At 73.9% G+C, this 54343-nt stretch carries 56 protein-coding genes (1 of these 56 cut by a window edge); 35 read left to right on the top strand and 21 right to left on the bottom strand.

Translation table 11 applies throughout. The annotated features are described in order from the left end of the window. The 3 genes from purM to ACFY4B_RS33780 form a co-directional block, all read right to left on the bottom strand. On the bottom strand, window positions 1-240 hold the 5' portion of the coding sequence (gene purM, locus ACFY4B_RS33790; protein WP_049654082.1) for a phosphoribosylformylglycinamidine cyclo-ligase. The gene continues 846 nt to the left of window position 1, outside the view; the window shows 240 of its 1086 coding nt (coding positions 1-240); the start codon lies at window positions 238-240; the stop codon falls past the left edge of the window. 82 nt (window positions 241-322) lie between these two features. Further along, the gene (purF, locus tag ACFY4B_RS33785) at window positions 323-1906 is read right to left on the bottom strand and encodes an amidophosphoribosyltransferase (protein ID WP_049654084.1); all 1584 of its coding nucleotides are present in this window, start codon (window positions 1904-1906) and stop codon (window positions 323-325) included. A gap of 307 nt (window positions 1907-2213) precedes the next feature. Beyond that, on the bottom strand, window positions 2214-3059 hold the full coding sequence (locus ACFY4B_RS33780; RefSeq protein ID WP_387974331.1) for a diacylglycerol kinase: 846 nt from the start codon (window positions 3057-3059) through the stop codon (window positions 2214-2216). Window positions 3060-3185: 126 nt separating this feature from the next. On the opposite strand from ACFY4B_RS33780, the gene ACFY4B_RS33775 reads away from it, so the two are divergent. Together ACFY4B_RS33775 and ACFY4B_RS33770 are read left to right on the top strand one after the other, a co-directional pair. Then, a complete protein-coding gene (locus ACFY4B_RS33775; protein ID WP_049656442.1) occupies window positions 3186-4469 on the top strand; it encodes an adenylosuccinate synthase in 1284 nt (427 codons plus the stop codon). A 134-nt stretch (window positions 4470-4603) separates the two neighbouring features. Beyond that, window positions 4604-5206: a GNAT family N-acetyltransferase gene (locus ACFY4B_RS33770; protein WP_387828279.1), complete on the top strand. Its 603-nt coding sequence runs from the start codon at window positions 4604-4606 to the stop codon at window positions 5204-5206. Between the two features lie 36 nt (window positions 5207-5242). Here the strand turns inward: ACFY4B_RS33770 and ACFY4B_RS33765 are convergent, their stop codons facing one another. Next, entirely contained in the window at window positions 5243-5374 is a 132-nt protein-coding gene (locus tag ACFY4B_RS33765) for a hypothetical protein (RefSeq protein ID WP_259316694.1), read from the bottom strand. A 371-nt stretch (window positions 5375-5745) separates the two neighbouring features. Here ACFY4B_RS33765 and ACFY4B_RS33760 point away from each other — a divergent pair, with 371 nt between their 5' ends. The 3 genes from ACFY4B_RS33760 to metG all read left to right on the top strand — a co-directional run bounded on the left by ACFY4B_RS33760 (window position 5746) and on the right by metG (window position 8739). After that, on the top strand, window positions 5746-6594 hold the full coding sequence (locus ACFY4B_RS33760) for a helix-turn-helix transcriptional regulator (RefSeq protein ID WP_063780290.1): 849 nt from the start codon (window positions 5746-5748) through the stop codon (window positions 6592-6594). Next, entirely contained in the window at window positions 6591-6791 is a 201-nt protein-coding gene (locus tag ACFY4B_RS33755) for a DUF397 domain-containing protein (protein WP_074002049.1), read from the top strand. The genes ACFY4B_RS33760 and ACFY4B_RS33755 overlap by 4 nt, the downstream gene beginning before the upstream one ends. Window positions 6792-7005: 214 nt before the next feature. Next, on the top strand, window positions 7006-8739 hold the full coding sequence (metG, locus tag ACFY4B_RS33750) for a methionine--tRNA ligase (RefSeq protein ID WP_387974327.1): 1734 nt from the start codon (window positions 7006-7008) through the stop codon (window positions 8737-8739). A 95-nt stretch (window positions 8740-8834) separates the two neighbouring features. On the opposite strand, the gene ACFY4B_RS33745 is transcribed toward metG, so the two are convergent. Continuing rightward, window positions 8835-10865, bottom strand: a complete 2031-nt coding sequence (locus ACFY4B_RS33745; RefSeq protein WP_387974324.1) for a serine hydrolase domain-containing protein — start codon at window positions 10863-10865, stop codon at window positions 8835-8837. A gap of 267 nt (window positions 10866-11132) precedes the next feature. Here ACFY4B_RS33745 and ACFY4B_RS33740 point away from each other — a divergent pair, with 267 nt between their 5' ends. Together ACFY4B_RS33740 and ACFY4B_RS33735 are read left to right on the top strand one after the other, a co-directional pair. Beyond that, window positions 11133-12473 carry a sensor histidine kinase gene (locus ACFY4B_RS33740; protein WP_387974321.1) on the top strand — a complete coding sequence of 447 codons (1341 nt, stop codon included), beginning with the start codon at window positions 11133-11135 and terminating at the stop codon, window positions 12471-12473. Then, window positions 12437-13087, top strand: coding sequence for a response regulator transcription factor (locus ACFY4B_RS33735; RefSeq protein ID WP_049651080.1), 651 nt, complete (start codon window positions 12437-12439; stop codon window positions 13085-13087). The genes ACFY4B_RS33740 and ACFY4B_RS33735 overlap by 37 nt, the downstream gene beginning before the upstream one ends. A gap of 7 nt (window positions 13088-13094) precedes the next feature. Here ACFY4B_RS33735 and cutA read toward each other — a convergent pair whose 3' ends face one another. Then, the gene (cutA, locus tag ACFY4B_RS33730) at window positions 13095-13454 is read right to left on the bottom strand and encodes a divalent-cation tolerance protein CutA (protein ID WP_387974318.1); all 360 of its coding nucleotides are present in this window, start codon (window positions 13452-13454) and stop codon (window positions 13095-13097) included. Between the two features lie 75 nt (window positions 13455-13529). On the opposite strand from cutA, the gene ACFY4B_RS33725 reads away from it, so the two are divergent. Next, the gene (locus ACFY4B_RS33725; RefSeq protein WP_387974315.1) at window positions 13530-14369 is read left to right on the top strand and encodes an alpha/beta fold hydrolase; all 840 of its coding nucleotides are present in this window, start codon (window positions 13530-13532) and stop codon (window positions 14367-14369) included. 70 nt (window positions 14370-14439) lie between these two features. On the opposite strand, the gene ACFY4B_RS33720 is transcribed toward ACFY4B_RS33725, so the two are convergent. From ACFY4B_RS33720 to ACFY4B_RS33710, 3 genes are all read right to left on the bottom strand, one after another. Then, window positions 14440-15342 (bottom strand): class I SAM-dependent methyltransferase, encoded by a 903-nt coding sequence (locus tag ACFY4B_RS33720; RefSeq protein ID WP_074002043.1) that lies wholly within the window; start codon window positions 15340-15342, stop codon window positions 14440-14442. A gap of 40 nt (window positions 15343-15382) precedes the next feature. After that, complete coding sequence (locus ACFY4B_RS33715; protein WP_387974312.1) at window positions 15383-16408, bottom strand: NAD(P)/FAD-dependent oxidoreductase; 1026 nt, start codon at window positions 16406-16408, stop codon at window positions 15383-15385. Between the two features lie 96 nt (window positions 16409-16504). Continuing rightward, entirely contained in the window at window positions 16505-17464 is a 960-nt protein-coding gene (locus ACFY4B_RS33710) for a hypothetical protein (RefSeq protein WP_387974309.1), read from the bottom strand. 364 nt (window positions 17465-17828) lie between these two features. Here ACFY4B_RS33710 and ACFY4B_RS33705 point away from each other — a divergent pair, with 364 nt between their 5' ends. Both ACFY4B_RS33705 and ACFY4B_RS33700 read left to right on the top strand, forming a co-directional pair. Further along, a complete protein-coding gene (locus ACFY4B_RS33705; protein WP_049651073.1) occupies window positions 17829-18107 on the top strand; it encodes a type II toxin-antitoxin system Phd/YefM family antitoxin in 279 nt (92 codons plus the stop codon). Beyond that, the gene (locus ACFY4B_RS33700; protein ID WP_387974306.1) at window positions 18104-18508 is read left to right on the top strand and encodes a type II toxin-antitoxin system VapC family toxin; all 405 of its coding nucleotides are present in this window, start codon (window positions 18104-18106) and stop codon (window positions 18506-18508) included. The genes ACFY4B_RS33705 and ACFY4B_RS33700 overlap by 4 nt, the downstream gene beginning before the upstream one ends. A 52-nt stretch (window positions 18509-18560) precedes the next feature. On the opposite strand, the gene ACFY4B_RS33695 is transcribed toward ACFY4B_RS33700, so the two are convergent. Further along, complete coding sequence (locus ACFY4B_RS33695; protein ID WP_117488924.1) at window positions 18561-19130, bottom strand: GNAT family N-acetyltransferase; 570 nt, start codon at window positions 19128-19130, stop codon at window positions 18561-18563. 23 nt (window positions 19131-19153) lie between these two features. Beyond that, the gene (locus ACFY4B_RS33690) at window positions 19154-20071 is read right to left on the bottom strand and encodes an NAD(P)-dependent oxidoreductase (RefSeq protein WP_387974303.1); all 918 of its coding nucleotides are present in this window, start codon (window positions 20069-20071) and stop codon (window positions 19154-19156) included. Window positions 20072-20176: 105 nt separating this feature from the next. Between ACFY4B_RS33690 and ACFY4B_RS33685 the strand changes: the two genes are divergently transcribed. Next, the gene (locus ACFY4B_RS33685) at window positions 20177-20524 is read left to right on the top strand and encodes a helix-turn-helix domain-containing protein (protein WP_049651069.1); all 348 of its coding nucleotides are present in this window, start codon (window positions 20177-20179) and stop codon (window positions 20522-20524) included. Between the two features lie 51 nt (window positions 20525-20575). Here the strand turns inward: ACFY4B_RS33685 and ACFY4B_RS33680 are convergent, their stop codons facing one another. Then, window positions 20576-20998: a DUF350 domain-containing protein gene (locus ACFY4B_RS33680; RefSeq protein ID WP_074002038.1), complete on the bottom strand. Its 423-nt coding sequence runs from the start codon at window positions 20996-20998 to the stop codon at window positions 20576-20578. Between the two features lie 136 nt (window positions 20999-21134). Beyond that, the gene (locus ACFY4B_RS33675; RefSeq protein WP_049651067.1) at window positions 21135-21623 is read right to left on the bottom strand and encodes an LURP-one-related/scramblase family protein; all 489 of its coding nucleotides are present in this window, start codon (window positions 21621-21623) and stop codon (window positions 21135-21137) included. A 128-nt stretch (window positions 21624-21751) separates the two neighbouring features. Here ACFY4B_RS33675 and ACFY4B_RS33670 point away from each other — a divergent pair, with 128 nt between their 5' ends. Beyond that, complete coding sequence (locus ACFY4B_RS33670; RefSeq protein WP_074002037.1) at window positions 21752-22264, top strand: GNAT family N-acetyltransferase; 513 nt, start codon at window positions 21752-21754, stop codon at window positions 22262-22264. A 55-nt stretch (window positions 22265-22319) separates the two neighbouring features. Next, window positions 22320-24149, top strand: a complete 1830-nt coding sequence (locus ACFY4B_RS33665; RefSeq protein ID WP_387974299.1) for an NHL domain-containing thioredoxin family protein — start codon at window positions 22320-22322, stop codon at window positions 24147-24149. Window positions 24150-24222: 73 nt separating this feature from the next. Here ACFY4B_RS33665 and ACFY4B_RS33660 read toward each other — a convergent pair whose 3' ends face one another. Further along, complete coding sequence (locus tag ACFY4B_RS33660; protein ID WP_074002034.1) at window positions 24223-25530, bottom strand: M18 family aminopeptidase; 1308 nt, start codon at window positions 25528-25530, stop codon at window positions 24223-24225. Window positions 25531-25868: 338 nt separating this feature from the next. After that, the gene (locus ACFY4B_RS33655; protein ID WP_049651063.1) at window positions 25869-27698 is read right to left on the bottom strand and encodes an acyl-CoA dehydrogenase; all 1830 of its coding nucleotides are present in this window, start codon (window positions 27696-27698) and stop codon (window positions 25869-25871) included. A 213-nt stretch (window positions 27699-27911) separates the two neighbouring features. Between ACFY4B_RS33655 and ACFY4B_RS33650 the strand changes: the two genes are divergently transcribed. After that, window positions 27912-28415, top strand: a complete 504-nt coding sequence (locus tag ACFY4B_RS33650; protein WP_049651062.1) for an SseB family protein — start codon at window positions 27912-27914, stop codon at window positions 28413-28415. 124 nt (window positions 28416-28539) lie between these two features. Then, window positions 28540-29499, top strand: a complete 960-nt coding sequence (locus tag ACFY4B_RS33645; RefSeq protein ID WP_049651061.1) for a pirin family protein — start codon at window positions 28540-28542, stop codon at window positions 29497-29499. Between the two features lie 59 nt (window positions 29500-29558). On the opposite strand, the gene ACFY4B_RS33640 is transcribed toward ACFY4B_RS33645, so the two are convergent. Next, window positions 29559-30380, bottom strand: a complete 822-nt coding sequence (locus tag ACFY4B_RS33640; RefSeq protein WP_063780134.1) for a protein phosphatase 2C domain-containing protein — start codon at window positions 30378-30380, stop codon at window positions 29559-29561. A 203-nt stretch (window positions 30381-30583) separates the two neighbouring features. On the opposite strand from ACFY4B_RS33640, the gene ACFY4B_RS33635 reads away from it, so the two are divergent. Beyond that, entirely contained in the window at window positions 30584-30727 is a 144-nt protein-coding gene (locus ACFY4B_RS33635; RefSeq protein WP_158077691.1) for a hypothetical protein, read from the top strand. A gap of 112 nt (window positions 30728-30839) precedes the next feature. Here ACFY4B_RS33635 and ACFY4B_RS33630 read toward each other — a convergent pair whose 3' ends face one another. After that, a complete protein-coding gene (locus ACFY4B_RS33630; protein ID WP_387974294.1) occupies window positions 30840-31448 on the bottom strand; it encodes a TIGR03086 family metal-binding protein in 609 nt (202 codons plus the stop codon). Next, window positions 31445-32311, bottom strand: a complete 867-nt coding sequence (locus ACFY4B_RS33625) for an alpha/beta hydrolase (protein WP_074002031.1) — start codon at window positions 32309-32311, stop codon at window positions 31445-31447. The genes ACFY4B_RS33630 and ACFY4B_RS33625 overlap by 4 nt, the downstream gene beginning before the upstream one ends. A 165-nt stretch (window positions 32312-32476) precedes the next feature. Between ACFY4B_RS33625 and ACFY4B_RS33620 the strand changes: the two genes are divergently transcribed. After that, window positions 32477-33118, top strand: coding sequence for a TetR/AcrR family transcriptional regulator (locus tag ACFY4B_RS33620; RefSeq protein ID WP_074002030.1), 642 nt, complete (start codon window positions 32477-32479; stop codon window positions 33116-33118). On the opposite strand, the gene ACFY4B_RS33615 is transcribed toward ACFY4B_RS33620, so the two are convergent. Then, window positions 33115-34455 (bottom strand): amidase, encoded by a 1341-nt coding sequence (locus tag ACFY4B_RS33615; RefSeq protein ID WP_387974291.1) that lies wholly within the window; start codon window positions 34453-34455, stop codon window positions 33115-33117. The two genes, ACFY4B_RS33620 and ACFY4B_RS33615, sit on opposite strands and share 4 nt — an antisense overlap. Before the next feature lie 20 nt (window positions 34456-34475). After that, window positions 34476-34706 carry a hypothetical protein gene (locus ACFY4B_RS33610; protein ID WP_049657159.1) on the bottom strand — a complete coding sequence of 77 codons (231 nt, stop codon included), beginning with the start codon at window positions 34704-34706 and terminating at the stop codon, window positions 34476-34478. A 239-nt stretch (window positions 34707-34945) separates the two neighbouring features. On the opposite strand from ACFY4B_RS33610, the gene ACFY4B_RS33605 reads away from it, so the two are divergent. The 7 genes from ACFY4B_RS33605 to ACFY4B_RS33575 all read left to right on the top strand — a co-directional run bounded on the left by ACFY4B_RS33605 (window position 34946) and on the right by ACFY4B_RS33575 (window position 40774). Continuing rightward, window positions 34946-35170 carry a response regulator transcription factor gene (locus ACFY4B_RS33605; RefSeq protein WP_049657156.1) on the top strand — a complete coding sequence of 75 codons (225 nt, stop codon included), beginning with the start codon at window positions 34946-34948 and terminating at the stop codon, window positions 35168-35170. A 96-nt stretch (window positions 35171-35266) separates the two neighbouring features. Beyond that, the gene (locus tag ACFY4B_RS33600; protein WP_375877073.1) at window positions 35267-35593 is read left to right on the top strand and encodes a hypothetical protein; all 327 of its coding nucleotides are present in this window, start codon (window positions 35267-35269) and stop codon (window positions 35591-35593) included. A gap of 99 nt (window positions 35594-35692) precedes the next feature. After that, entirely contained in the window at window positions 35693-36616 is a 924-nt protein-coding gene (locus tag ACFY4B_RS33595; RefSeq protein WP_387974288.1) for a hypothetical protein, read from the top strand. Next, window positions 36613-37188: a hypothetical protein gene (locus ACFY4B_RS33590; RefSeq protein WP_380743046.1), complete on the top strand. Its 576-nt coding sequence runs from the start codon at window positions 36613-36615 to the stop codon at window positions 37186-37188. Before ACFY4B_RS33595 ends, ACFY4B_RS33590 begins: the two co-directional genes overlap by 4 nt. Before the next feature lie 48 nt (window positions 37189-37236). Continuing rightward, window positions 37237-38793 (top strand): peptidoglycan-binding protein, encoded by a 1557-nt coding sequence (locus ACFY4B_RS33585; RefSeq protein WP_387974285.1) that lies wholly within the window; start codon window positions 37237-37239, stop codon window positions 38791-38793. After that, a complete protein-coding gene (locus ACFY4B_RS33580) occupies window positions 38790-39518 on the top strand; it encodes an ABC transporter ATP-binding protein (protein WP_049657146.1) in 729 nt (242 codons plus the stop codon). The genes ACFY4B_RS33585 and ACFY4B_RS33580 overlap by 4 nt, the downstream gene beginning before the upstream one ends. Beyond that, window positions 39515-40774 carry an ABC transporter permease gene (locus ACFY4B_RS33575; RefSeq protein ID WP_049657145.1) on the top strand — a complete coding sequence of 420 codons (1260 nt, stop codon included), beginning with the start codon at window positions 39515-39517 and terminating at the stop codon, window positions 40772-40774. Before ACFY4B_RS33580 ends, ACFY4B_RS33575 begins: the two co-directional genes overlap by 4 nt. Window positions 40775-40816: 42 nt before the next feature. Here ACFY4B_RS33575 and ACFY4B_RS33570 read toward each other — a convergent pair whose 3' ends face one another. Continuing rightward, window positions 40817-41464, bottom strand: coding sequence for an ATP-binding protein (locus ACFY4B_RS33570; RefSeq protein ID WP_181970636.1), 648 nt, complete (start codon window positions 41462-41464; stop codon window positions 40817-40819). Between the two features lie 229 nt (window positions 41465-41693). On the opposite strand from ACFY4B_RS33570, the gene ACFY4B_RS33565 reads away from it, so the two are divergent. The 11 genes from ACFY4B_RS33565 to ACFY4B_RS33515 all read left to right on the top strand — a co-directional run bounded on the left by ACFY4B_RS33565 (window position 41694) and on the right by ACFY4B_RS33515 (window position 54193). Continuing rightward, on the top strand, window positions 41694-42518 hold the full coding sequence (locus ACFY4B_RS33565) for a hypothetical protein (protein WP_387974281.1): 825 nt from the start codon (window positions 41694-41696) through the stop codon (window positions 42516-42518). A 185-nt stretch (window positions 42519-42703) separates the two neighbouring features. Then, a complete protein-coding gene (locus ACFY4B_RS33560; RefSeq protein WP_387828206.1) occupies window positions 42704-43453 on the top strand; it encodes a YcnI family protein in 750 nt (249 codons plus the stop codon). Window positions 43454-43531: 78 nt separating this feature from the next. Beyond that, complete coding sequence (locus tag ACFY4B_RS33555) at window positions 43532-44191, top strand: SCO family protein (protein WP_049660017.1); 660 nt, start codon at window positions 43532-43534, stop codon at window positions 44189-44191. Continuing rightward, on the top strand, window positions 44188-44703 hold the full coding sequence (locus tag ACFY4B_RS33550) for a copper chaperone PCu(A)C (protein ID WP_053112532.1): 516 nt from the start codon (window positions 44188-44190) through the stop codon (window positions 44701-44703). Before ACFY4B_RS33555 ends, ACFY4B_RS33550 begins: the two co-directional genes overlap by 4 nt. Before the next feature lie 13 nt (window positions 44704-44716). Next, window positions 44717-46753 (top strand): FixH family protein, encoded by a 2037-nt coding sequence (locus ACFY4B_RS33545; RefSeq protein ID WP_387974278.1) that lies wholly within the window; start codon window positions 44717-44719, stop codon window positions 46751-46753. 14 nt (window positions 46754-46767) lie between these two features. After that, window positions 46768-48084 carry an iron uptake transporter deferrochelatase/peroxidase subunit gene (gene efeB, locus ACFY4B_RS33540; protein ID WP_387974275.1) on the top strand — a complete coding sequence of 439 codons (1317 nt, stop codon included), beginning with the start codon at window positions 46768-46770 and terminating at the stop codon, window positions 48082-48084. Between the two features lie 160 nt (window positions 48085-48244). Next, window positions 48245-49180, top strand: coding sequence for a prephenate dehydratase (gene pheA, locus ACFY4B_RS33535; protein WP_049652857.1), 936 nt, complete (start codon window positions 48245-48247; stop codon window positions 49178-49180). Window positions 49181-49687: 507 nt separating this feature from the next. Continuing rightward, window positions 49688-50962 (top strand): serine--tRNA ligase, encoded by a 1275-nt coding sequence (gene serS / locus ACFY4B_RS33530; protein ID WP_074002021.1) that lies wholly within the window; start codon window positions 49688-49690, stop codon window positions 50960-50962. Between the two features lie 49 nt (window positions 50963-51011). After that, complete coding sequence (locus tag ACFY4B_RS33525; protein WP_049652861.1) at window positions 51012-51857, top strand: HAD family hydrolase; 846 nt, start codon at window positions 51012-51014, stop codon at window positions 51855-51857. Between the two features lie 307 nt (window positions 51858-52164). After that, window positions 52165-52887 carry a FadR/GntR family transcriptional regulator gene (locus ACFY4B_RS33520; RefSeq protein ID WP_049652863.1) on the top strand — a complete coding sequence of 241 codons (723 nt, stop codon included), beginning with the start codon at window positions 52165-52167 and terminating at the stop codon, window positions 52885-52887. A 64-nt stretch (window positions 52888-52951) separates the two neighbouring features. Beyond that, a complete protein-coding gene (locus ACFY4B_RS33515; protein ID WP_387828191.1) occupies window positions 52952-54193 on the top strand; it encodes a CynX/NimT family MFS transporter in 1242 nt (413 codons plus the stop codon). The last annotated feature ends 150 nt before the right edge of the window (window positions 54194-54343 follow it).

The raw sequence follows: 54343 nt of genomic DNA, 5'->3' as shown, positions 1-54343 counted from the left end.
CATGGCGGCCGCGATGGCCACCTTGGTCCCCACGCCGTCGGTGGCCGAGGCCAGCAGCGGCCGCTCGTAGTTCTTGAAGGCGGACGCGTCGAAGAGGCCGGCGAAGCCGCCGAGACCGCCGACCACCTCGGGGCGGTTGGCCTTCTTCACCCACTGCTTCATGAGCTCGACGGCGCGGTCGCCCGCCTCGATGTCGACACCGGCGGCGGCGTAGGTGGCGCCGTTCTGGTTGCTGGTCACTGCGTGCGGCCCTTTCGGGTCAGGTGGGGGTGGTTCGGAAACAGCGGTGGGGCCCCGGTTCGCGGGACCCCACCGTGCGTTCTTACGGGCGGCGCAGCGCGTCGGCCGCGCCCGCCCCGCCGAGCAGCGACTGGACGCCGTCCAGGTCGCTGCCGCTGGTCGGCTTGCCGCGGACTGCGGGCGGCTGCTGGCCGCCCTTGATCTCGGCCTCCAGCAGGAGCTTGCCGAGCAGCGCCGGGTCGGGCAGCTCCATCGGGTACTCGCCGTCGAAGCAGGCCCGGCAGAGCCGGTCCTTGGGCTGCTTGGTGGCCTCGATCATGCCGTCGATCGAGATGTAGGAGAGCGAGTCCGCGCCGAGCGTGCGGCCGATCTCCTCGATGGTCATGCCGTTGGCGATCAGCTCCGCGCGGGTGGCGAAGTCGATGCCGAAGAAGCAGGGCCACTTCACCGGCGGCGAGGAGATCCGGATGTGCACCTCGGCGGCGCCGGCCTCGCGCAGCATCTTCACCAGCGCGCGCTGGGTGTTGCCGCGCACGATCGAGTCGTCCACGACCACCAGGCGCTTGCCGGCGATGACCTCGCGCAGCGGGTTGAGCTTGAGCCGGATGCCGAGCTGGCGGATGGTCTGGCTGGGCTGGATGAAGGTGCGGCCCACGTAGGCGTTCTTCACCAGGCCGGAGCCGTACGGGATGCCGCTGGCCTCGGCGTAGCCGATCGCGGCGGGGGTGCCGGACTCGGGCGTCGCTATCACCAGGTCGGCCTCGACGGGCGCCTCCTTGGCCAGCCGGCGGCCCATCTCCACGCGGGAGAGGTGCACGTTGCGGCCGGCGATGGAGGTGTCGGGGCGGGCCAGGTAGACGTACTCGAAGACGCAGCCCTTGGGCTTGGCCTCGGCGAACCGCGAGCTGCGCATGCCGTTCTCGTCGATGGCGATGAGCTCGCCCGGCTCGACCTCGCGGATGAAGGAGGCGCCGCAGATGTCCAGCGCCGCCGTCTCGGAGGCGACCACCCAGCCGCGCTCCAGCCGGCCGAGCACCAGCGGGCGGATGCCCTGCGGGTCACGGGCGGCGTAGAGGGTGTGCTCGTCCATGAAGACGAGCGAGAACGCGCCCTTGACCTTGGGCAGCACGACCTTGGCCGTCTCCTCGATGGAGAGGTCCGGGTGGCCGGCGAGCAGCGCCGTCACCAGGTCGGTGTCGTTGGTCGCGGCGTTCCGGCCGGAGCGCGAGACGTGCTCCTCGCCGGGCAGTTCGGCGACCATGGCCGCCAGTTCGGCGGTGTTCACCAGGTTTCCGTTGTGCCCGAGGGCCAGCGAACCGTGAACGGTCGCGCGGAAGGTCGGCTGGGCGTTCTCCCAGACCGAGGAACCGGTGGTCGAGTAGCGGGCGTGTCCGACGGCGATATGCCCGTGCAAGGACCCCAGCGATGCCTCGTCGAAGACCTGGGAGACGAGCCCCATGTCCTTGAAGACGAGAATCTGGGAGCCGTTGCTCACTGCGATGCCCGCGGATTCCTGACCGCGGTGCTGCAGGGCGTAAAGGCCGAAGAACGTGAGCTTGGCGACCTCCTCGCCGGGAGCCCAGACACCGAAGACGCCACAAGCGTCCTGGGGGCCTTTCTCACCGGGAAGAAGATCGTGGTTGAGTCTTCCGTCACCACGTGGCACGCCTTCGAGTCTAGGGCAGTTGACCCGGGCTTCCGGACCCCGGGACTGCGGCTTTGTCCCGCGATCGCGAGTTAACGCGCGTAGACAAAACCCCTTACCGGTCCGGCATTTCGGGTGGGGGGAATTCCGGCGCGTGGCGGTTGGCCTTGCGGTTCGCGCCTGTTGGGGAGTTCGGTGCGCGCGGCGGCGGGGGTCGGGGTGCGGACGAACGTGAGCCTGCTCACCCGGGGTTCCCCCGCCGGTCGCCCGGCGGTCGTCCGGTGGTCGTCCGCCCGTGGTTCCCCGGCCGCCCGCCGGTGGCTCCCGGTCAGGCCGCGGGCAGCAGCAGGCCCCAGGCCCCCGGGTGCACCGTCCAGGTCCGGGCCCGGACCGGGCCGACCGGGTGGCCGTCCGCCTCGTAGCCGAAGCCGCGCCCGACCACCGAGACGCTCGCCGCCCGGGCCCGCACCAGGGCGCCGGAGGCGGCGACCACCACCTCCATCTCGCCCGTTCCGTGCGAGGCGCCGGTCGGGAGCGTGACCTGGACCAGCCGGACCGGCCGGTGGACGTCCGCGAGCAGCCGGCCGTCGGCCTCGACCCGGACCCGGGAGCCGTGGTCGGTGCCGTCCGGGGTGAGTGCGTTCGCCTGCTCGGCCGCAGCCAGTTTCGCCCATAGCGAACGCCAGCCACCCGGACGGCCCACCGGACGGCGCGCGGCCCCGCCGGTGATCCGCACCCCGCCCAGCGCCACCCCGCCGCCGTCGTCGACCAGCAGGTCCAGCCGGCGCGGCGCGCCCGAGAGCACCGCCCGCGCGGCCCGGACCGGCTCCCCCGGCACGCCGAGCGCGCGGGCCGCGGCCAGCTCCTCCGAGCGGCCGACCGGAACCATCCCCACCGGTTCGTCGCCCAGCTCACGCTGGCGGTGCAGGGCCTGGAGCACCCGCTGCAGAGCGAGGTCGGAACCGATCACCACCGGTCGCCTCCGACCCCGGTGCGAAAGCACCCGGTCGAGCTCGGAAGGGCTCTCCGGAAAGACCACCTTGACGTCCGCTCCCCCGCAGAGCACGTCCTTCGCGATCCGCACCGACTCGCCGTCGGTCTGCCGGGCCACCGGGTCGAGGAGCAGCAGGAGCGGCTCCGGGCCGCCGGTAGCAGGCGTGGACAGGGACGACACGACCGGTCCTTCCTCAGGTAATCTCTCGGTGCAAGAGCCCCTTGCGCCATTGCGCCAGGGGCTTCGTCTATCTCGGGGCAGACTGCGGCCTACGCAGGATGCCCCAACCGGAAGGGGTGTACGCCTGTGCCGGCACTCGTGCTCGTTGGCGCTCAGTGGGGAGACGAGGGCAAGGGGAAGGCCACCGACCTCCTCGGTGGCTCCGTGGACTACGTGGTCCGCTACCAGGGCGGCAACAACGCCGGTCACACGGTGGTCATCGGTGACCAGAAGTACGCCCTGCACCTGCTCCCTTCCGGCATCCTCAGCCCGAACGTGACGCCGGTGATCGGCAACGGCGTCGTGATCGACCCGGCCGTGCTGCTCTCCGAGCTGGCCGGCCTGAACGACCGCGGCATCGACACCTCCAAGCTGCTGATCTCGGGCAACGCCCACCTGATCACGCCGTACCACCGCACCCTGGACAAGGTCACCGAGCGGTTCCTCGGCAAGCGCCGGATCGGCACCACCGGCCGCGGCATCGGCCCGACCTACGCGGACAAGATCAACCGCGTCGGCATCCGGGTCCAGGACCTGTTCGACGAGTCGATCCTGCGCCAGAAGATCGAGGCGGCGCTGCACGACAAGAACCAGATCCTGGTCAAGCTGTACAACCGCCGCACCATCCCGGCCGACCTGGTGGTCGAGGAGTACCTGGGCTACGCGGAGAAGATCAAGCCCTTCCTCGCCGACACCACCCTCGTCCTGGACGAGGCGCTGAAGGCCGACAAGGTCGTCCTGCTGGAGGGCGGCCAGGGCACCCTGCTCGACGTCGACCACGGCACGTACCCCTTCGTGACCTCGTCGAACCCGACCGCGGGCGGCGCCTGCACCGGCGCCGGCATCGGCCCGACCAAGATCGACCGGGTCATCGGCATCCTCAAGGCCTACACCACCCGCGTCGGCTCCGGCCCGTTCCCGACCGAGCTGCTCGACGAGGACGGCGAGGCGCTGCGCCGGATCGGTGGCGAGCGCGGTGTCACCACCGGCCGCGACCGCCGCTGCGGCTGGTTCGACGCCGTCATCGCGCGCTACGCGACCCGGGTCAACGGCCTCACCGACTTCTTCCTCACCAAGCTGGACGTGCTGACCGGCTGGGAGCAGATCCCGGTCTGCGTCGCGTACGAGATCGACGGCAAGCGCGTCGAGGAGCTCCCCTACAACCAGTCGGACTTCCACCACGCCAAGCCGATCTACGAGACGCTGCCGGGCTGGACCGAGGACATCAGCAAGGCGAAGACCTTCGCCGAGCTGCCGAAGAACGCCCAGGCGTACGTGAAGGCGCTGGAGGAGATGTCGGGCGCGCCGATCTCGGCCATCGGCGTCGGCCCGGGCCGCGACGAGACGATCCAGATCAACTCGTTCATCTGAGCCTGATCCTCGGCTGACACTTCGAGGGCCCCGCGGGATCCGTCCCGCGGGGCCCTCGTTTTGCCTCGCGCGGCAGATTTGCACTAGTGCAAACATCTCTTGCTTCTAGTGCAGGGCGGCGCTACGTTCGGATCATGACCGCGAAGCTGCCCTCACCCGTCGTCCTCACCGGCCGCCACATCCGCCTGGAGCCGCTGGAGCGCCGCCACCTCGCCGACCTCTGGACGGCCGTCGGCTCCGACCCCGAGGTCTGGCGCTGGACCATGCACCTGCCGCCCGTCTCGGAGCAGGAGTTCGGCGCGGTCCTCGACATCCGCGTCGCCGAGGCGGCGGCCGGCGAGTCGGTGAACTTCGCCGCCGTCGACCTCGCGAGCGGCCGGGCCGTCGGCGTCACCGGCTACCACGACCTCAGCGCGCAGGACGAGTCCGTCGAGATCGGCGGCACCTGGTACGCCCGCTCGGTCTGGCGCACGGCGGTCAACACCGAGGCCAAACTGCTGCTCCTCTCCCACGCGTTCGAGGACCTCGGCATGGGCCGCGTCTTCTGGAAGACCGATGCCCGCAACGAGCGCTCCCGCACCGCGATCCAGCGCCTCGGCGCCCAGTACGAGGGCACCCTCCGCCGCCACCGCCGGCGCCCCGACGGCACCTGGCGGGACAGCGCCTACTTCTCGATGCTCGCCGAGGAGTGGCCGGCGGCCAAGTCCCGTCTGGCCGAGCGGCTTTCACGGGGCTGAGCCACCGGACCGGCGGAGTGCGAGGGGGTGCGGAGGCTATTTCCGCTCGCCTCGGGCGGAATGGCCGGCCGCGAACTCGCGCTTGGCCGCGCGGGGTTCACAGGCCTGGATGTTCACCAGCCAGACCAGCCAGCCGACGAACAGGACGGCGAGCAGGAGCGCCGACAATCCGGCGACGAGAAGCGCATTCACCGGGATGCGGAAATGCGCCGGGGTGGATGGGGCCGGTGGGGAGGGCCGAGGGGCGTGGGGAGTGGCATGGCTGTCTCCGGTCGGTGATTTCGGGCGCCGCGACCATGCATCTGATGTGTCATTACGGCCGAATATCGGCTGTTAGACGACTGTTTGACGACTGTTTAGGCGGCAACAAGTCAGTGAGTGACACGGATGACCATAGGGTCAAGGTGCCAGAGTTGCTACCGAGCGGGAAGACGTTCACTCCATCGTGGGGTATCCCCCATTTTGGTAGCTAGGGCCCGGTACGCGCGGCACACTTCACCGGAAGCATCGACGCGAGCCGCGACCCGGAGAAGAGAGTCATGCCACCCCGCTTGTCGCCGACCGTGCGCCAGCAGCGCCTCGGGATCGAGTTGCGCAGGATGCGCGAGCTCGTGGGCGTCACGCCCAAGAGCCTGGCCGCCACCATCGGCACCGACCTGCCCAAGATCTCCCAGATGGAGAACGGGAAGTCGGGCATCAGCGCCGAGCGGCTCCGGATCTGGGCGCACACCTGCGGCTGCGAGGACGGCCCTTACCTGGACGCCCTGTTGGCGATGACGCAGGACCGGCGCAAGTACTGGTGGGACGGCTACCGCGGCCGGCTGCCGAACGCGATCATCGACATCGCGGAGATGGAGCACCACGCCTCCTCCCTGTCCATCCTGAACAGCACCTTCATCCCCGGCCTGCTGCAGACCCCGGACTACGCCGCCGCGGTGTTCGAGCGGCTTCCCCCCCAGTACCGGCAGGAGGCGGACATCCGGAAGGCGTTCCGGATCCGGCGCCAGCAGATCTTCGTCGACCACCCGAAGCCGTACAGCGCGTTCCTCCACGAATCCGCGCTGCGCATGCAGTTCGGCGGCCCGGACGTGCTGCGCGACCAGCTGCGGGGCCTGCTGGAGAACTCCGAACGACCCGGGGTGGAGATCCGGGTGATCCCGTTCAGCGTGCCCACCTACACCGGCTCCGGGGAGAGCCTGTACCTCGCCCGCGGGCCCGTCCCGGAGCTCGACACCGTCCAGATCGATCTCTCCCACGGGCCGACATTCGTGCACACCCAGGTCGAACTGGCCTCCTACCGCCGGATCAAGGAGGAGACCGCGGCGATCGCGCTCGGACCGGACGAGTCCCGGGAGTTCATCCGGTGCTTGCTGAAAGACTTCGCATGAATACCTGGCGCAAGGCCTCGGCCAGCGGTGAGAGCACCGACTGCGTCGAGGTCAGAGCCGCGGGCGAACTGGTGGAGATCCGCGAGTCGGACCGGCCCGAGGTCGTCGTGCGGACCACCCCGCGCAAGTGGGCCGCCTTCGTCCGCGGGGTGAAGTCCGGGGAGTTCGACCGGTACGGGGACTTCACCCGGCCCTGATGCCCGACCCTGACGTCCGACCCTGACGTCCGACCGTGATCCCGGCCGTGATTCCCGACCCCGCCCGGCGCGTGCGGCGGCGCCGCCGACCGGCCCCGCTCCTTGCGCCCCGGCCCCCGCTCCTTGCCCTAGGCTGGCAGCCCACAGTGGACCCTGCGCCCGACACGGCACTCCGGGTGGGGTGCGCGTGCGGGAGAAATCGGAGCATCCGAGGATGGCTCGGCACCTGATCACCAGCGCCCTTCCGTACATCAACGGGATCAAGCACCTGGGCAACATGGTCGGGTCCATGCTCCCGGCGGACGTCTACGCCCGCTACCTGCGCCGACGCGGGCACGAGGTGCTGTTCATCTGCGCCACCGACGAGCACGGCACGCCCGCCGAACTCGCCGCCCAGGAAGCCGGGTTGCCGGTCGCGGTGTTCTGCGCCCGGGCGCACGACGCGCAGCGGGCGGTGTACGACGGCTTCGGGCTCTCCTTCGACCACTTCGGCCGCAGCTCCTCGCCGCAGAACCGGGAGATCACCCAGGAGATCGCCCGCGAGCTCCAGCGCAACGGCTTCATCGAGGAGCGCGCGATCCGCCAGGTGTACTCCAACGCCGACGGCCGCTTCCTGCCGGACCGCTACATCGTCGGCACCTGCCCGCACTGCGGCTACGACAAGGCCCGCGGCGACCAGTGCGAGAACTGCACCCGGGTGCTGGACCCGACCGACCTGCTGGAGCCGCGCTCGGCGATCAGCGGCAGCGCCGACCTGGAGGTCCGGGAGACCCGCCACCTGTTCCTGCTCCAGTCCAAGCTCACCGAGGAGGTCGAGGACTGGATCGACGCCCACGCCGACGACTGGCCGGTGCTGGCCTCCTCGATCGCCCGCAAGTGGCTGACCGAGGGCCTCCAGGACCGCTCGATCACCCGCGACCTGGAGTGGGGCGTCCCGGTGCCGGCCGACGTGTGGCCCGAACTGGCCGCAGAGGGCAAGGTGTTCTACGTCTGGTTCGACGCCCCGATCGAGTACATCGGCGCCACCAAGGAGTGGGCGGACGCGGCCCCGGCCGGGCACCTGCGGGACTGGAAGTCCTGGTGGTACGAGGCCGACGAGAGCGTCCGGTACACCGAGTTCATGGGCAAGGACAACGTCCCGTTCCACACCGTGATGTTCCCGGCCACGCTGCTCGGCTCGCGCCGCCCCTGGAAGAAGGTCGACTACGTCAAGGCCTTCAACTGGCTGACGTACTACGGCGGGAAGTTCTCCACCAGCCAGCGGCGCGGCGTCTTCGGCAACGACGCGCTGGACCTGCTGCCCGCCGACTACTGGCGCTACTTCATGATGGCGCACGCGCCCGAGTCGGACGACTCCAGCTTCACCTGGGACCTGTTCGCCTCGGTCGTCAACAAGGACCTCGCCGACACCCTCGGCAACTTCGTCAACCGGGTGCTCACCTTCAGCCGCAAGCGCTTCGGCGACGACGTCCCGGGCGGCCACGCCCCGGGCGAGGCCGAGCAGCGCCTCGGCGAGCAGGTCGCCGGGCTGCTCGCCGAGTACGAGGCCCAGCTGGACGCGCTCAACTTCCGCAAGGCGGCGCAGGCCCTGCGCGCGCTGTGGAGCGCGGGCAACGCGTACCTGGACGAGAAGGCGCCCTGGCTCCAGGTGAAGACCGACCCGGAGGCGGCGGCGCTGACCCTGCGCACCGCGATGAACCTGATCCACCTGTACGCGGTGGTCTCCGAGCCGTTCATCCCGACCACGGCGGCGGCCATGCGCGGCGCCTTCGCGCTGCCCGCGGACTCGCCGGCCGCCACCCGCGACTGGATCGGCCCGGAGGAGGCGCGGGCGCTGGACCTGGTGCCGGCCGGGACGGCGTTCACGGTGCCGCCGGTGCTGTTCGCCAAGATCACGGACGAGGACCTGGCGGCCTGGACGGAGCGCTTCGGCGGCTCGGCGGGCTGAGCGGCGGGACGGCTGGACGGCGGCGGGGCCCGGGGTGATCCCCGGGCCCCGCCGCCGTTCTCGTACCGCCGTACCGTCCTGCCGACGCGCCGCCCTCAGCCGAGCAGGTCCAGCGCGCCCGTCCCGGTGAGGTCGTACGCCCCCGCGAGGACCAGGACGAGCAGCACCGCCAGCGTCAGCCCCGTGTAGTGCAGCCGCCCGAACAGGTTCCACCAGCGCCCGCGCCAGGCCAGCACCGTGCAGAGCGCCATCACCGGGGAGAGCGCCAGGGCCGTCAAGACCAGGACCGGGACCACCGTCAGCAGCGGCGAATCGCCCAGGAACAGCGTCTGGTTGAGCGCGTTGGCGTCCGCCGTCAGCAGGGCGAAGCAGCCGGTGGCGGCGAGCAGCAGCGCCCCGGTGGTCCAGCCGAGCAGCCGTACGGCCGGCCGGTCGGCCCGGCCCCGGCGGCGGGCCAGGCGGACCGCCGCCGCCACCGGCCAGCCGAGCAGGGTGAGGGCGAGGACGGCGAGGCTGCCGACGGCGACCGCCTGGTGCGGGCCGGGTGCCTGGTACCAGGCGAGCCGCTGGTAGGCGATGGTCGGGTCGGCGTCGGTGAGCAGCGTGAGGGTGCCGTCGGCGGCCCGCTGGAAGGCGATCCGCGCGGTGCCGCCGACCTGCTGGAACAGGCCGGGTTCGAGCTGCTCCCAGTGCGTCTCGGCCGCCTCCGGGTCCCGGGTGACGGGGCCGGTGACGGTGAGCCGGCCGTGCTCGGCGGTGACGTGAAGGGAGGCCATCAGGGCGGCGGCCCGGGTGAGGTCGGCGTGGCTGGTGCGGGTGGAGCGGTAGTCGCCGGCGTAGGCGTCCAGGCCCCCGGTGAGCGGCGCGGTCGCGGCGGCCGGGGGCGCGGGCAGGAAGCGGTCCAGGAAGGCGGTGAGCACCTGCTGGGTTGCCCAGCCGCCGCTGGCGTCGGTGCCGTCGCCGTTGAGGGTCACGTAGAGGCCGAGGCCGCGCTGGGGCAGCAGGGCGAGGTTGCTGTGGAAGCCGGGCACGTCGCCGTCCTTGACCAGCAGCTGCTCACTGCCGTGGGTGCGCTGCTCCAGCAGGTAGGCCAGGCCGGGCAGACGCGGGTCGGGGCCGTAGTGGCGGGCGAGCAGCCGCTCGGCCGTCGCCGGGTCGAGGATCCGCCGGGCGTCCGGGCCGCCCTGCGGGAGCAGGGCGAGCAGCAGCTTCGCCATGTCGTCGGCGGTGGTGACGGCGGCGGCGCCGGTGGGCGTCCAGGGGCCGTAGAGGCCCGCGGTCCCGGTCTGGCCGTCGCCCTCGGGGCGGTGGCCGCGGGCGAGGTCGGCGTCGATCGCGGCGGGGTGGGGCTGGCTGAAGGTGGTGCGGTCCATCCCGAGGGGCTGGAGGACGTGCTGGGAGACGTACTGGTCGAAGGGCTGCCCGGAGACCGTCTCGACCAGGTAACCGGCCAGCGCCACACCGTAGTTGTCGTACGCGGCGGCGGTGCCGGGGGCGCGGACCCGGTCCGGCTGGTGGGCGGCGAGCGAGGCGCCGAGGCCCTCGACCCGCTCGGGCCCGGCCTGGGCGAGGCCCATGAAGCTGTCGTCGAAGCCCGCGGTGTGGGTGAGCAGGTTCTCGACGGTGACCGGGCGGCCCGGGTAGCCGTCCCTGACCTTGAAGGCGGTCAGGTAGCGGTTGACGTCGGTGCCCAGGTCCAGCTTCCCCGCCGCGACCTGCTGGAGGACGGCGACGGCGGTGAACACCTTGGCGTCGGAGCCCATGAAGAAGGCGGTCCGCGCCGGGTCGACGGGCCGGTTCGTCCGGGTGTCGGCGACGCCGTAGCCGCCCGAGAAGACCTCCCGCCCGCCGGCCACCACGGTCACTGCGGCGCCGGGGATGCGGTGCTCGGCGAGCAGCCGGGGGAGCAGCTCGTCGAACAGGGCTCTCACCTGGACGGGGTCGGCCGGGGAGGGCGGCGCACCGGTGGCGGCCGTCGGCACGCCGGTTCCGGCCGTCGGCGCACCGGTTCCGGTCGCGTGCCCGGCGGCGTGGGCCGGGGTGAGGCCGTGGAGGAAGAGGCCGAGGGCGGCCAGCACCAGGACCAGACGGACCAGCGGACGGCCGGCGGCGAAGCGCTTGGACATGGCGAACTCCCTTGATCATTGCGGTGGTTGGCGGGGATCCGGCGCTCCGCTGACGGGCCGCTTCCGGACACCTCGAACGCTAGGCCGGGGGCGGTGGGCCGGGGCAGGGACCCTGGGCGTCGATCGGGGGGTGTACCCAGGTACCGCCGAGAGGGGGCCGAGGCCCCGTGAACAGGGCGGCGGGGTAGGGCAGTCTGGTGGTCCGCAGGGTCGGGACGGCGGCCGCGAGGCCGGTACGGAGGGGGACGGACAGTGACAACGGGCAGCGTGGGCAAGGAAGTCGGGGACGGCGCCGAGGCCGCCGGGCGGAGCGCGGGCACGCCGCTCGACCGGGCGCGCCGGGCCGTACGGGACCTGCTGCGCGCGACGGCGCTGGCCGGGTTCGCGGTGCCGCAGCTGCTGCTGCTCGTCGCCGCCACGGTCACCGCCGTCCTGCTGGGCGTGGGCCTCGGCGTCCTGCTGGTGCCGGCGACCGTCCTCGCCGTCCGGGCCCTGGCCGGCCGCCGCCGCACGCTGGCCGCCCGCTGGTCCGGCGTCGCGGTCCGCGAACCGTACCGGCCGCTGCCGCCGGCCGAGCCGGGCCTCAAGGGCGCCTGGCAGCGCTGCCGGGCCCTGCTCGGCGACCCGGCCACCTGGCGGGACCTGCTCTGGCTGCTGGTCGACCCGGTGATCGGCTTCACCGTGGCGCTGTTCCCGCCGGCCCTGGTCGCCTTCGGCCTCTTCGGCCTGCTGCAGCCCTGGCTCTGGGAGCCGATCGCCTCGGCCGACGGCAACACCTGGTACTGGTGGGTGCACGTGACGGACCCGGGCAGCGCCCGGATCGCCGTCCTGCTCGCCGTCCCGACCCTCCTGGCCGGTCCGGCGATCGCCCCCGGCGCGCTGCGCGGCCACACCGCGCTGGCCGGGGCCCTGCTCGGCCCGACCGCCCGCGCCGAGGCGCTGGCCGCCCAGCGCAAGGTCGTCCACCTGACCGAGACCCGGCGCGACGCGCTCACCGCCCAGGCCGCCGAACTGCGCCGGATCGAACGGGACCTGCACGACGGCGCGCAGGCCCGGCTGGTGGCCATGGGGATGAACCTGGGCGTCGCCGAGCGGCTGGTCGAACGGGACCCGCAGGCCGCGAAGCAGCTGCTCGCCGAGACCCGCCAGGCCTCCGCCACCGCCCTCAACGAGCTGCGCGACCTGGTCCGCGGCATCCACCCGCCGGTCCTCGCCGACCGCGGACTGGCCGACGCCGTACGGGCCCTGGGCATGGACAGCCCGCTGAACGTCACGGTCACCGCCGACCTGCCCGGCCGCGCCGAGGCGCCGGTCGAGTCCGCCGTCTACTTCGCCGTCTCCGAGGCCCTGACGAACGCCGCCAAGCACGCGGGCGCGAGCCGGGTCGACGTCCAACTCTGGTACCAGGACGGCACCCTGAAGGCCCAGGTCACCGACGACGGCACCGGCGGCGCCGACCCCTCGCGCGGCACCGGGCTGCGCGGCCTGGAACGGCGGCTTGCTACCTTCGACGGCGTCCTGGCCGTCCGCAGCCCGCTCGGCGGCCCCACGACCCTGACGATGGAGCTGCCGTGCGAGTTGTCCTCGCCGAGGACCTCTTCCTCCTGAGGGACGGACTGGTCCGGATGCTGGAGGCCTACGACTTCGAGGTCGTGGCCGCGGTGGACACCGGACCGGCCCTCCTGGAGGCCCTGCTCACCGAACGCCCGGACGTGGCCGTCGTCGACGTGCGGCTGCCCCCGACGTTCACCGACGAGGGCCTCCAGGCCGCCCTGGAGGCGCGCCGGCGGATCCCCGGGCTGCCGGTGCTGGTGCTCTCCCAGTACGTCGAGCAGCTCTACGCCAAGGAGCTGCTCGCCGACGGCACCGGCGCGATCGGCTACCTGCTGAAGGACCGGGTCTTCGACCCCGACGAGTTCGTGGAGACGGTCCAGCGGGTGGCGGCCGGCGGCACCGCGCTCGACCCGCAGGTGATCGCCATGCTGGTCGGCAGCAACGAACGCAACAAGCCGCTGGACCGCCTGACGCCGCGTGAGCGCGAGGTGCTGGGCCTGATGGCGGAAGGCCGCTCCAACGCGGCGATCGCCGAACGGATGGTGATCACCGAGCGGGCGGTGAAGAAGCACACCGCCAACATCTTCCTCAAGCTCGACCTGCCGCCCTCGGAGGAGGACCACCGGCGGGTGCTGGCCGTGCTGGCCTTCCTCCAGGTCGCGCCCTGAGCCGTCCTCAGTCCTCGGCGCCCTGGGTCGTGGTTCCCTCGGGCGTGGTCTCCGCGGCCACCCAGTCGAGGTAGCCCGGACTGCCGCCCGTCACCGGTACGGCGACCAGCTCGGGCGTCTCGTAGGAGTGCCGATCGGCCAGGAACGCGCCCAGCCGGTCCACGAGTTCGGCCCTGGTCTTGAGGTCGATCCGCCACTCCTCGGCGTCCTGCACCTCGCCGTCCCACCAGTACACCGACCGTACGGGGTACACCTGGGCGCAGGCCGCCAGCCGCTCCCGCACCACGGCGGACGCCAGGGCCCGGGCCCGCTCCTCGCTCTCGTGGGTCGTGGTCACCACGACGAAGCGCCGCTCACTCGCTGTCATGCGCCGACGGTACCCCGGGACGGGTCGGCCGAATTCCCGTTGCCCCGGCCGGACGGCGGTTGCCACGATCGGCCGATGACGACCTTCACCGGCCCCGACGGCACCCGGCTCGGCTACCGCGTGCTCGGCCGGGGCGAGCCGCTGCTCGTCCTCGCCGGCGGCCCGATGCGCGACGCCGCGTACCTCGGCGACCTCGGCGGCCTCTCCGCGCACCGCGCCCTGCACGTCCTCGACCTGCGCGGCACGGGCCGCTCGGAGCGCCCGGCCGACCCGGCGGACCACCGGGTCGACCGGCAGGTGGCGGACGTCGAGGCCTTCCGGACCCACCTCGGACTCGACCGGGTGGACCTCCTCGCCCACTCCGCCGGCTGCTCGCTCGCCACCCTGTACGCGCTGCGGCACCCGGAACGCACCGGTCGGCTGGTGCTGGTCACGCCCAGCCTCCGGATCTTCGGCAGCACCTCCTCCGAGGACGACTACCGCGAGGCGGCCGAGGCCCGCGGCCTCGCCGAGGAGGAGTGGTACCCGGCCGCCCGGGCCGCCGTCCGCACCGCCTTCGCCGGCGGCGCCGCCGACCCCGACGCCGTGGCACCGCTCTTCCACGGCACCTGGGACGCCGCCGCCCGCGCCCACGAGGCCGACCGCACCGCCCAGAGCCACCCGGAGGCCGCCGCGGCCTACCACGGCGGCGGCTTCCAACCCGCCGACGTCCGCGCCGCCGTGGCCGAACTCGCCTCCCCGGCACTCCTGTTGGCCGGCGAGTACGACCCCGACCCGAGGCCCGGGGCGGTCCGCGCCACGGCCGCGCTGTTCCGCCACGCCCGTACCGCCGTCCAGCCCGCCGCCGGCCACTACCCGTGGCTCGACGACCCGGCCGCCTTCAGCCGTACGGTGGCCGCCTTCCTCGCACCCTGAAGCGGCGCGCCGCACGGACGGTCCCACCCCCGCCCCCGCCAACCCGCAAGGCCCCGCCGGGGCCGCCGGGTCAGTCCCGGCGGGCCGTGTGGACGGTCATCGCGGAGAGGTAGAAGGCGTCCGGCCGGTGCAGGATCCCGGTGGGGGCGTCCTCGTCGAGCAGGGCGTCCAGGGTGGCCCGGTCCTCGGTGTCGAGCTGTTCGGCGAGCCGGTCGCGCAGCCGGGTCAGCTGGACGTGCAGGTAAGCGCGGACCGGGCCGGCGAGCGGGGCGGGGTGGTCGACCAGGAAGGTGCGGGTGCCGGTCGGGGTCAGCCCGGCCCGCCCGAGCATGGCCGGCCAGTCCTCGATCTCCTCGGTGCTGTCCGGCAGTTCGGCCCGCATGGTGGTGAAGCCGTCCTCGTGGGCGGCGTCCATCCGGGCCTGGAGGCCGGGCCGGCCGAGGCCGAAGTCGCGCGGCAGGTAGCGCGCGGGCAGGCCGCGTTCGGCGACGGCGAGCAGGCCGCCGGGCCGCAGCGCCCCGGCGAGCGAGGTGAGCGCGGCCTGCTGGTCGCCGAGGTGGTGGATGGCGTTGCCGGACCAGATCAGGTCGGCCTCGCCGAGCTTGTCGAACTCGGCGGGCAGGTCGGCCTGTCGGGTGCCGAGCCGGCCACCGGAGCGGACCCGGGCGCGCTCCAGCAGGGCGGCCGACTGGTCGACGGCCACCACCTCGGCCGCCGGGAAGACCTCCGCCAGCAGTCCGGCGATCACCCCGGGCCCGCTGCCGACGTCGAGGACCCGCCGAACCGCGCCCTCGCCGTGCAGGCCGAGCAGCCACCGCCCGGCCTCGGTGACGGCGCCGGCCCGCAGGTCGCCCTCCAGCTCCAGGTGCGCGGCGAGCGCGTCCCAGTCGAAGTCGGCGGCGGGGACGTGCCCGTGGGAGTGCCCGTGGGACGGGCCGTGGGAGTGGGAGTGGTCGTGCTGGTGCGCTGACATCAGGGTTTCTCCGATCGTGGGTTGACGAAAGCTTCCCCGCTCAGGCGGGCACGGCGGCACCGGACGCGCGGTACCGCACGACGGCCCGCTCGACCTCCTCCGCCGCGAGGTCGTGGTCGAGCGCGAAGGCGGCCGCCGCGCCCATCCCGGCGACGGTGACCACCTGGGCGCGCGGGTCGGCGACGTTGCCGACCGCCCAGACGCCGGGGAGGCTGGTGCGGCCGGTCCGGTCGGTGGTGACCCAGCCGTTGTCGTCCCGGGCGCAGTCGAGGCCGAAGAGCAGCGCGTCCCGGGGCACCGGCTGCGGGAAGACGAACACCGCCTCGCGCGGCACCACCTGCCCGTTGGCGAGCTCGACGCCGCGCAGCCGCCCGTCGTCGGAGACCAGGCGGACGATCCGGCCATCGACCACCCGGACGTCCCGGGCGGCGAGCCGTTCCCGCTCGTCGTCGGTCAGTGCGAGGGTGTGCGCGAGCAGCACCACGTCCGCCGACCACTGCCGCAGCAGCAGCGCCTGATTGACCGCTCCCGGGCCGGTGCCGAGCACGCCGAGCGGGCGGTCGCGGACCTCCCAGCCGTGGCAGTACGGGCAGTGCAGCACATCCTGGCCCCACCGCTCGACCAGGCCGGGCAACTCCGGCAGGCCGTCCCGCAGCCCGGTGGCGACGACCACCCGGCGCGCGTGCAGCACCGGCCCGCCGGCCAGGTGGACCACGAAGCCCGGCGCCGCGGACCCGGCCGGACCGGCACCGGCATCGGCAGGCTCGATGTGCTCGACCCGGGCGTCGATCAGGTCCGCCCCGTACCGGGCGACCTCCTCCCGCCCGACCGCCAGCAGCTCCGCCGGGGGCATGCCGTCCCGGCTCAGGTAGCCGTGCATGTGGGCGGCGGGCGCGTTGCGCGGCTCGCCGGCGTCCACCACCGCGACCCGGCGCCGGGCCCGGCCCAGCACCAGCGCGGCGTTCAGCCCCGCCGCTCCGGCGCCGACCACCACCACGTCGTAGCGCTCGCTCTCCCTGATCCCGGTCACCCCGGCTGTCCTGGTCGTCCCGGTCGTCTCGCCCATGGCGCTCACCTCCACCGCCAGGCTGCGGCCCACCCCACCGGATCGGCAAGCAATGTTGCCGCCTCAGCAAACCCCGGCCCCGAGCCGACCCCGCCCTCAGCCCACCTCGGCGGCCCGCGCCCCCGTCCGCCGCCAGTACGACCGGGCGGCCACCGCCAGCGCGACCCCGTACCCGGCGAACCCGCACATCCCCACCCAGGCGACCTCCAGCGCGCTCTGCTCACCGGCGAACTCGCCCAGCCTGATCCGCGTCACCCCGGCGGTGCACAGCCCCAGGTAGCCGACCCCGACCACCCCGTACGGCGCCAGCGTGGCCGCACCCAGCAGGGCCGGGGTGAGCGGCAGCCAGCGCGGCACCCGGCGGCCGCGCAGCGGCAGGGTCCAGCGCGGGAAGACCTGCCCCCACGGACGGACCAGCCCCCAGAGCAGGAACACCCCGAGCAGCGCCAGCAGCATCGTGCCGTCCAGTCCCCAACGCTCCAGGGCGAGCCAGAGCCCGGAGGAGCCGTTGCGCACATAGCTCGCGTACATCCGGTCACCGCTGATCCCCGCGAAACTGCCGCCGAGCGCCCAGACCAGCTTCATCAGCACGTACGGCACGAACGCCAGAGTCCCTGTCCAGGCGGCGAGTTGGACGAGCGGTGGAGCCGCCGTGGGAGCCGGCGCGGCCTGCCCGGCCCGGCCGGCACGGGCACCGGGCCGCAGTCCCAGGGCGGCCCTGGCCAGCAGCACCGCCCCCAGCGCCGCCAGGGCGCGCCCCACCGTGTCGGGGACGCTGTCCACCCGCTGGCCGAACACCAGCGTCACCAGGTCCATCAGCAGGCTCCAGGCCCCCACCGCGGCCGCCCCGCAGAGCAGCCACAGCAGCCGCTGCGGCCGCACCGGTTTCCGGCGCGCCACCAGCGCTCCGGCGACGGCCGAGAGCAGCCCCACGCCGGCCACCACCCACCCCGGCCAGTGCGCGCCGAACAGCGCCGTCCCGCTCAGCCCGCACCCCACCCCGAACCCGGCGTACCCGAGCCCCCAGCCGGCCACCGCCCACCCGCTTCTCACCATGCCGCCAGGCTCACCCGCGCCACCCGCGCCGCCCCTCCCCCGGCACGGTGATCCCCCTCCCCCACCCGGGGGACCCCGCACCACGCGCGGCGGATATCACTCCAACTCGCAGTCCCCGACGCACAACTGAGCCAGCACCAGGGGAACAACCCCATGCGAGGCTTCATCGGCAGCCTCGACCACGACGACCGTGTCCGGACCACCGGTGCCGCGAGCCTCCCCAGCGACCCGCTCGACGGCCAGCCCGGCGATCACCGGCCCGCGCACCGTGGACCACGGTGCCACCATCGTCCTGCCCGGCCTCGACGACCAGCCGGGACGGGAAAGCGTGGCACAGTGTATTGCGGCGCGATACACTGGCACCATGAAGACCATCACGCAGCGCGAACTCGCGGCGCGGTCCAAGGCCGTACTCGACGACGTCGAAGCCGGCGAGATCTACCACGTCACCCGCAACGGCACGGAGATCGCCGAAGTCCGACCGATCAGCAACCGCCGACGGTTCGTCCCCGTGGAAGAGCTCCAGCGCAAGTGGCGGAGCGCACCCGCCGTCGACGCCGCACAGCTGCGGGCCGAGGCCGACACCTTCTACGGCGACGAGGACCGGGTCGAGGGCGGCGGCGACCCGTGGGAGCGCGCGTGAGCGAACGACGCCAGTGCGGCCTGCTCGACACCTGTGTGGTGATCGATCTGCCGCAGATCGATCCGGAACTCCTGCCGTTCGAGGTCGCCGTGCCCTCGGTGGTGCTGGCCGAGCTCTCCCAGGGTGTCGCCATGGCCAAGGACCCAGTGCAGATGCTGGCCAGGGCCCAACGGCTGGCCGACGTGGAGGCGGAGTTCACCGCCCTCCCGTTTGACCGTGAGGCCGCCCGGCGATTCGGAACACTGATCGCACTCACGATCCAGGCCAAGCGCGACCCCCGCCCTCGCCGCATGGGCCTGATGATCGCTGCCACCGCCGCCGCCCACGGCCTACCGCTCTACACCCGGAAGGCGGACGACTTCATCGGCCTGGAGCAGGGGATCGAGGTCATCGCGGTATAGCCGCTCCGACCGGGCCACCCCGCCCGGCCGTGGTGGCCGGGCGGGCCGGGGCTCATCCCCTCGGGGCGGCGAAGCAGTGGACGGTGACGGTGCGGCCGGAGGCCCACCGCTGGTCGCCGCTGCCGAGGTGGGTCCAGCCGAGGCGGCGGTAGAGGGCCACGGCGGCGGTGTCGGTGGCGAGGACGTCGAGCACGGGGTGCAGGCCGAGCGCCCGCGCGTGCGCCACGGCGCAGGCCAGCAGCCGGGCGCCGATGAGGTGGCCGCGCGCCGTGGGGGCGACGTAGAGGCGGCCGATCACGCTGGTGAGCTCCGGGCGGCCGCCGGTGCGGTGGCTCCACAGGGCGGGGGCGAGGTCGTCCGGGGTGCTGCGGGCGAGGCCGACGTGTCCGGCGAGCCGGCCGTCCGACTCGGCGATCCAGGCGGCGAGCTGGCCGTCCGGGGTCAGCCAGGCGGCGGGGCGGTCGGGCCAGTCGGCGGGATAGCCGTCGGCCGCGTGGACGTCGCCGAGCACCCGGACGCAGTCGGCGAGGTCGTCGGCGCGGCGCGGTCGGACCAGCACCCCCGCTCCGGCCTGCCGTGAGTGGGACGCGACGACGGTGGCGCGTTCTTCGAGGTCTGCCATGCCGGTACGTTACCGGCCGGGCCTCACCGTCGCAGCAGGTCGACGACCCCGGTCAGGTCCTCCTCGCCACTGCCGATCTCCAGCCTGCGCTCCATCAACCGGAAGTACGGCTCCAGCAGTTCGGCGCTCACCCCCTGCTCCTCGGCGGTGCTCAGCAGCGTCTGCCGGCCGGCCACCTGCATCGCCAGGTTGGACACCACACCCTGGGTGTAGTCGCCGCTCTCCAGCTGCTCCGCGGTCCTGGCCACCGAGCCGGACATCGCGGCGAGCCAGCCGCCCAGCAGCGGCGCCAGCTCGCTCGGCGCCACGTCCTCGCCGCGGACCAGCGCGAAGGCGTGCGCGATCCCGGCGAACATCCCGTACATCCCGCTGAGCAGCGCCACGTCGTGCAGCGCCGCGTACCCGGCGTCCGCGCCCACGTACCGGGTGCCGGCCGGGACGGCGAGCGTGGCCCCGTGCTCCTCGAACAGCTCGGACGAGCCGCTGTAGAACACGTACGCCCCGGTCGCCGGGACGCCGATCATCGGCGGGACGGCCATGATCCCGCCGTCCAGGTAGCGGGCGCCGCGCTCCTCGGCCCAGGAGGCGCGGGCGCGGGCCTGCGCGGGGGTGCTGGTGACCAGGTTGACCAGGTCCTTGCCGGTCAGGTCGACGCCGTCCAGCGCCTCCGGCACGGAGGCGTCGTCGAGCAGGCAGACGACGACCAGCCGGTTCGCGGCGACCGCCTCCGCGGCGGTGGCGGCGACGGCGGCACCGCGGGCGGCGAGCCCCTCGGCGCGGGCGGCGGTGCGGTTCCAGACGGTCAGCGGGTGCCCGGCGGCGAGCCAGGCCCCGGCCAGCGCGGTACCCATCGCGCCGAGGCCGAGCAGGGTGAGCGGGGTGGACGGGGTGTTCAGGGCGGGCGTGGTCTCGGACGCGTTCTCAACGGGGTTGGTTGCCATGGCAGTCAGCCTCCGCGCTGCCCCCGGAAACGATCAAGTACGCACTTCGGAGTGGGTGGTTACCCTGGGGTCAGTATCCAGGTCGGAGGTTCGGAAGGGGTGGGCATGGCGACCGTGCCGAGGCCGGGGGCGTACATCTGCGGGACGGACGCCGCGATGGACGTGATCGGCGGCAAGTGGAAGGTGTCGATCCTCTGGGCCCTGGGCGAGCGCCCGCGCTGCCGCTTCGGCGAGCTGCGCCGGCTGCTGCCGGGGATCACCGAGAAGGTGCTGGCCGCGCACCTGCGCGAGATGGAGGCGCACGGCATCGTGCACCGGGAGGCGTACGAGGAGGTGCCGCCGCGGGTCGAGTACGCGCTGACCGAGGCGGGGCACCGCCTCAACACGGCGCTGGGGCCGCTGGGCGACTGGGGCCGGGAGCACCTCCTGGGCGGGGCGCCGCACCCGGCGTAGCGCGGCCGCACGGGGCGCCGTACCCGGCGTGGCGCGGCCCAGGGAAGGGCCCTACGCGATCGCGGCCGACACCACCGCCGCCACCGCGATGTTGCAGGAGGCGGACACCCACACCGCCGGGTGCGGCTCCGGCTCGACCAGGATCGCGCCGAGCTTTCCCGGCGTCAGCAGGTCCACCAGCCAGAACGCGACGGCCATCAGCACCAGCCCGAGCAGGCCGTAACAGGCCGTCGACAGCAGGCCCTTGGCGAAGTCGGCGTAGGTGTACATGATCGCGGTGAAGACGATGCCGCCGATGCCGAGCAGCGCGGAGCTGAGCAGGACGGCGGCGTTGCGGTTGCGCTCGACCCAGATCTGGTGGCCGAGCCTGCCGGGCGTCAGCAGGTCGACCAGGCCGATGCCGAGGAGCAGCAGCACCACGCCGAGGGCGCCGTAGGCCGCCGCCGCACCGAGCCCGTGCAGGATGTCGTTCATCGTGGTTCCAGCCCCCGGTCCGCTCACGCCAGCCCCCGACCGGCTGGTCAGGGCCCCCGACCGCCTTGGTCAAGGGTTGGCAAAAGATACCCCACCCGGGTGAGGGGCGGACCGGGATCCGGAAACCGGGGACGGGTCAGTCGTCCTCGTGCACCAGGTGGTCGACGCAGGCCGCGACGGCCAGCAGCAGGCCGGTGTCCGCGCCGTCGGCGATCTCCACCCCGTAGGTGTCGCGGATCCGGAACCACTTGCGGCTGATCCGGGCCAGGTCGTCGCCGTGCTGGTTCTCGATCCGGTAGTCCTTGTCGATCAGGTTGCCGTGGATCTTCAGCTCGCCGCCGGAGGCCAGCTCCACCAGGTACTTGTCCCGGAAGGGGGTGAACAGCTTCTCCCGGACGGTGGCGACCACCTCGCCGTCGGCGTCCTCGATCTTCATCGCGTCGCGGACGGTGAGCATCTTCTCCTTCACCACCGCGACCACCCGCCCGTGCGCGTCCTTCAGCTCGAAGGTGTCCCGCAGCCGCAGCACCTTGCCGTCCACCAGGTACGCCTTGCGGCCCCGGTCGTCCTCGATCCAGTAGTCGTCGCCGACCGCGAACAGCTTCTCCCTGACCAGGTACCGCACGTGCGACCTCCTCGTGTTGACGTCCGCCCCATTCGACCCCGGACCCCCGGCCGCGGGAAAGCACCGCCACGGGACGGCCGACCGGAAACCCCGTCGCACAACGGCCCCCGATCCCCTTCAATACGGCCATGCACCCTGACCTCACCACCGCCGAGCTGCGCAGCGAGCGCCTCGACCTGCTGCCGATCGCCCCCGGGCACGCCGAGGAGCTGGCGGCCGCGCTCGCCGACCCGGCCCTGCACGCCTTCACCGGTGGCCGCCCGGCCACCGTCGAGGAGCTGCGCGCCCGCTGCGCCCGGCTCGCCGCCGGCTCCCCCGACCCGGCCGAGGCCTGGGGCAACTGGGTGCTGCGGCTGCGCGCCGACGGCGCCCTCACCGGCTACGTGCAGACCACCGTCCGCCCCGACGGGGCCGAACTCGCCTGGGTGGTCGGCACCCCCTGGCAGCGCCGCGGCCTGGCCACCGAGGCCGCCCGCACCCTGCTCGCCCACCTCACCGCCGCCGGCGCCACCACCGCCGTCGCCCACATCCACCCCGACCACCACGCCTCCGCCAGGATCGCCACCGCCCTCGGCCTGCGCCGCACCGCCCACACCCAGGACGGCGAGACCCGCTGGCAGGCCGACCTCACCCGCCCGTAACCGCTCGTGGCCCCGCACCGGAATGCGGGCAGCGGGCGTGCGGTTTGATTGACGCATGGCATCTCGTGCACGTGTACGCGCCCCCGAACTGGTCGGGGCAGGCGGTTGGCTGAACACCGGCGGCAAGGAGCTCACGCTCGCCGACTTCCGGGGCAAGATCACCATCCTGGACTTCTGGACCTTCTGCTGCATCAACTGCCTGCACGTCCTGGACGAGCTGCGGGAGCTGGAGGAGGCGCACCGCGACACCGTGGTGATCGTCGGGGTGCACTCGCCGAAGTTCGTGCACGAGGCCGACCACCAGGCCGTGGTCGACGCCGTCGCCCGCTACGAGGTGCACCACCCGGTGCTGGACGACCCGGCGCTGGCCACCTGGAAGCAGTACGCCGTCCGGGCCTGGCCGACGCTGGTGGTGATCGACCCGGAGGGCTACGTGGTCGCCCAGCACGCCGGTGAGGGGCATGCCCACGCGCTCGCCCGGCTGGTCGAGGAGCTGGAGGCCGAGCACGCCGCGAAGGGCACGCTGCGCCGCGGCGACGGCCCGTACGTGGCGCCGGAGCCGACCGCGGGGGCCCTCAAGTTCCCCGGCAAGGCGGTCCGGCTGCCGAACGGCCACTTCCTGGTCGCCGACTCCGGCCACCACTCGCTGGTCGAGCTGGCCGAGGACGGCGAGACGGTGGTGCGCCGGATCGGCGACGGGCAGCGCGGGCTGGTGGACGGCGACGGCTCGGACGGCGCCGGCCCGCGGTTCAGCGAGCCGCAGGGCCTCGCGCTGCTGCCGGAGGGCTCGGCGTACGACGTGGTCGTCGCGGACACCGTCAACCACGCCCTGCGCGGCGTGCGCCTCGCCGACGGCCTGGTGACCACCCTGGCCGGCACCGGCCGCCAGTGGTGGCAGGGCTCGGCCACCGAGGGCCCGGCCCGCGAGGTGGACCTCTCCTCGCCGTGGGACGTCGCCTGGTTCGACGGCCGGGTGTGGATCGCGATGGCCGGCGTGCACCAGCTGTGGTCGTTCGACCCGGCCGCCGACACGGTCGCGGTCGCGGCCGGCACCACCAACGAGGGCCTGGTGGACGGGCCCGCCGCCGAGGCCTGGTTCGCCCAGCCGTCCGGCCTCGCGGTCTCCGCGGACGGCGAGCGGCTCTGGGTCGCCGACTCCGAGACCTCCGCGCTGCGCTGGGTTTCACGTGAAACAGGGGCGGTCCGGACCGCCGTCGGCACCGGCCTGTTCGACTTCGGCCACCGCGACGGCGCGGCCGACCAGGCGCTGTTCCAGCACCCGCTGGGCGTCACCGTGCTGCCGGACGGCTCGGTGGCCGTCGCCGACACCTACAACCACGCGCTGCGCCGCTACGACCCGGCCAGCGGTGAGGTCAGCACGCTGGCCACCGACCTGCGCGAGCCCTCGGGGGCGGTGCTGGTGGACGGCGACATCGTGGTGGTCGAGTCGGCCCGGCACCGGCTGACCAGGCTGCGGCTGCCGGAGGAGGCGGTGCGGGTCGAGTCGGTGGCGCACCGCACCCGGCGCGCGGCCACCGAGGTCGCCCCGGGCGCCTTCCGGCTGGACGTGGTCTTCGAGGCACCGAACGGCCAGAAGCTGGACGAGCGCTACGGCCCGTCCACCCGGCTGCTGGTCAGCTCGACCCCGCCCGAGCTGCTGGTCTCCGGCGCGGGCGCGGACACCGACCTCTCCCGTGAGCTGGTGCTCTCCGCCGAGGTCGCCGAGGGAGTGCTGCACGTCTCGGCGATGGCCGCCTCCTGCGACGACGACCCGGAGATCGAGTACCCGGCCTGCCACGTGCACCAGCAGGACTGGGGCGTGCCGGTGAAGCTGGTCGCCGACGGCGCCCGCCGCCTCCCGCTGGTCCTGGCCGGGATGGAGTAACCCGGAACAACGCTCGGCAGAACAGCGCGAAGGGGCCCGGCGGACGACCGCCGGGCCCCTTCCGCGTCCGCCGTCAGCCCTCCAGGAAGGCCTTGAGCGCGCTCGCCAGCAGGTACGGGTCCTCCGCGCCGCACAGCTCGCGCGCCGAGTGCATGGAGAGCGCCGCGATGCCGCAGTCCACCGTCTTGATGCCCAGCCGCGCCGCCGTGATCGGGCCGATCGTCGTACCGCAGGGCATGGCGTTGTTGGAGACGAAGGTCTGCCACGGCACGCCCGCCTTCTCACAGGCGGCCGCGAACACCGCCCGCCCGACGCCGTCGGTCGCGTAGCGGTTGTTGACGTTGACCTTGAGGATCGGCCCGCCGTTCGGCATCGGGTGGTGGCCCGGCTCGTGCCGCTCGCTGTAGTTCGGGTGGACGGCGTGGCCCATGTCCGAGGAGAGGCAGACGGTGCCGGCGAGGGCCCGGGCCCGGTCCTCGGTGGTGCCGCCGCGCGCGTGGACCGTCCGGTCCAGCACGGTGCCGAGCAGCGGGCTCTGCGCGCCGGTGTCGGACTCGCTGCCGGTCTCCTCGTGGTCGAAGGCGGCCAGCACCGGGATGTACGGCAGGCTGGCGGCGCCCTCGGCGGTGGCGACGGCGGCGAGCGCGGCGGTGGCCGCGTGCACCGAGAGCAGGTTGTCCAGGCGCGGGGCGGCCAGCAGTTCGCGGTCGCGGCCCAGGTAGGAGGCGGGCTGGACGTCGTGGGTCATGAGGTCCCAGCCGGCCACGTCGGCGGCGTCCAGACCGGCCCGCTGGGCGACGTAGGAGATCAGCGCGCCCTCGTCGACCGGGCCGAGGCCCCAGATCGGGGTGAGGTGGCGCTGCTTGTCGAGCTTCATGCCCTCGTTGACCTGGCGGTCCAGGTGGATGGCGAGCTGCGGCACGCGCAGCAGCGGCTCGTCCAGCTGGACCAGCCGGGCGGTGCCGTCCTTGAGCGCGAGCCGGCCGGAGAGGCCGAGGTCGCGGTCCAGCCAGGTGTTCAGCGGGACGCCGCCGTAGATCTCCACGGCGACCTGCCGCCAGCCCTCCGAGCCGGTGTCCGGCACGGGCTTGACCCGCAGGTTGGGCGAGTCGGTGTGGGTGCCGACGATCCGGAACGGCGTCTCGGGGCCCGCTCCCTCCGGCAGGTACCAGGCGATCAGCGCGCCCCCGCGGATCAGGTAGCGCCCGCCGGCCGCGTCGTCCCACGCGTCCGTCTCGGCGACCTGCCGGAAGCCCGCCTTCTCCAGCCGCTCCGCGGCGCTCGCCACCGCGTGGTACGGGGAGGGTGAGGTGCCGAGGAACGCGATCAGGTCGTCGCTGTGCGTCCGGTCGAAGAATGCCTGGCGGGCGGCGGTCGACATGCTGCTCCTGGGTCGAGTGAGGGCCGAAGCCGGATGGGGAGTCGGCTTCGCACCTGAGCATATGCCCGTACACGGACAGGGCATTCGGAACACCTGGTTCGGTGCACGACCCGGACACGACCGTGAACCGCCGCGCACGGTCGGAGCTTTCCGCCGCCGGACGCACGCCCGGACGCACACCCGGACGCCCGCCCCGGCCACGGCCCCGGACGCCCGCCCCGGCCACGGCCCCGGACGCACCGAAGGGCCCGGTGGCAGCCGGGCCCTTCGGTGCGAGGGTGTGTCAGGCGGTTCGAGGGGTGCGCGGGCCCGGACGGGCCCGGCGGTCCCGGACGGGCCTAGAAGGCCTCCTCCGCCAGGTCCATGATCTCGTTGTCGATGCCCTCGGCGATCAGGCGCTGCGGGGCGACGGTCGGCAGGACGTTCTTGGCGAAGAAGCGGGCGGCCGCGACCTTGCCCTGGTAGAACGGGACGTCCTTCTCGGAGGCGCCGGCCTCCAGCTTGGCCAGGGCCACCACGGCCTGGCGCAGCAGCAGCCAGCCGACCACGACGTCGCCGGAGACCATCAGCAGGCGGGTGGTGTTCAGGCCCACCTTGTACATGTTCTTGACGTCCTGCTCGACCGAGGTCAGGTCGGCGATCAGCTTGCCGACGATGGCCTCCAGGTCGCCGGCGGCCTTGGCGAGCAGCTTGCGCTCGGCGGCCAGGGCGTCGCCGCCGGCGGCCGAGTCGATGAACTTCTGGATCTGCTCGTTCAGGGCGGTGAGCGCCTGGCCGCCGTCCTTGACGATCTTGCGGAAGAAGAAGTCCTGGCCCTGGATCGCCGTGGTGCCCTCGTACAGGGTGTCGATCTTGGCGTCCCGGATGTACTGCTCGATCGGGTACTCCTGGAGGTACCCGGAGCCGCCGAAGGTCTGCAGCGACTGGGCGAGCTGCTCGTAGGACTTCTCCGAGCCGTAGCCCTTGACGATCGGCAGCAGCAGGTCGTTGAGGCGCTCGGCGGCCTCGTCGTGCTCGCCGCGCAGCTTGGCGGCCATCATGTCGTCCTGGGTGGACGCGGTGAACAGCACCAGCGCGCGCATGCCCTCGGCGTAGGCCTTCTGGGTCAGCAGCGAGCGGCGCACGTCCGGGTGGTGGGTGATGGTGACGCGCGGGGCGGTCTTGTCCAGGAACTGCGAGATGTCGGCGCCCTGCACGCGCTCCTTGGCGTACTCCAGGGCGTTCAGGTAGCCGGTGGAGAGGGTGGCGATGGCCTTCGTGCCGACCATCATCCGGGCGAACTCGATGATCTTGAACATCTGGCGGATGCCGTCGACCTTGTCGCCGAGCAGCCAGCCCTTGGCCGGGTGCTTGGCGCCGAAGGTCATCTCGCAGGTGTTCGAGGCCTTGAGGCCCATCTTGTGCTCGACGTTGGTGGCGTAGACGCCGTTGCGCTCGCCCAGCTCGCCGGTCTCCCAGTCGAAGTCGAACTTGGGGACGATGAACAGGCCCAGGCCCTTGGTGCCCGGCTTGCCGCCCTCGGGGCGGGCCAGCACCATGTGGATGATGTTCTCGGACATGTCGTGCTCGCCCGAGGTGATGAAGCGCTTGACGCCCTCGATGTGCCAGGAGCCGTCCTCCTGCTGGATCGCCTTGGTGCGGCCGGCGCCCACGTCGGAGCCCGCGTCGGGCTCGGTGAGGACCATGGTGGAGCCCCACAGGCGGTCGGTCATCCGCTTGGCGACCTCGAGCTGCTCCTCGGTGCCCTCCTCGGCGATGACGCCGGCGAAGGCCGGGCCGGAGGAGTACATCCAGATGGCCGGGTTGGAGCCCAGGATCTGCTCGGCGAAGGCCCAGATCAGCGAGTTCGGGGTGACCTGGCCGCCGATCGACTCCGGGATGCCCAGGCGCCACCACTCGGCGTCCATGAAGGTCTGGTAGCTCTTCTTGAAGGTGGCCGGGATCGGCGCGGTGCTGGTCTCCGGGTCGAAGACCGGCGGGTTGCGGTCGGTGTCGGCGTAGGACGCCGCGAGGTCGTTCTCGGCGAGGCGCGCGATCTCGCTGAGGATGTTCTTCGCGGTCTCGACGTCCATGTCCGCGAACGGTCCGGTGCCGTACACCTGCTCGCGGCCGAACACCTCGAAGAGGTTGAACTCCACGTCCCGCAGGTTGGACTTGTAGTGACCCATGGCCGTTATCTCCGGTTCGTCGCTTCCGGGAGACCGCCGCGTTCCGGCGTCCCGTACCCACCAGTAGGCATCATGATGCTACCCAGCGGTAACTTGGGCAAGCCCCCGCCGGCGAATCCGCTATGAACGTGGTCACGTCCCACAGCCGACGCGGCCACTCCTTGTCAGGATCGGTGCCAGCGGAGAGGGGTGCGCTCCCGCTAGCCTGTCCGTGTGTACGGATATGACCAGAACACATACCCGGGCGACCCCTACCAGCAGCAGGCGGGACCGCAGCAGGGCATGAACGGCATGCCCGGACCCGACGCCTACGGCGGGCAGTCGCAGGCCCCCCAGCAGTCCCTGTACCCCGAACCCTCGCCGCCCTCACTCGCGGACGCCGTCCGGGCCTTCACCACCGGCTCGATGGCGGTCGAGGACTTCCAGGCGATCTTCATCACCTCGAAGGTGCACTGCCCCCGCGGCGACCGCCCCGGCTTCCTGGCGCTGCACAACACCCCGACGCCGGTGATCCCGATGTTCAGCTCGCTGAAGGAGCTGCGCCGCTACGCCGGCAAGGACTCCAAGCACTTCACCGTCACCGGCGCCGAGGTCCTGGACCTGCTGCCGACCGGCTACGGCTTCGCGCTGGACATGGAGGGCGAGCACCGGATGGTGTTCGACGCCAAGGCCGTCGAGCAGATGGTCGACTTCACGATGCGCCGGATGTACGGCTGACCCATGCTGGACGAGGAGCCCCGCGCTCCTTCGTCACTACATAGTTCAACTTTCAACTTGCTTGTTGTTGAGGATTGAACTAACCTCATGGATGTAGGCCAGACACCCCCCGAAGGAGGCCGACATGCCCGCCGTGACCGTCGACAACCCGCTGACCCTCCCGCGCGTCACCACGCCGGACCCCGCCGTCACGAGCGCACGGCCGGTCCTCACCGTGGCGACCGCCCCCGAGGGCTACGAGGGCGAGGGCTTCCCCGTCCGCCGCGCCTTCGCCAGGATCAACCAGAAGTACCTCGACCCGTTCATCATGATGGACCAGATGGGCGAGGTGGACTACGCGGCCGGCGAGCCCAAGGGCACCCCCTGGCACCCGCACCGCGGCTTCGAGACCGTCACGTACATCATCGACGGAACGTTCATCCACCGGGACTCGCACGGCGGTGGCGGCACCATCACCGACGGCGACACCCAGTGGATGACGGCCGGCTCCGGCCTGCTGCACATCGAGACCCCGCCGGAGTCCCTGGTGCAGTCCGGCGGCCTGTTCCACGGCCTCCAGCTGTGGGTCAACCTGCCCGCCTCGGACAAGATGATCACCCCGAAGTACCAGGACATCCGCGGCGGCAGCGTCAAGCTGCTCAGCACCGAGGACGGCGGCGCGCTCCTGCGCGTCATCGCCGGCGAACTGGACGGCCACCAGGGCCCGGGCACCACCTTCACCCCGATCACCATGATCCACGCCTCGATCAACCCCGGCGCCCAGATCACCCTGCCCTGGCGCGCCGACTTCAACGCCCTCGCCTACGGCCTCGCCGGCAACGGCTCGGCCGGCACCGAGCACCGCCCCTTCCACCGGGGCCAGGCCGTCGTCTTCGGCGACGGCGACTCGATCACCCTGCGCGCCGACGAGAAGCAGGACTCCCGCGACAACAACTTCGAGGTCGTCCTCCTCGGCGGCCTCCCGATCCGCGAACCCGTCGCCCACTACGGCCCGTTCGTGATGAACAGCCACCGCGAGCTCCAGCAGGCCATGGAGGACTTCCAGGCCGGCCGCCTCGGCACCATCCCCGCCGACGGCCACTGAGCCCGCCCGCTCGCGAGGGCCCGGACCGCACCCGGTCCGGGCCCTCGCGCGTCCACCGCCTACAGCAGCGCGTACAGGGCCGAGGCGTCGTCGTGCGTCTTGCCGCGCGGCCAGCGCTCGCAGCCGGCGTCCGCCCGCTCCACCGCCCGGACCTGGGCGATCAGCTCGCCCGGCCCGGACTCGGCGAGCAGCCGCAGCACGTCGCCCCAACTGCCCAGCCCGAAGCGCTCGGTGTAGCGCGAGGCGCCGTCGGTGAGGGCGGCCAGCGCGTGCAGCCGGTCCAGCCGGACGGAGCCGGTCTCGGCGTGCTCGGCCGCCCGCGGGCTGGCGGCGGCGATCCACGGGCCGTTGCCCCGGTTGCGGGCGGCGCGCACGGCCAGCACGTACTCCAGGTGCAGCGCGGCCCGCTCGGCCGAGCCGGGGACGGTCTCCCAGACCTGCCGGCGCAGCTCCTCGCCGCCGGGGAAGCGCTGGTTGTCCCCGATCACCTTCGGCGGGCCGTCCTTGAACTCCAGCACCAGCAGGGAGTCGCCGAGCACCAGGTACTCCAGCGCCTCGCCGTGCCGCCGGGCCGCGACGACCATCGCGGCGGGGGTGTTCGGGTGGGCCAGGTCGCAGCGGCCGCCGTGCAGCGCGGCCGTCTCCACGATGGCGTCGGCCAGGCAGTCGGCGATCGAGCGGTCCGCCCGGTCGGTGAGCCGGGCGAGCAGGTGCACGCCCAGCCGGCGCACGTACCAGGCCGTCCCGTGCCGGCACCCGGACTCCAGGCCGACCGGCGAGCTCGCGCCGTCCAGCAGGACCAGCGCCTCCGGCGAGGCCACCGCGAAGTCCTCGCTCTCGCGGTCGGGCCGCCGTGCTTCCCCTGCGAGCTGTAGCTGCATCCCGACAGTGTGGCCGCCGCCCCCGGCCCGCGCCCAGACCCGTGCGCCGGTGTGGCGCGGGCCGGGGGCCGGCGCCCGGTGGCAGCCGGGGTGATTCGGCCATACCGTCGGACAGTGACCGGACGATTCGGCCAATCGGAGCGGGTCGGGTTTGGGATCACCTTCGGGTGTCCGGGCGGCCCGCGACTGACGAGGAGCGGAAGATGTTCTGGGAGTTCATCGTGTTGCTGGCCGCCTCGCTCGGCTTCCCGACCGCCGCACTGCTCTTCCTGATCGGCGGCCCGCGCTTCCCCGACGAGCAGCGCGGCCCCGAGAGCCGGGGCGCCGGGGCCGCCCGCCGCCCGTAGGGCCTGCCCGACCGCGGACGCGGGCCGAAGGCAGGCCCCGGGGTTTCCGGAATCCCCTGTGTTCCGGAAACCCCGGGGCTGTGTTCCGGAAGCCCCGGGGCGGACAGGGCCGTTACGGCTTCCAGGCCGGGTCGCGGCCGAGCAGTGCCAGGGCGCGGTCGAACCGGCCGGTGCCGCCGCCGGGTTCGAGCCCCGGGGCGAAGGCCCGGCCGGGCGCCCGGTGTTCCTCGGTGTTCGGGACGGCCTCGGTCACCGTCAGCAGCGCGGTGGCCAGCGCGTCGTCGCCGTCCACCGCGGCGACCAGCGTGTCCTGGGTGCCGAGCGCGGCGGCGACGTCCCAGCCGTGCACCAGGGTGTCCAGCAGGTGGAAGCCCACCGCCTGGGTGAGCGGGAAGGGGCCGCCGTCGCGGATCTCGGCCAGCCAGATCGGCCGGTCCGCGGTGGCCGCCTCCCGGAAGGCCGCGGTGAGGTCGGTCCCGGTGCGCCGGAAGGCGCCCGCCGGGTCGGCGCCGAGCGGGGCGTCCGCGAACAGCGCCAGGTCCGGCCCGGCGCCGCGGGCGGCCGCGGCGAAGCCCTGGTGCTGGCCGACGCAGTGCTCCAGCAGCTTGCGCAGTGTCCACCCCGCGCAGGGGGTGGGCAGGTCGAGCTGGTCCGGCCGTAGGCCGTCCACCACCTGGACGGCCAACTCCATGGCCTGTGCGTGCAGTTCGACGATCCTCATACGACAGCGACCTCCCGGCCGGCAGAGATGAATCCGATCACCTGATCAACAACGGTCGGCTCCGCGATAATCCTGCTGTGGCCCAGGCCCTGAGTGATGGTCAGCTCCAGCCGCTCCCCGTACGCCTCGCGCAGCCGGTACGCCTCGCTCGGCGGGACGACGGTGTCGCCCTCGTCGTGCACGACCAGGACCGGCCCGTCGACCGCCTCGACCCGGCGGGCCGCGTCGAAGCGCTCCCAGCCCCCGGCGTCCCCACCGAACAGCTCCCGCTCGATCCGCTCCCGCAGCGCCCGCTCGACCTCGGCGTCCAACCCGAGCCCGGCACAGAAGGCGGCCGGGAAGAAGCCCACCCGGGACACCCCGGAGACGGCCGCCAGCCGGCCCGCCCGCAGGCCGTCGGCCAGCGCCCCGAAGGCCGCGCAGACGCCCAGCGAGTGCGCCAGCACGGCCTCGAACGGCCCGTACCGCTCCTGGAGGCTCAGCGCGAGCTCGCGGTACTCCGGCACGCCGGTGGTCCGGCCGCCGGAGTCACCGTGGCCCGGCGCGTCGAAGGCGACGACGCTCAGCCCGAGCGCCCGCAGCCGGGGCACGTACGGGGCGAACCGGGAGGCCCGGGAGCGCCAGCCGTGCAGCAGCAGGACCGGCCGCTCGCCGCTGCCCCAGCGGTAGCCGACCACCGCCTTGCCGTTCACGGCGAGCCGCTCGGTGGCCGCCCGCCCGTGCACCTCCCGCTCCGACGCGCGCACCCGGCTGCGCCGGACCGGGTGCGTGAACAGCTCGAAGGCGGCCCGCCCGGCCAGGCCGGGGGCGAACCGGGCGGTGGGGTTGAGGGTCGTACGGATCAGTCCGCGGGTCGGGTCCATCGGGTCTCCCTGCTCTCGCGCTCCTTGTCCTGCCTCGTTCGCGGCGAGATATTAGCACGACCGTTCGTGCAGTTTTAGGGTTCTCCGGGGCCGCCCCGATGCACCCACTACCCTGGGCGGCACGCAGGGCGAGCGGAACAGACGAGCGGAACAGGGGCGCGGACGATGGCCGGAACGACCACGGACGGACGGGTCCTGCGCGGCGAGGAGACCCGCCGCGCGGTGCTGCGCCGCGCCGTCGGGATCGCCTCCGTCGAAGGCCTGGACGCGCTCTCCATCGGCCGCCTCGCCACCGACCTCGGGCTCAGCAAGAGCGGCGTCTTCGCCGGCTTCGGCTCCAAGGAGGAGCTGCAGCTGGCCACCGTCCGCGCCGCCCGCCGGATCTTCGCCGACGCCGTCGTCGCCCCGGTCGCCGACACCCCGCCCGGCCTCGCCAGGGCCCGCGCCCTCTGCGAGAGCTGGCTGGCCTACTCCCGCGCCCGGGTGTTCCCCGGCGGCTGCTTCTTCTACGAGGTCACCGCCGAGTTCGACGCCCGCCCCGGCGCCGTCCGGGACGCCCTGGCCGGCTGCGCCCGGGAGTGGTCCGACACCGTCGTCGAGACCCTCGCCGCCGCCCGGGCGGCCGGCGCCCTGCGCCCCGACACCGACCTCGGGGACCTCGCCTTCGCCCTGATCGCCGTCCTGGAGACGGCCAACTCCCAGGCCGTGCTGCACGACGAGGACACCCCGTACGAGCGGGCCGGCCGCCTGCTGCTGCGCCTGCTGCGCGCCGAGGCCGCCGACCCGGCCGACCCGGCGCTCGCCTAACGCTCCGTCAGCACCCTTTCAACGAAGGCTGCTTGGGCCAGCAGAAGCTCGTCCCCGCCGGGCGCGCCGACCACCTGGAGGCCCAGCGGCAGCCCGTCCCCGGTCCGCCCGGCCGGCAGGCTCAGCGCCGGGCGCCCGAGGAAGCTCCACGGCAGCGACATCACCGCGTCCCCCGTGCTGTGCAGGCCCTCCGGCGCCCCGCCGGTCGCCGAGGGCGCCAGCCACAGGTCCACCCCGGCCGCCGCGCCCGCCGCGGCCACCCGCTCGCGCAGCCGCCCCCGGAACCGCAGGGCGGCCTCCCGGTCCTCGGCCGCGACGCCCCGGCCGACCCGGATGCCCGCCGCCGTCTCCGGCCGGTAGAGCCCGCCGAAGCGGGCGAACCAGTCGGCGTGGCCGCGGGCCAGCTCGAAACGGTTGACCGTCTGCAGCTGCCGGGCGACCTCGGCGAAGTCCGGGAACAGCTCGACCCGGCGCACCGTGAGCCCGGCCCGCGCCAGCCGGGCCAGCTGCTCCTCGAAGGCGCGCAGCGCGGCCGGCTCGGCGCACTCCAGGTACGTCCCGTCCGGCACCCCGAGCACGGGCGGCCGGACCTCCCCGGCACCGATCCGGTCCGGGGAGGGAAGCCGGCCGTCGCCCCGCCAGTCGTCGCAGAGCAGCGGGGCCGCCAGGGCCGCGCCCGCCAGGTCGGCGGTGAAGGTCCCCAGGGTGTCGAGGCTCGGCGCGTTCGGGATCACCCCCGCGATCGGGATCCGCCCGTACGTCGGCCGGAAGCCCACCACCCCGCAGTACGCGGCCGGGCGGATCACCGAGCCGACCGTCTGGGTGCCGATCGCCAGCGGCACCAGCCCGGCCGCGACCGCCGCCGCCGAGCCGCTGCTGGAGCCGCCCGGGGTGTGCCCCGGCCGGTGCGGATTGCGGGTCGGACCGGGGGCGCTCGCGGCGAACTCGGCGGTCACCGTCTTGCCCGCGACCATCGCCCCCGCCGCCAGCAGCCGGTCCACCACCACGGCCTGCGGCCCGGCCAGCACCCCGGGCGGCAGCGCCGAACCGCCGTGCGTGGGCAGCCCGTCCACGTGCACGATGTCCTTGACGCCCACCGCCACCCCGTACAACGGCGGCCGCCCGTCGGGCTCCGGGTACCGCACGGCCAGCTCGCGCGCCCGCGACCGCAGCCGGTCGTACCGCCCGGGCTCCGGCACGAACGCGTGGATCAGCGGGTCCACCCGCTCGACCAGCGCGCACAACCGGTCCACGTACTCGGGGAGTTCCGGCACACCGGCGCGCAGCCCGGCGGCCTCATCGGTCAACGGCGACGGCCGGACGAGGGATTCCTCCATGCCGAGCACGGTAGCGCCGTTTACGGGTGCTCGGCCGCCAGGTACGGCGCCTCGCGCAGGAAGTACGCCCCGCAGGTGTGGCAGCACAGCTCCGGGGTCTTCCCCCAGTCCACCGCCTCCCGCACCCGCGCGGCCGGGTCGAGCTCGCGGCCGCACATCGCCACACTCTCCTCGCCCCGGACCATGTGCCACAGCCGCACCCCGCCGGCCTCGCCGCCGGCGCCGTACTCGGCTCGCATCTGGTGCATCATGCCCCCCATCGTCCGACCGCCGCGCGCACCCGGCAACCGGAGCGGAACCGCCGGTCGGCGGCCCGTACGGCCCACCCCCGGCCGGCTCACCGCGGACATCCGGAGCGTCTCTCTCCGTAACATCCACGTTGACTGGGCCTACCGCCCGGCCGAGACTTGTCGTGCGTACGCTCCACACTCGGCTACGGGGGGAACCGATGGGCGATGCACAGCTTTTGACGATCGATCATCTTTCGAGAATGCGCGCGGCGGCCGACCGGGTCAGGGGGCTCTCCCAGCGCCGCGCCCAAGTCCTCGAACTCATCGGAACCGACCTGTCCAACCAGGAGATCGCCGCCGAACTGCGGATCGAGGAGCGGACCGTCAAGGCGCACACCGCCGCCCTGTTCGAGCAGCTCGGCGTGTGCTCGCGCATCCAACTGGCCCAGGCGGCCCTGCTGTTCCGGCTGGAGGACTGTACCTGAGGACACTGGTGGACCGTCCGGCCCGGTGCTGAGATGTCCTGGCCCCACTCGGGGCATCGGCAACTACCCTCCGCACCAAGAGAGATGGGACTCACCATGCTCAAGAACCGCATGGGCCGCGTGGCCACCGTGGCGGCCGCCGCCGTCGCCGCGCTGACCCTCGGCACCGGGGCCGCCAACGCCCTCTACGTCAGCGACTACACCACCGCCGCCAACATCCGCAGCGGCCCGTACACCAACTCCTCCATCAACGGCATCGGCTACCCGGGCCACGGCACCAACGACTGGTGCTTCACCAACGGCTCGACCGTCAACGGCTGGTCCTACTGGGACAGCAACACCGACCGGAACACCGGCGTCTGGGGCTACACCCACGAGGACTACATCTCCGGAGCCCGCACGGGCCAGACGACTCGCTGCTGATCCGCCCCACCGCACCACGGCCCTCTTCGCCCCACCGCTAATGGGGCGAAGAGGGCTCCGCCCGAGACTACCGGCCCGCCCACCCGATGAGGTCCACTCGTGAGGTCCCACCGCCGCACCGCCCTGGTCGTCGCCGCCGCAGGGCTCGCCCTGCTCACCGGCTGCTCCTCCGGCGGGAGCGCCGCCCCGACCACCGGCGGAACCGGCGGCCAGGCCGCCGCGCCCGCCCTGACCGCGACGCCCACCCCGACGACCGTGGCCGACACCCAGCAGCTCCCGCTGCGGGCCTTCGCGGCGAGCCCCCAGGAACTGACCGGCATCGCGAAGGCCCAGGGCCTGCTCACCCAGGACTGCATGAAGCGGCTCGGCTTCGCCTCCTGGCAGCCGAACAACGCCGACCTCACCAAGGCCGGCAAGGACGACATGCCCACGCCGTACGGGTTCCTCAACGAGGCGCAGGCCGCCCAGTACGGGTTCCACCAGCCCGGCACCGCCGGAGGAGCCAAGGTCGGCAGCGGCAGTCCGATGAACCCCGCCGAGTTCACCGCGCTGTCCGGGCTGAAGTCCCCCACCGGCGGCGAACCGGCCGGCGGCAGCACCCCGCCCGGCGGCTGCACCGGCGAGGCCGACCGCAAGCTCAAGGGCGACAAGCCGCCCGCCGCCGACGTCTACGGGGACCTCACCGGCCAGTCGATGAACCGCACCAAGGCGGACGCCCAGGTGGTCGCCGCCACCACCGAATGGGCCTCCTGCATGAAGCAGCGGGGCTACGCCTACGGCAACCCCGAGAGCCTCAGCACCGAGTCCTGGGGCCCCACGGTGACCCAGCGGGAGATCGACACCGCCAAGGCCGACGTCGCCTGCACCCGGCAGACCAACCTCTCCGGCATCGCCTTCGGCGTCCAGAGCGCCATCCAGAAACAGCTGATCGAGCAGCACGACAACGAGCTGAAGGCCTACCGCGCCGCTATCCAGTCCCAGCTCGACCAGGCGGCGACGGTGCTGCGGGAGCACGGCCAGTGAGCCGCGCCCGGCCCGGCCGCCCGGCGCGGACGGCCGCCGCCGCCCTGGCCTGCGCCGCCGTCCTGGCCGCCGCGGGCTGCTCCGGCACCTCCTCGGCCGCCCCGGACCGCACCACCGCCACCGGCCCGAACGGCGAGCGGCTGACCGCGGTCGGGGACGACCTGCGGCAGCCGTACCTCGCCTACTGGGACGAGTGGACGAAGGTCGCCCGGGCCGGCGACGTCGCCGCCGCGCCGCTGGACGCCCACGCCGACGAGCCCAACCTCTCCATCCTTCGCGCCTCGGTGGACCAACTGCGCCAGGAGGGGCAGCACATGAGCGGCGAGGTGAAGCACCGGCTGCTCGGCGTGCGGACCGACGGGGAGGCCCGCCGGCTGTACGACTGCGTCGACCTGAACGCCTGGCGGATCGTGGACGCGGGCACCGGCCACGAGATCAGCCAGGTCGGCCGACGACCCGAGCAGCTCAGCATCATGACGATGCGTCGGATCGACGGGGTGTGGAAGGTCACCGACATCCAGAACCCGCTGCCGTGCCCCGGGGGCACCGCCGCCCCGCCCCGCAGCAGCTGACCCCCGTCCGAGCGCGAAGCACCGGAAGACGTACCGGAAATGGAAGCCGTGGAAACACCCGAGCCCGAGGCCACCGCAGCGGAACCCGCCACCCCGGCCGGGTCCACCCCGCGTCGACGGCGGCGGCTGATCGTCGTGATCGCCCTGGTCGCGGCGGTCACCGCCGGGGGCGGGATGTGGGCCGCCACCCTGATCCGCTCGCCGGAGCAGGCCGCCGCCGACGCCAAGGCGCCGCCCGCCTCGGTGCTCACGGCACCGGTGGTGCAGCGGGTGCTGTCCAACACCACCGTCCTGCGCGGGGTGTTCACGGCCGGCCAGTCCTTCCCGGTGCAGCCGGGCGCGGTCTCGGCCAGCGCCGGCGGCCCGGGCGGCGGCACCCCGATCGTGACGGCGCTGAAGGTCAACAGCGGGGACGCGGTGGACTCCGGACAGGTGCTGGCCGAGGTGTCCGGACGGCCGGTGATCGCCCTGCCCGGCTCGACACCCGCCTACCGCGACATGGCACCGGGCGAGTCCGGCGGCGACATCGGCCAACTGCAGGACGTGCTCCGGGACATGGGGTACTACCCGGGCGGCGACGACAAGGGGTACTTCGGGGCCGCCACCAAGGCCGCCGTGGCCAGGCTCTACCAGAAGCTCGGCTACCCGGCGGCCACCACCGGCGACCAGACCGCCACCGCCGTCCGGACCGCCCAGCAGGCCGTGGACCAGGCCAAACAGGCCGTCCGGGACCTGGAGAGCCAGCCCGCCCGCGGCGGCGGCGAGCCGGCCGCGGCGGCCACTCCGGCCACCACGGCCCCGGCGGCCGGCAAGAACGGCGCACCGGCCCCGGGAACCACCGGGACCGGCGCACCCGCCGGAGGTGCCGGTTCCGGTGGCGCCGGTTCCGGAGGTGCCGCCGCGCTCGCCCGGGCCCGCGCCGATCTCACCGCCAAGCAGCAGGACCTGGCCCGCGCCCAGGCCAAGGACGGCCCCCAACTGCCCGCCGCCGAGGTGGTCTTCCTGCCCGCGCTGCCGGCCCGGGTGGGCGCCGTCGGCGCCAGGGTCGGCGATAAGGTGACGGCCCCGGTCCTCACCCTCACCGCCGGCGGCCTCAACCTGACCGGCCACCTGCTCCCCGGCGACGCCCCGCTGGTCAAGCCCGGCATGGACGTCACCGTGCTGTCCGAGACCACGGGCGTCCAACTCACCGCCAAGGTCGGCTCGGTGGGCGCGCTCGTCACCCCGGGAAGCCCCGGTGGCGGCGGGGGTGGCGGGGGTGGAGGCGGCGCCGCCAGCGCGGCACCGGCGGCCCCGGGCGCCGGCACCGACCCCTACGTCCCGCTCGTCGTCACCCGCGACGCCCCCTGGGACCCGGCCCTGGAGGGCCAGGACGTCCGGATCACCGTGGTCGCCGCCTCCACCCAGGGCGAGGTGCTCGCCGTGCCCTCCTCCGCCATCAGCTCGGGCGTCGACGGCCGGACCTCGGTGTCCGTCGCGGGCACCGACGGCACCCGGCGCACCGTGGAGGTGACGGCGGGCGTCGCCGCGGACGGCTTCGTCGAGGTCAAGCCCGCCGCCGGAGCCGAGCTCAAGCCCGGCGAGCAGGTCGTGGTCGGCCGGTGAGCGGGGCCGGGACAGACCGCGCCGGAGCCGACCGCGACACCCCGGTGATCCGGCTGCGCGGGGCGTTCCGCACCTTCCCCGGCCCACCGCCGGTCACCGCCCTGCACCCCCTCGACCTGGAGGTCGCCCGCGGCGAGTACGCCGCCGTGATCGGCCCCTCGGGCTCCGGCAAGTCGACCTTCCTCAACCTGCTCGGCCTGCTCGACCGGCCCAGCGGCGGCACGTACGAACTCGACGGCATCGACACCGGCGCGCTCTCCGAGGCCCGCCGCACCGCGCTCCGCGGGCGCCGGATCGGCTTCGTCTTCCAGTCCTTCCACCTGCTGCCGTACCGGACCGCACTGGAGAACGTGATGCTCGCCCAGGTCTACAACGGATCGGCCAGGGCGGGCCGGGCCGACGCCGCCCGACGGGTCCTGGACCAGGTCGGCCTCGGCCACCGCGCCGAGGCCCTGCCCTCCAGGATGTCCGGAGGTGAACGCCAACGCGTCGCGGTGGCAAGGGCGTTGGTGAACCGGCCGTCGCTCCTGCTGTGCGACGAACCGACCGGGAACCTCGACTCGGCGACGGCCCTGCGGGTCATGGAGCTGTTCGAGGAACTGCACGGGAGCGGCCTGACCCTGCTGGTCATCACCCATGACCGCGAGGTCGCCGAACGGGCCCGGCGGACCATCACCATCCGGGACGGCCGGCTGAGCGCGACCGGGGCGGCGGTCGAACGGTGAGGAGGCGCGCCACGTCCACCGAAGTCCCGCTCTCCCGGCTCGGGTTGACCGACCTGCTGAGCGAGGCGCTGTCCGGCATGGTGCAGCGCCCCGGCCGGTCGGTGCTCACCCTGCTGGGCACCGTCCTCGGCGTCGGCGCCTTCGTCGCCGTCCTCGGGCTCACCTCCAGCGCCACCGGCCAGATCGGCAAGCGCTTCTCGGCCCTGCAGAACACCACGGTCACCCTGGTCGGCCGCGGAGCGGAGGTGGTCCTCGGCAACGGCCAGCACCGGGCCGCCATGGACTTCCCCGAGGACGCCGACCGCCGGGTGGGCCGGCTCAACGGCGCGGTCGCGGCCGGGGTCTACTGGAGCGCGCCGCTGACCGAGCCGAAGATCTCCACCTCCCCGGTGCCCGGCACCGGCTCCGGCGCCGGGCTCAACGTCCTGGCGCTCTCCCCCGGCGGCTTCGACGCGATCGAGGCCCGGGTCTCCGCCGGCACCGTCTACAACGCCTTCCACAGCGAACGCGGCCTGCGCGTCGCGGTCCTGGGCTCGGCCGCCGCCGGACGGCTCGGCATCAGCCGCCTCGACGCCCACCCCGCGGTGTTCGTCAACGGCGTCGGCTTCACCGTCATCGGCATCATCGACGGCAGCGCCCGGCTGCCCGAGACCGCGCTCGACGTCATGGTGCCCACCACCACCGCGCGGACGCTCTGGGGCAACCCGCCGCCCGGGGAGAACGGCCGGGCCCGGATGGTGGTCCGCACCCGGACCGGCGCGGCCGCCCTGGTCGCCTCCCAGGCCCCGACCGCCCTGCGCCCGGAGGCCCCCCAGGACTTCGAGGCCCTCGCCCCGCCCGACCCGCACACCCTGCGGGACTCCGTCTCCACCGACCTCACCGGGCTGTTCCTGCTGCTGGCCGCCATCTGCCTGGTGATCGGCGCGGTCGGCATCGCCAACACCACGCTGGTCGCCGTCCTGGAGCGCACCGGCGAGATCGGCCTGCGGCGCGCCCTCGGCGCCCGGCCCCGGCACATCGCGGCCCAGTTCCTCACCGAGTCCACCGTGCTCGGCACCCTCGGCGGGCTGATCGGCACCGCGATCGGCGTGGCCGTCGTGGTGCTGGTCGCGCTGGCCCGCGACTGGACCGCCCTGCTCCAGCCCTGGACGGTCCTGCCCGCACCCCTGGCCGGCAGCCTGGTGGGCCTACTGGCCGGCCTCTACCCGGCCCTCCGGGCCGCCGCCGTCGAACCGGCCGAAGCCCTGCGCCACTGACCGACCCCGGCTCCCCCGCCGTCCCCTACAACGCCACCCGCCCTACGAAGCCGCCCGCAGCAGCGCGTCGTCCTGCCACTTGAGGATCTTGTCGAAGCTGACGATCGCCCCGCGCAGCGGGTGGTTGCGCAGCTGGACGTGGTCGGTGAGGGCGTGGATGAGGAAGAGGCCCCGGCCGGACTCGGCGGTGAGGTCGGGGAGGGTGTCCAGGTCGACCGGGCGCAGGGTGGGGACGCTGGGGCGACAGGGCAGGACGTGGGTGTCGTACGGGTGGCCGTCGCGGCGGGGGCCGTACGCGGCGAGGACGCGGGCCGGGACGGTGGCGCGGCCGCGGCGGGTGCGGCGGGGCGCCCGGCCGGCCGCCGCCGGACGGGCCTGGTCCGGCGCGGGGGTGCGGCGGACGGCGGCGGCCCCGGCGGGGGCGGGGGCCGGCAGGCCGGGGCCCGAGTCGGTGACCTCGATCCGCAGCCGGTCGCCGCAGATCGAGGCGGTGACCTGGAAGCCGTCGTCGGGCCGCCCGGTGGCGCCGTGCTCGACGGCGTTGGCGCAGGCCTCGGTGAGGGCGACGCCGAGGTCGTCCGCGATCTGCGGGTCGACGCCCGCGGTCGCCATCGCACCGAGCAGGATGCGCCGGGCCAGCGGAACGCTGGCCGGGTCGCGCTTGAGGTGCAGAGTCCACCAGATGTCCACGGGAGGTCCCTCCTGGCTGCGGCTCCACATACAACTAGGTATCTCCGGGCGATTCCCCGGCGAACCGTGCCCGGGGGCCGCTACCGCCCGTTCGGCGGATGGACCGGGGGCCGGGGTCTGTGCCGGGCGACGCGTACGCCCCCTCGCACGCGCCGCCGAAAGGGGCATTCGTAGGGATTTCCCACCCTGCCCGTGTCGGCGGCGTACGCAATGAGAGGATGGCCCGGCCATGACTGCCCTCGCCGCCGCCCCGCTCCCGGGCGCCCCCGGACCGGCCCAGCCGGTGGGGTCCGCCGCCTGGGACCTGCGGCTTGCCCGGGCGGTCCCGTTCGCGCTGGTGTGCACCCTGATAGCCGCCGCCGGGCACGCCCTGGCGGGTGGCGGGAACGTGCCGCCGACCGCGCTGGCGCTGGGCTTCGCCGCGGTGCTGGCGTTCGCGGTGGTCTGCGGCGGGCGGGAGCGCTCGCTGGCGGCCATCGCCGGGGCGCTCGGCGCCGGGCAGCTCGGACTGCACTGCCTCTTCCACGGTTTCAACGGTTTCGGCGGCTCCATGGCCGGCATGCACCACGGCGGCTCCGGTCCGCTGACGGTGCCGCAGGTGGCCGGCCGGCTGATCTGCAACGAGGCCCGCCCCGGCACGCTGCTCGGCCTGCCGGGCAGCCCGTCCCCGGAGCAGCTGGTCTCCTCCGCGGGCCTGGACCCGCACGCGTTCGCCGCCGCGCCCTGGTGGCAGGCCGGGGTCTTCGGCATGACGCCGTCGATGCTGGCCGGGCACCTCGGCGCCGCGCTGGTCGCGGGCTGGTGGCTGCGGCGCGGCGAGGCGGCCCTGTGGCAGCTGCTGCGGGTGGCCGCCACGGCCGCCCGGGAGCACTGGGCGGCGCCGCTGCGTACGGCGTTCGCGCTGGTGGCCGCGTTGCTGCGCGGTCTGTTCGGGACGGTCGGCCCGGCCCGCCGGTTCGGTGCCCGGGGCGGGGAGAGCCCGCTCCCGGCGGGTGCCGTGCTGCGGCACAGCGTGGTGCGGCGCGGCCCGCCGTGCGGGGCCCTCGCGTACTGACCGGCGTTTCCTGGCGGCCTCGGCCGTCCCGGGTGCCCGGCGTGCGTACCGTCCGGCCGTTCCCCCGACCACCGGGGGCGGCCCGAGGCTCCACCCCCGCGTCCCCACCCCCGCGGCCCCCGCGGCACGGCTCCCGTCCGTCGCCGGTTCCGGCTGCCGCCGAGCTCCGATCGGAGACCCGCATCATGCGTTCCCTTCCCGCCCGCCGTCTCGCCGCCGTCGCCCTCACCGCCGCCGCGTCCGTGGTGGCGCTGGCCGGCCCCGCCTTCGCGCACGTCACCGTGAACCCGGGTGCGGCCGCCCAGGGCGGCTACACGGCCGTCGACTTCCGGGTGCCGAACGAGAGCGACACGGCGGGCACGGTGAAGCTGGAGGTCAACCTCCCGCTGGACCACCCGCTGGCCTCGGTCCGGACCCTGCCGCTGCCGGGCTGGACCGCCGCGGTCGAGAAGGCCAAGCTCGACAAGCCGATCAAGGTGCACGGCAACGACGTCACCGAAGCCGTCTCCAAGATCACCTGGACCGCCGACGCCGGCACCAAGATCGCCCCCGGCCAGTTCCAGGAGTTCCGGGTCTCGCTCGGCCCGCTGCCGACCGACACCGACAACCTGGTCTTCAAGACCCTCCAGACCTACGACAACGGCGACATCGCCCGCTGGATCGACGAGACCAAGGACGGCCAGCCCGAGCCGGCCAAGCCCGCGCCCGTCCTGAAGCTCACCAAGGCCGCCGAGGGTGACGGCCACGGCGTCACCGCCTCCCCGGCCGCGGGCGCCCACGGGGGCAGCTCCGACCAGGCCGCCGCCGCCGGCGACGCCAAGTCCAGCGACTCCACCGCCCGCACCCTGGGCGTGGTCGGCATCGTCGTCGGTGTGATCGGCACCGCCGTCGGTGTGCTCGGCCTGCGCCGCAAGAGCGGCAACACCGCCTCCTGACCCCACGCCGGCGGGGCCCGTACCCGGACCACGGGTACGGGCCCCACCGGTGGCCCACCCCGCACGATCGGAACTCCCATGCCCCGCACCACCCGCCTGGCCGGCGCGGCCGCCCTCGCGCTGGCCGCCGCCCTGACCCTCTCCGCCTGCGGCTCCTCCGGCGGCGGCTCCACCGCCGCCAAGGTCACCCGGCAGAAGGAGGACACCCCGTACCAGGGCACCAAGCTCGCCAAGAACTTCGAGAAGCCGGACCTCCAGCTGACCGACACCGCCGGCCAGCCCTTCGACCTGCGCCAGCAGACCAACGGCAAGGCCACCCTGCTGTTCTTCGGGTACACCAGCTGCCCGGACGTCTGCCCGACCACCATGGGCGACATCGGCGTCGCGATGAAGGCGCTCCCCGCGGAGGAGCGGCAGAAGGTCAACGTCGTCTTCGTCTCCACCGACCCGCAGCGCGACACCCCCCAGGTGCTGCGCACCTGGCTGGACTCGATGGGCAGCGACTTCATAGGCCTCACCGGGGACCTGGCCAAGGTGAAGACCGCCGCCAGGTCGCTCGGCATCATGATCGAGGACCCGGTCGTCAACGCGGACGGCACGGTCACCTCCACCCACGGCGCGCAGGTGCTGGCCTTCCTCCCCTCGGACGACAAGGCGCACGTGCTCTACATGAGCGGCACCGAGGAGAAGACCTACGAGCACGACCTGCCGCTGCTCGCCAAGGGGGTCGCGGCGTGACCCCGGCACAGACCGGGACCGGCCGCTTCCGCCGCAGCGCCCTGCTCGGCGCCGTCGTCGCCACGGCCCTGGGCGGCGGCGCCATCCTGGCCGCCTGCGGGACGGGCGGCGGCGCGGGCGGCCAGGACGGTGCCGCCGCCGGGCCGGCCCGGCTCAGCGTCGCCGACTCCTACATCCCGCTCCCCCCGGCCGGCGGCATGGCGGCCGGCTACCTGACCGTCCGCAACGACGGCGGCCAGGACCAGCTGCTCAAGGTGAGCAGCCCGGCCGCCGAGTCGGTCACCATGCACCGCTCGAGCGCGTCGACCATGGAGCAGGTGGACAGCCTCGACGTCCCCGCGCACGGCGCGCTGCAGCTCGCCCGGGGCGGCAACCACCTCATGATCATGGGGTGGCAGAAGGCCCCGGTCCTCGGCGACGAGCTGGAGCTGGACCTCACCTTCGCCAAGTCCGGCACCATCTCGGTCAAGGTGCCGGTCAAGGAGCTCACCTACCGCCCCGGCCAGAGTTAAGGGGACCGCCACCATGCAGTCGGCCGGCCTGGAGAAGGCCACCCACCGCCGGATCGCCGGGGTGCTCGGAGTGCTCGGCGCGTTGCTCGCGCTGATGCTCGCGGGCGCCGGGCCGGCCTCCGCGCACGCCACCCTGGATTCCACCGACCCCCGGCAGAACTCGGTGGTCGCCACCGCCCCGCAGGCGGTGACGCTGACCTTCAGCGAGTCCGTCTCGCTCTCCGGCGACTCCGTCCGGGTGCTCGACCCGGCCGGCAAGGCCGTGGACACCGGCAACCCGGCGCACGCCGACGGCAAGGGCAACACCGCCCGGGTCGGGCTGCGCGACGGACTCGCCAACGGCACCTACACGGTGGCCTGGCGGGCCGTCTCGGACGACTCCCACCCGGTCGGAGGGGCGTTCACCTTCTCCATCGGCGCGCCCTCGGACACCTCGGTGTCGGCCACCGCGCTCCAGGGCGCCGAGGCCGACGGCCTGGTCGCCGCCCTGTACGGCACCGGGCGCACCGTCGCGTACGCCGCCTTCGCGCTGCTGGTCGGCGTCGCCGCCTTCGTGCTGCTCTGCTGGCCGGCCGGCACCGCCCGGCGCCGGGTGCAGCGGCTGCTGATGACCGGCTGGACGGCGCTGCTGGTCTCCACCGTCGCGGTGCTGATGCTGCGCGGCCCGTACGAGCGCGGCTCCGGGATCGGGCAGGCCTTCGACCTGTCGCTGGTGCGCGCCACGCTGGACGAGCGGATCGGCACCGCGCTGGCCGCCCGGCTGCTGCTGCTCGCGGCGGGCGGGGTGTTCCTGTCGCTGCTGGTCGGGCAGCTGGGGCAGCCGCCGCGGCCGGTCGTGCCGAAGCCGCGGGACGAGGAGGAGGCCGGCTCCGACGACCTCGCGCACGGCGCGGCCGCCGAGGACGACGCCGAGGCCGCCGAGCTGCGCGAGCTGGAGCAGCGGGTCGCCGAACGGCCGCAGCGCGAGGCCCGGCTCGGCCTCGGCGTGGCCGGGCTGGTGCTGGCCGTCGCCCTCTCGGCGACCTGGGTCGGCGCCGACCACGCCTCGGTGGGCATCCAGGTCTGGCTGGCGCTGCCGCTCGGCATCCTGCACCTGATCGCGATGGCGCTCTGGCTGGGCGGGCTGGCCGCGCTGCTGGTCGCGCTGCGCGAGGGCGTCGGCGCCGAGGTGGTGGACCGCTTCTCGAAGATCGCCTTCGGCTCGGTGGCCGTCCTGGCCGGGACCGGGATCTACCAGTCCTGGCGGGGCCTGGGCAGCTGGGGCGCGCTGACCGGCACCGAGTACGGGCGGCTGCTGCTGGTGAAGAGCGGCTGCGTGGCCGCGATGCTCGGCGTCGCCTGGATCTCCCGCTCCTGGCTGGCCAGGCTGCGCTCGGCCCCGGCCGAGGCGGTCGAGGTCGCACCGGCCGAGCTGCCGGAGCCGGTCGCCGTGGCGGCGCACAGCGAGGACCCGGCCCGGCAGGCGCAGCTGGAGCGTCAGCGGGCCGCGCTGCGGAGCGCCGGACGCGACCGCGGGCTGACCCCGACCCGGGCCGGGCTGCGCCGCTCGGTGCTGGTCGAGGCGCTGGTCGCGGTGGCGGTGCTGGTGGTCACGACGATGCTCACCAACTCCCCGCCCGGGCGGGTGGCGGGCGAGGTCAAGGCCGGGGCGGCCGCCGCTCCGGCCGCCGGCGGGGCCGCGGCGGCGCCGCAGACCGAGCCGGGCCGCACCGTCGACCTCAAGCTCCCGTACGACACCAAGGGCCGGACGCCGAACGCCAAGGGCACCGCGACCGTCACCCTCAACCCGGCCCGGACCGGGCCGAACGAGGTGAAGCTCGCGCTGGACGGCGCGGACGGGCAGCCGGTGGACGTCCCCGAGGTGGAACTCGCCTTCACCCTGCCGGACCGCGACCTCGGTCCGCTGCCGGTCGCGCTCACCCCGGAGGGCACCGGCCGCTGGAGCGGCACCGCGCAGCTGCCGCTGGCGGGCACCTGGGTGGTGTCGGTGCAGATCCGCTCCTCCGACATCGACCAGACCACCCCGACCCAGCAGTTCAAGATCGGGTGAGCGGGGTGACCGACATGTCGACGGAGCACGCTTCGACGGGCCGCAACCCGGCGGGCCACGGCCCGGCGGACCACGCTTCGGCGGGGCCCGCGGGCTTCACCCGGCGGGCGCTGCTCGGCACCGCCGGGGCCGGGCTGCTGGTCGGGGCCGGCGCGGGCGTCGCCGGGGCGGTCGCCTACGACCGCCCCGACCGGAGCGGCCGGGCCGCGGCCGGCCCGGGCGGCGCGCTGGGCGCGGCCCGGGTGCCGTTCCGCGGCGAGCACCAGGCCGGGATCACCGACCCGCCGCAGGCCAGGGTCCAGCTGGCCGCCTTCGACCTGGCCGAGGGCGTCGGCCGGGACGGGCTGCGCACCCTGCTCCAGCGCTGGACGAAGGCGGCCGACCGGCTGACCGCCGGGGAGCCGTCCGAGGAGTTCGACAACCAGGTCGCGCTGGACGCCGGGCCCTGCTCGCTCACCGTCACGGTCGGCTTCGGCGCCACGCTGTTCGACAAGGCCGGGCTGGCCGACCGCCGCCCGCCCGGGCTCGCACCGCTGCCCGCCTTCCCCGGCGACGCGCTCGACCCGGCCCGCGGCGACGGCGACCTGTTCGTCCAGATCGGCGCGGACGACGCCCTGGTCGCGGTGCACGCCCTGCGGGTGCTCCAGCGGCTGGCGGCCGGTACGGCGGCGCTGCGCTGGCAGTCGGCCGGCTTCGCCCGCACCCCCGGCGCCGCCGCCCAACCGGTGACCGGGCGCAACCTGATGGGCCAGATCGACGGCACCAACAACCCCCGGCCGGACGAGGACGGCTTCGCCGCCAAGGTGTTCTGCGCCGCCGGTGGCGACCAGCCGGCCTGGCTGGCCGGCGGCTCGTACCTGGTGTTCCGGCGGATCCGGATGCTGCTGGACAACTGGGAGGCGCTGCCGGTCGACCGGCAGGAGCGGGTGATCGGGCGGCGCAAGTCGGACGGCGCCCCGCTCGGCGCGCCCGCCGGGGCCGGCGAGCGCTCCCCGGTCGACCTCGCAGCGCAGGGCCCGGACGGCACCCTGGCGATCCCCGCCGACGCGCACATCCGGGTCGCCGCCCCGGCGGCCAACGGCGGGGCGGCGATGCTGCGGCGCGGCTTCTCGTACCACGACGGGCTGCTGCCGGACGGCTCACCGGACGCCGGGCTGCTCTTCCTCGCCTTCCAGAACGACCCGGGCAAGGGCTTCACCCCGGTGCAGCGCAAGCTCTCCCGGGGCGACGGCCTCTCCCGCTTCCTGCGGCACGAGGCGAGCGGCCTGTACGCGCTGCCGCCGGGCGCGCCGCCCGGCGGCTACCTCGGCCGGCAGCTGCTGGAGGGGTAGTTCCCCGGACGGTTCCCCGGGGGTCCGACGGCGGACCCCCGGGATCCACCGCCGCGGTCCCGGCCACTGGAACGCTTGGCCGCCGGGGCCGTTGAATCGTTAGGGTGACTGCTTCGGCACACCCTGCCCGCGCAGTACCCCGGAACCCCACGGAGGCGTCATGTCGGCCACCCGCTACACCTACCTCGGACCGGCCGGCACGTTCACCGAGGCGGCCCTGCACACCCTGCCCGAGGCGGCGACCCGGGAGCTGGTGCCGCTGTCCTCGGTGGCGCTGGCGCTGGACGCGGTGCGCGGCGGGGAGGCGGCCGGGGCGTTCGTCCCGATCGAGAACTCGGTGGAGGGCGCGGTCACCGCGACCAACGACGAACTCGCCTCCGGCACACCGCTGATGATCTACCGTGAGGTGCTGCTGCCGATCACCTTCGCGCTGCTGGTGCGGCCGGGCACCGAGCTGTCCGGGATCAAGACGGTGACCAGCCACCCGGTGGCCCAGCCGCAGGTGCGGCGCTGGCTGGCGGCCAACCTGCCGGAGGCGGACTGGGAGTCGGCGGCCTCCAACGCGGACGGCGCCCGGCTGGTCGCCGAGGGCCGCTACGACGGCGCGTTCGCGGGCGAGTTCGCGGCGCCGATCTACGGGCTGGAGCCGCTGGTCAAGGAGATCGCGGACGCGAAGAGCGCGGCCACCCGGTTCGTCCTGGTCGGCCGCCCGGGGCGGGTCTCCTCGCCGACCGGCGCGGACAAGACCTCGATGGTGGTCTGGCTTCCGGACGACCACCCGGGCGCGCTGCTGGAGCTGCTCCAGGAGTTCGCGGTGCGCGGGGTCAACCTGATGCGGATCGAGTCCCGCCCGACCGGCGAGGGCATGGGCAGCTACTGCTTCCTGATCGACTGCGAGGGCCACCTGTCCGAGCGCCGGGTCGGCGAGGCGATGATGGGGCTCAAGCGGATCTGCCCGCAGGTGCGGTACCTCGGCTCCTATCCGCGCGCCGACCGGCAGGAGTCCACCCACCGCCGGCCGGGGACCTCGGACGGGGATTTCACCTCGGCGGCGGACTGGCTCTCCCGCGCGCTCGACGGCCGCGGGGACATCTGAGCTTCTCCTCGAGTCCTTCCGGACTTTTCCGACTGTTTTCGCCCGGCCCGGGCGGCCCGGGCGGGTGACCGCACCGTCGTCCACAGGGGCCGTCGGGGCCGGAGACCGCTGTCCACAGGGCTCCCCGCTGTCCACAGCCCGGAGTTATCCACAGGCCTGGGGACGAGTCGACAAACCGGTATAGCCATTGCCCAGACCCGGTCGGACCATCGGTTTGCGTCGCAGAGATGACCAATCGGACCAGAGTCACCCGGTTGCCAGCAAATCACCCGTCCGAGTGCTTCAATTCCCTCACCCGAGAAGGTTGATTGAGGTTTGAAACCTCAATTCCCTGGTTCGTTCACGCGGAAGGCAATCCTCCCCTTTGATCCACAGGCCCGGGGCCCAGCCTGTGGATAACCCGGCGGCGGAGAGTTCCCCACAGGAGTTATCCACAGGCGCGGACGAGTTATCCCCAGGGAAAAAGCCGTACCGGTGGAGGAACGGTCTCCCGGTACGCTTGGGCCTGTGATTGACCTTCGCCTGCTCCGTGAGGACCCTGACCGAGTGCGCGCCTCGCAGCGCGTCCGTGGCGAGGACGTCGACCTGGTCGACGCCCTCCTCTCCGCCGATGAGCGGCGCCGGTCCTCGGGCAGCCGCTTCGACGAACTGCGCAGCGAGCAGCGGGTGCTCGGCAAGCAGGTCGCCCAGGCCAAGGGCGACGAGAAGGCCGCCCTGCTCCAGCGCACCAAGGACCTGGCCGCCGAGGTCAAGGCCGCCGACGCCGAGCAGGGAGCGGCCAAGGAGGAGGCCGACCGCCTGCTCCGCTCCTTGGCGAACCTCATCGACCCGGCCGCCCCGGTCGGCGGCGAGGAGGACTTCGTCACCCTCGAGGAGATCGGCACCCCGCGCGACTTCGCCGCCGAGGGCTTCGAGCCCCGCGACCACGTCGAGCTCGGCCAGATCCTCGGCGCGATCGACACCGAGCGCGGCGCCAAGGTCGCCGGTGCCCGCTCCTACTACCTGACCGGCGTCGGCGCGCTGCTGGAGCTCGCCCTGGTCAACATGGCGATCGCCCAGGCCACCGCGGCCGGCTTCATCCCGATGATCACCCCGACCCTGGTCCGCCCGGCCGCCATGGACGGCACCGGCTTCCTCGGCCAGGCCGCCGAGAACGTGTACCACCTCGCCGAGGACGACCGGTACCTGGTCGGCACCAGCGAGGTCCCGCTCGCGGCGTACCACATGGACGAGATCCTCGACGCCGACAAGCTGCCGCTGCGCTACGCCGGCTACTCGTCCTGCTTCCGCCGCGAGGCCGGCACCTACGGCAAGGACACCCGCGGCATCATCCGCGTCCACCAGTTCGAGAAGGTGGAGATGTTCGTCTACACCACTCCCGAGGACGCGGAGAACGAGCACCGGCGCCTGCTCCAGTGGGAGAAGGACTTCCTCAACGCGCTGGAGCTGCCGTACCGGGTGATCGACGTCGCCTCCGGCGACCTCGGCGCCTCGGCCGCGCGCAAGTTCGACATCGAGGCGTGGATCCCCACCCAGGGCAAGTACCGCGAGGTCACCTCGACCTCCAACACCACCGAGTACCAGGCCCGCCGGCTGTCGATCCGGATGCGCGAGGAGGGCAAGACCCGCCCGCTCGCCACCCTGAACGGCACCCTGGTCGCCGTCCCGCGCACCATCGTGGCGATCCTGGAGAACCACCAGCAGGCCGACGGCTCGGTCGTCGTGCCCGAGGCGCTGCGGCCGTACCTCGGCGGACGGACCGTCCTCGAGCCGGTCAAGTAAGCCGGCCCGCCCAGCACCACCTGCGACACTCCCGGGAGACGTACGGCCCATGAGCACCACCAGCCCCAGCCCCGTCTCCCCCGACGGTGGCGACCTGCCCTACCGGCTGGTCGCCACCGACCTCGACGGCACCCTGCTCACCAGCGGGGAGACCGTCTCCGAGCGCACCCGCGCCGCCCTGGCCGCGGCCACCGGCGCGGGCGCGCTGCACATCATCGTCACCGGGCGCTCCGCGGTCTGGGCCCGCCCGGTCTTCGACGAGATCGGCTACACCGGGATAGCGGTCTGCGGCCAGGGCGCCCAGGTGTACGACGCCGGCGCGCACAAGCTGCTCACCTCGCTCACCCTGGACCGGCGGCTCGCCGCGCTCGCGATCGAGAAGATCGAGGCCGAGACCGGCCCGCTGGCCATCGCCGCCAACCAGGACGGCCTCGACGGCCAGGTGCTGGCCGGCCCCGGCTACGAGCTGCTGATCGGCTCCGACCTGCCGGTCGTCCGGGTCGACCGCGGCGGGCTCTACGACTCCCCGCTCAGCAAGCTGTACATCCAGCACCACGCCCTCACCGACGACGCCCTCGCCGAGGCCGCCCGCCGCGCCGCCGGCGACCTGGTCGGCGTGGTGATGGCCGGCGCCGGCGTGGTCGAGCTGCTCCCGCTCGGCCTCTCCAAGGCCACCGGCCTGGCCGTCGCCGCCCGCCGCCTGGGCGTCCGCGCCGCCGACACCATCGCCTTCGGCGACATGCCCAACGACGTCCCGATGTTCGGCTGGGCCGCCCACGGCGTCGCCATGGCCAACGCCCACGAGGAACTCCTCGCCGTCGCCGACACCGTCACCACCAGCAACGACGAGGACGGCGTCGCCGCGGTCCTGGAGCACCTCTACCCGCAGCGCTGACGCCTCCGGCGCGGCCCTTGTGCGCCGTGCCCCGGGCTCGCACACCCCGCAGCCCCACCCGAAACCGGAGAACCGCCGGCAATCGGGCCATCCGCTGCGGCCTTCCGCCCCGCGCAGTTCCCCGCGCCCCTGCTGGGGCGCGGGGAACTGCTGTCTGCGGAGGAGACGCACCCCCGGCGGCGGGTGGGGTGAGGCCGATCGGGGGGTTCAGGGGCTGGTCAGGGGTGGGTTGTAGGATGACCGGGCAAGCGGTTGTAGGATGACCGACGACTGGTTTCGGCGTGTGCGGTGGCAAGGGAGGTCCGGCATGAGCGGCGGTTTGCAGGCGGCCGGGCGGCGTTCCCTGGTCGACACCGCGATCGAGCAGTTGCGGGAGCAGCTGGCGGGTGGGGCGTGGCCGGTGGGGTCGCGGATTCCCACCGAGCACGAGCTGGCCGAGCAGCTGCGCGTCGGGCGGAACACCGTGCGGGAGGCGATCCGGGTGCTGGTGCACGCCGGGATGCTGGTCTCCCGGCAGGGCGAGGGGACGTTCGTCCGCTCCACCAGCGACCCGGCGTCCGTGCTGCGCGGCGTCCAGCGCTCCGGCATCCGGGACGTCCTGGAGGTCCGTGCGGCGCTGGAGACCGAGGGCGCCCGGCTGGCCGCGCTGCGGCACACCCCCGAGGACGTCCGGCGGATGCGCGCCGCCCTGGCCCGTGAGGCCGAGGTGTTCGCGGCGCACCCCGAGCGGGCGAGCCGCGAGGCCACCGTCGAGCACGACCTGGAGTTCCACACCGCCGTCGTCGAGGCCGCGCACAACCCCGCGCTGGCCGAGGTGTACCGCTACTTCGGTGCCTCCGTTCGCGAGGCGATGACCTCCGCCTTCGGCGACCACGACATGCCCGAGGCGGTCGTGGCCACCCACGAGGCGCTGGTCGACGCGATCGAGAGCGGTGACCCGGACCGGGCCGAGGCGGCGTGTCGTGCGCTGCTCGCCGGCCCGACCGCGGCCGTCGAGCAGCTGCTCGCGGCCATCGCGGCCCGGAAGTAGGACGGCGCGAGCCTCCCTTCCGCCGTCCGCTTCCCCCGCACATTCACGAAAGAACAGCACACCCATGGCCGTCACCCGTGCCCAGCAGCCGGTTGTCACCGCTCCTGCCCCGCTCCCCGGCCGCGTCCGGCTGGCCCATCCGCTGCTGCTGCTGACCGGCATCGTGCTGGTCGCGCTGAACATGCGCGCCTGTCTGGCCGCGGTCTCCCCGATGGTCGGCGAGATCCAGCGGACCTTCGGCCTCTCCGCCACCGCGAGCGGTCTGATCACCACCGTCCCGGTGCTGTTCCAGGGCGTCGGCGCCCCGCTCACCCCCCGGCTGACCCGCCGTTTCGGCGCCGAGCGGGTGGTGCTCGGCGCGGTGCTGGTGCTGGGCGCGGGCGTGCTGCTGCGGGTGCTGCCCTCGGTGGCGGCCCTGTACGCGGGCTGCGTGGTGATCGGCGTGGCGATCGCGGTGCTGAACGTGTCGATGCCGGGCCTGGTCAAGCGCGAGTTCCCGGACCGCGCGGCCACCATGACCGGCGTCTACTCGACCACCATGCTGGTCGGCGCCACGCTCGCGGCCGGCACCTCCGTCCCGCTGGAGCACGCGCTCGGCGGCGGCTGGCGGGCCTCGCTCGGCGCCTGGTCGCTGCTCGCGCTGGTCGCGGCGGTGGCCTGGCTGCCGCAGGTGCTGCGCTCCCGCCAGGAGCGGCAGGGGGCGGTGGCCGCGGCCGCCGCGCCGGCCAAGCCGATCGAGGGCATCTGGAAGTCCGCGCTGGCCTGGCAGATCAGCCTCTTCATGGGCATCTCGTCGCTGCTGGTCTACACCCTGGTCGCCTGGATGCCGACGATCCTGGCCGAGCACGGCATGGACCGCGGCCAGGCCGGTCTGGTCTTCGCCTTCTCCAACCTGGTGCAGGTGGCGGGCGCCTTCCTGGTGCCGCTGATGGCCGGCCGGATGACCAGCCAGCGCGCGCTGGCGGTGGTCATGGTCGCCCTGAACGGGCTGGGCATCGCGATGCTGCTGGTCGCGCCGGTCTCCGCCGCGTGGGTGTCGGCGACGATCCTGGGTGTGGCCCAGGGCGGTTCGCTGGGCCTGGGCCTGGCGTTCATCGTGCTGCGCACCGACACCGCGGCCGGTGCCGCCCAGCTGGGCGGGATGTCGCAGGCGATCGGCTACCTGGTCGCGGCGGCCGGCCCGGTCGGCGCGGGTGCGCTGCGCCAGCTGACCGGCGGCTGGGAGACCCCCCTGGTGCTGATGCTGGTGCTGGTCCTGGTGGTCGGCGCGGCCGGCTGGGGCGCGGGCCGCAACCGCACCCTCTGAGCCGAGCGCGCGCCCGTACAACCCCGCACAAGCGGTGAGCCCCGGACACCCTCACGGCGGTTTCCAGGGGTCGTTGCAACATGTGGTCGGTTTGATCAGGCCGCGACGAGTTTATGCAGGCGCTCGGCTGGGGTTTCCCAGCCGAGCGTT

It is taken from the genome of Kitasatospora sp. NPDC001261 (assembly GCF_042896795.1).
Classification (GTDB): Bacteria; Actinomycetota; Actinomycetes; order Streptomycetales; family Streptomycetaceae; genus Kitasatospora.
This window is presented reverse-complemented; position numbering and strand designations above follow the sequence as displayed.

What these genes read in the sequence shown, in the direction of transcription:
- pheA (WP_049652857.1), top strand. Translation starts at nt 48,245, where the DNA reads ATGTCGGCCACCCGCTACACCTACCTCGGACCGGCCGGCACGTTCACC.
- ACFY4B_RS33660 (WP_074002034.1), bottom strand. Translation starts at nt 25,530, where the DNA reads ATGTCGACCGCCGCCCGCCAGGCATTCTTCGACCGGACGCACAGCGAC.
- ACFY4B_RS33720 (WP_074002043.1), bottom strand. Translation starts at nt 15,342, where the DNA reads ATGTCAGCGCACCAGCACGACCACTCCCACTCCCACGGCCCGTCCCAC.
- ACFY4B_RS33645 (WP_049651061.1), top strand. Translation starts at nt 28,540, where the DNA reads ATGCCCGCCGTGACCGTCGACAACCCGCTGACCCTCCCGCGCGTCACC.
- ACFY4B_RS33615 (WP_387974291.1), bottom strand. Translation starts at nt 34,455, where the DNA reads ATGGAGGAATCCCTCGTCCGGCCGTCGCCGTTGACCGATGAGGCCGCC.
- metG (WP_387974327.1), top strand. Translation starts at nt 7,006, where the DNA reads ATGGCTCGGCACCTGATCACCAGCGCCCTTCCGTACATCAACGGGATC.
- ACFY4B_RS33715 (WP_387974312.1), bottom strand. Translation starts at nt 16,408, where the DNA reads ATGGGCGAGACGACCGGGACGACCAGGACAGCCGGGGTGACCGGGATC.
- ACFY4B_RS33755 (WP_074002049.1), top strand. Translation starts at nt 6,591, where the DNA reads ATGAATACCTGGCGCAAGGCCTCGGCCAGCGGTGAGAGCACCGACTGC.
- ACFY4B_RS33705 (WP_049651073.1), top strand. Translation starts at nt 17,829, where the DNA reads ATGAAGACCATCACGCAGCGCGAACTCGCGGCGCGGTCCAAGGCCGTA.
- ACFY4B_RS33605 (WP_049657156.1), top strand. Translation starts at nt 34,946, where the DNA reads ATGCGCGCGGCGGCCGACCGGGTCAGGGGGCTCTCCCAGCGCCGCGCC.
- ACFY4B_RS33560 (WP_387828206.1), top strand. Translation starts at nt 42,704, where the DNA reads ATGCGTTCCCTTCCCGCCCGCCGTCTCGCCGCCGTCGCCCTCACCGCC.
- ACFY4B_RS33520 (WP_049652863.1), top strand. Translation starts at nt 52,165, where the DNA reads ATGAGCGGCGGTTTGCAGGCGGCCGGGCGGCGTTCCCTGGTCGACACC.
- ACFY4B_RS33630 (WP_387974294.1), bottom strand. Translation starts at nt 31,448, where the DNA reads ATGAGGATCGTCGAACTGCACGCACAGGCCATGGAGTTGGCCGTCCAG.
- ACFY4B_RS33680 (WP_074002038.1), bottom strand. Translation starts at nt 20,998, where the DNA reads ATGAACGACATCCTGCACGGGCTCGGTGCGGCGGCGGCCTACGGCGCC.
- ACFY4B_RS33565 (WP_387974281.1), top strand. Translation starts at nt 41,694, where the DNA reads ATGACTGCCCTCGCCGCCGCCCCGCTCCCGGGCGCCCCCGGACCGGCC.
- ACFY4B_RS33555 (WP_049660017.1), top strand. Translation starts at nt 43,532, where the DNA reads ATGCCCCGCACCACCCGCCTGGCCGGCGCGGCCGCCCTCGCGCTGGCC.
- ACFY4B_RS33745 (WP_387974324.1), bottom strand. Translation starts at nt 10,865, where the DNA reads ATGTCCAAGCGCTTCGCCGCCGGCCGTCCGCTGGTCCGTCTGGTCCTG.
- ACFY4B_RS33710 (WP_387974309.1), bottom strand. Translation starts at nt 17,464, where the DNA reads ATGGTGAGAAGCGGGTGGGCGGTGGCCGGCTGGGGGCTCGGGTACGCC.
- cutA (WP_387974318.1), bottom strand. Translation starts at nt 13,454, where the DNA reads ATGACAGCGAGTGAGCGGCGCTTCGTCGTGGTGACCACGACCCACGAG.
- efeB (WP_387974275.1), top strand. Translation starts at nt 46,768, where the DNA reads ATGTCGACGGAGCACGCTTCGACGGGCCGCAACCCGGCGGGCCACGGC.
- ACFY4B_RS33665 (WP_387974299.1), top strand. Translation starts at nt 22,320, where the DNA reads ATGGCATCTCGTGCACGTGTACGCGCCCCCGAACTGGTCGGGGCAGGC.
- ACFY4B_RS33695 (WP_117488924.1), bottom strand. Translation starts at nt 19,130, where the DNA reads ATGGCAGACCTCGAAGAACGCGCCACCGTCGTCGCGTCCCACTCACGG.
- ACFY4B_RS33635 (WP_158077691.1), top strand. Translation starts at nt 30,584, where the DNA reads ATGTTCTGGGAGTTCATCGTGTTGCTGGCCGCCTCGCTCGGCTTCCCG.
- ACFY4B_RS33670 (WP_074002037.1), top strand. Translation starts at nt 21,752, where the DNA reads ATGCACCCTGACCTCACCACCGCCGAGCTGCGCAGCGAGCGCCTCGAC.
- ACFY4B_RS33770 (WP_387828279.1), top strand. Translation starts at nt 4,604, where the DNA reads ATGACCGCGAAGCTGCCCTCACCCGTCGTCCTCACCGGCCGCCACATC.
- ACFY4B_RS33690 (WP_387974303.1), bottom strand. Translation starts at nt 20,071, where the DNA reads ATGGCAACCAACCCCGTTGAGAACGCGTCCGAGACCACGCCCGCCCTG.
- ACFY4B_RS33600 (WP_375877073.1), top strand. Translation starts at nt 35,267, where the DNA reads ATGCTCAAGAACCGCATGGGCCGCGTGGCCACCGTGGCGGCCGCCGCC.
- ACFY4B_RS33655 (WP_049651063.1), bottom strand. Translation starts at nt 27,698, where the DNA reads ATGGGTCACTACAAGTCCAACCTGCGGGACGTGGAGTTCAACCTCTTC.
- ACFY4B_RS33515 (WP_387828191.1), top strand. Translation starts at nt 52,952, where the DNA reads ATGGCCGTCACCCGTGCCCAGCAGCCGGTTGTCACCGCTCCTGCCCCG.
- ACFY4B_RS33625 (WP_074002031.1), bottom strand. Translation starts at nt 32,311, where the DNA reads ATGGACCCGACCCGCGGACTGATCCGTACGACCCTCAACCCCACCGCC.
- ACFY4B_RS33640 (WP_063780134.1), bottom strand. Translation starts at nt 30,380, where the DNA reads ATGCAGCTACAGCTCGCAGGGGAAGCACGGCGGCCCGACCGCGAGAGC.
- ACFY4B_RS33525 (WP_049652861.1), top strand. Translation starts at nt 51,012, where the DNA reads ATGAGCACCACCAGCCCCAGCCCCGTCTCCCCCGACGGTGGCGACCTG.
- ACFY4B_RS33725 (WP_387974315.1), top strand. Translation starts at nt 13,530, where the DNA reads ATGACGACCTTCACCGGCCCCGACGGCACCCGGCTCGGCTACCGCGTG.
- ACFY4B_RS33620 (WP_074002030.1), top strand. Translation starts at nt 32,477, where the DNA reads ATGGCCGGAACGACCACGGACGGACGGGTCCTGCGCGGCGAGGAGACC.
- ACFY4B_RS33545 (WP_387974278.1), top strand. Translation starts at nt 44,717, where the DNA reads ATGCAGTCGGCCGGCCTGGAGAAGGCCACCCACCGCCGGATCGCCGGG.
- ACFY4B_RS33760 (WP_063780290.1), top strand. Translation starts at nt 5,746, where the DNA reads ATGCCACCCCGCTTGTCGCCGACCGTGCGCCAGCAGCGCCTCGGGATC.
- ACFY4B_RS33610 (WP_049657159.1), bottom strand. Translation starts at nt 34,706, where the DNA reads ATGATGCACCAGATGCGAGCCGAGTACGGCGCCGGCGGCGAGGCCGGC.
- ACFY4B_RS33685 (WP_049651069.1), top strand. Translation starts at nt 20,177, where the DNA reads ATGGCGACCGTGCCGAGGCCGGGGGCGTACATCTGCGGGACGGACGCC.